This window comes from Prevotella sp. 20925_1_30 (assembly GCF_041433025.1).
GTDB classification, from domain to species: Bacteria; Bacteroidota; Bacteroidia; order Bacteroidales; family Bacteroidaceae; genus Prevotella; species Prevotella vespertina.
This window is the reverse complement of sequence record NZ_JAPWAR010000004.1, coordinates 1-57,671: the sequence shown is the minus strand read 5'-3', so window position 1 is coordinate 57,671 and position 57,671 is coordinate 1. Positions and strand designations below refer to the sequence as shown.

43 protein-coding genes, 3 tRNA genes and 1 pseudogene (1 of these 47 running past the window's edge) are annotated in these 57,671 nt (G+C 41.7%); 26 read left to right on the top strand and 21 right to left on the bottom strand.

The window, feature by feature from the left end:
- The 5 genes from gmd to O3603_RS02900 all read left to right on the top strand — a co-directional run.
- Window positions 1–967 carry the 3' portion of a GDP-mannose 4,6-dehydratase gene (gmd, locus tag O3603_RS02920; protein ID WP_009435766.1) on the top strand. 125 nt of this gene lie to the left of the window's left edge, so the window shows 967 of its 1,092 coding nt (coding positions 126–1,092); its start codon lies off the left edge, out of view; its stop codon occupies window positions 965–967.
- A gap of 17 nt (window positions 968–984) precedes the next feature.
- Entirely contained in the window at window positions 985–2,187 is a 1,203-nt protein-coding gene (locus O3603_RS02915) for a GDP-L-fucose synthase family protein (RefSeq protein ID WP_371520396.1), read from the top strand.
- A 21-nt stretch (window positions 2,188–2,208) separates the two neighbouring features.
- On the top strand, window positions 2,209–4,323 hold the full coding sequence (locus tag O3603_RS02910) for a prolyl oligopeptidase family protein (RefSeq protein ID WP_371520393.1): 2,115 nt from the start codon (window positions 2,209–2,211) through the stop codon (window positions 4,321–4,323).
- Between the two features lie 170 nt (window positions 4,324–4,493).
- Window positions 4,494–5,264: a YaaA family protein gene (locus O3603_RS02905; protein WP_155715092.1), complete on the top strand. Its 771-nt coding sequence runs from the start codon at window positions 4,494–4,496 to the stop codon at window positions 5,262–5,264.
- A 33-nt stretch (window positions 5,265–5,297) separates the two neighbouring features.
- A complete protein-coding gene (locus tag O3603_RS02900; RefSeq protein WP_155715093.1) occupies window positions 5,298–5,495 on the top strand; it encodes a hypothetical protein in 198 nt (65 codons plus the stop codon).
- 22 nt (window positions 5,496–5,517) lie between these two features.
- Here O3603_RS02900 and O3603_RS02895 read toward each other — a convergent pair whose 3' ends face one another.
- Together O3603_RS02895 and O3603_RS02890 are read right to left on the bottom strand one after the other, a co-directional pair.
- The gene (locus O3603_RS02895) at window positions 5,518–5,913 is read right to left on the bottom strand and encodes a hypothetical protein (protein WP_273539323.1); all 396 of its coding nucleotides are present in this window, start codon (window positions 5,911–5,913) and stop codon (window positions 5,518–5,520) included.
- Window positions 5,914–6,136: 223 nt separating this feature from the next.
- The gene (locus tag O3603_RS02890; RefSeq protein ID WP_155715094.1) at window positions 6,137–6,730 is read right to left on the bottom strand and encodes a vancomycin high temperature exclusion protein; all 594 of its coding nucleotides are present in this window, start codon (window positions 6,728–6,730) and stop codon (window positions 6,137–6,139) included.
- A 686-nt stretch (window positions 6,731–7,416) separates the two neighbouring features.
- Here O3603_RS02890 and O3603_RS02885 point away from each other — a divergent pair.
- The 3 genes from O3603_RS02885 (at window position 7,417) to O3603_RS02875 (ending at window position 7,709) form a co-directional block, all read left to right on the top strand.
- Window positions 7,417–7,503: transfer RNA gene (locus O3603_RS02885), tRNA-Ser, on the top strand.
- A gap of 29 nt (window positions 7,504–7,532) precedes the next feature.
- Window positions 7,533–7,607, top strand: a tRNA-Glu gene (locus O3603_RS02880).
- A gap of 30 nt (window positions 7,608–7,637) precedes the next feature.
- Window positions 7,638–7,709: transfer RNA gene (locus O3603_RS02875), tRNA-Glu, on the top strand.
- Window positions 7,710–8,030: 321 nt separating this feature from the next.
- On the opposite strand, the gene O3603_RS02870 is transcribed toward O3603_RS02875, so the two are convergent.
- The 8 genes from O3603_RS02870 to O3603_RS02835 form a co-directional block, all read right to left on the bottom strand.
- Window positions 8,031–9,071 carry an asparaginase gene (locus O3603_RS02870; RefSeq protein WP_009435831.1) on the bottom strand — a complete coding sequence of 347 codons (1,041 nt, stop codon included), beginning with the start codon at window positions 9,069–9,071 and terminating at the stop codon, window positions 8,031–8,033.
- Between the two features lie 254 nt (window positions 9,072–9,325).
- Window positions 9,326–9,889, bottom strand: a complete 564-nt coding sequence (locus tag O3603_RS02865; protein WP_371520388.1) for a hypothetical protein — start codon at window positions 9,887–9,889, stop codon at window positions 9,326–9,328.
- 639 nt (window positions 9,890–10,528) lie between these two features.
- Complete coding sequence (locus tag O3603_RS02860; protein ID WP_371520385.1) at window positions 10,529–11,473, bottom strand: PorV/PorQ family protein; 945 nt, start codon at window positions 11,471–11,473, stop codon at window positions 10,529–10,531.
- 10 nt (window positions 11,474–11,483) lie between these two features.
- Window positions 11,484–14,336 carry a S8 family serine peptidase gene (locus tag O3603_RS02855; RefSeq protein ID WP_371520526.1) on the bottom strand — a complete coding sequence of 951 codons (2,853 nt, stop codon included), beginning with the start codon at window positions 14,334–14,336 and terminating at the stop codon, window positions 11,484–11,486.
- Window positions 14,337–14,348: 12 nt separating this feature from the next.
- Window positions 14,349–16,070, bottom strand: a complete 1,722-nt coding sequence (locus O3603_RS02850) for a BACON domain-containing protein (RefSeq protein ID WP_371520382.1) — start codon at window positions 16,068–16,070, stop codon at window positions 14,349–14,351.
- 27 nt (window positions 16,071–16,097) lie between these two features.
- Window positions 16,098–17,720: a RagB/SusD family nutrient uptake outer membrane protein gene (locus O3603_RS02845; RefSeq protein WP_371520379.1), complete on the bottom strand. Its 1,623-nt coding sequence runs from the start codon at window positions 17,718–17,720 to the stop codon at window positions 16,098–16,100.
- 14 nt (window positions 17,721–17,734) lie between these two features.
- Window positions 17,735–20,734, bottom strand: coding sequence for a SusC/RagA family TonB-linked outer membrane protein (locus tag O3603_RS02840; protein WP_371520376.1), 3,000 nt, complete (start codon window positions 20,732–20,734; stop codon window positions 17,735–17,737).
- 510 nt (window positions 20,735–21,244) lie between these two features.
- On the bottom strand, window positions 21,245–22,834 hold the full coding sequence (locus O3603_RS02835; RefSeq protein WP_371520373.1) for a tetratricopeptide repeat protein: 1,590 nt from the start codon (window positions 22,832–22,834) through the stop codon (window positions 21,245–21,247).
- A 723-nt stretch (window positions 22,835–23,557) separates the two neighbouring features.
- Between O3603_RS02835 and nrdD the strand changes: the two genes are divergently transcribed.
- Together nrdD and nrdG are read left to right on the top strand one after the other, a co-directional pair.
- The gene (gene nrdD, locus O3603_RS02830; RefSeq protein WP_288952222.1) at window positions 23,558–25,699 is read left to right on the top strand and encodes an anaerobic ribonucleoside-triphosphate reductase; all 2,142 of its coding nucleotides are present in this window, start codon (window positions 23,558–23,560) and stop codon (window positions 25,697–25,699) included.
- Window positions 25,645–26,112, top strand: a complete 468-nt coding sequence (gene nrdG / locus O3603_RS02825; protein ID WP_371520370.1) for an anaerobic ribonucleoside-triphosphate reductase activating protein — start codon at window positions 25,645–25,647, stop codon at window positions 26,110–26,112. Before nrdD ends, nrdG begins: the two co-directional genes overlap by 55 nt.
- Window positions 26,113–26,282: 170 nt before the next feature.
- Here nrdG and O3603_RS02820 read toward each other — a convergent pair whose 3' ends face one another.
- Together O3603_RS02820 and O3603_RS02815 are read right to left on the bottom strand one after the other, a co-directional pair.
- A complete protein-coding gene (locus O3603_RS02820) occupies window positions 26,283–26,816 on the bottom strand; it encodes an FHA domain-containing protein (protein WP_287315080.1) in 534 nt (177 codons plus the stop codon).
- A gap of 50 nt (window positions 26,817–26,866) precedes the next feature.
- A complete protein-coding gene (locus tag O3603_RS02815; protein WP_371520367.1) occupies window positions 26,867–27,865 on the bottom strand; it encodes an SPOR domain-containing protein in 999 nt (332 codons plus the stop codon).
- Window positions 27,866–28,028: 163 nt separating this feature from the next.
- Between O3603_RS02815 and rfbC the strand changes: the two genes are divergently transcribed.
- Both rfbC and O3603_RS02805 read left to right on the top strand, forming a co-directional pair.
- Window positions 28,029–28,583, top strand: coding sequence for a dTDP-4-dehydrorhamnose 3,5-epimerase (gene rfbC / locus O3603_RS02810; RefSeq protein WP_288952228.1), 555 nt, complete (start codon window positions 28,029–28,031; stop codon window positions 28,581–28,583).
- A 26-nt stretch (window positions 28,584–28,609) separates the two neighbouring features.
- On the top strand, window positions 28,610–29,404 hold the full coding sequence (locus tag O3603_RS02805; protein ID WP_311453121.1) for a DUF4738 domain-containing protein: 795 nt from the start codon (window positions 28,610–28,612) through the stop codon (window positions 29,402–29,404).
- Window positions 29,405–29,435: 31 nt separating this feature from the next.
- On the opposite strand, the gene pflA is transcribed toward O3603_RS02805, so the two are convergent.
- From pflA to O3603_RS02785, 4 genes are all read right to left on the bottom strand, one after another.
- Entirely contained in the window at window positions 29,436–30,218 is a 783-nt protein-coding gene (gene pflA / locus O3603_RS02800) for a pyruvate formate-lyase-activating protein (protein ID WP_371520363.1), read from the bottom strand.
- Entirely contained in the window at window positions 30,205–32,451 is a 2,247-nt protein-coding gene (gene pflB / locus O3603_RS02795) for a formate C-acetyltransferase (RefSeq protein WP_371520361.1), read from the bottom strand. The genes pflA and pflB overlap by 14 nt, the downstream gene beginning before the upstream one ends.
- A gap of 487 nt (window positions 32,452–32,938) precedes the next feature.
- Window positions 32,939–33,370 carry a Fur family transcriptional regulator gene (locus O3603_RS02790; protein WP_009435926.1) on the bottom strand — a complete coding sequence of 144 codons (432 nt, stop codon included), beginning with the start codon at window positions 33,368–33,370 and terminating at the stop codon, window positions 32,939–32,941.
- A gap of 751 nt (window positions 33,371–34,121) precedes the next feature.
- A complete protein-coding gene (locus tag O3603_RS02785) occupies window positions 34,122–36,425 on the bottom strand; it encodes a transglycosylase domain-containing protein (protein ID WP_009435898.1) in 2,304 nt (767 codons plus the stop codon).
- Between the two features lie 164 nt (window positions 36,426–36,589).
- Between O3603_RS02785 and pyrB the strand changes: the two genes are divergently transcribed.
- From pyrB to O3603_RS02725, 12 genes are all read left to right on the top strand, one after another.
- A complete protein-coding gene (pyrB, locus tag O3603_RS02780; RefSeq protein WP_009435814.1) occupies window positions 36,590–37,537 on the top strand; it encodes an aspartate carbamoyltransferase in 948 nt (315 codons plus the stop codon).
- Window positions 37,538–37,571: 34 nt separating this feature from the next.
- Complete coding sequence (locus tag O3603_RS02775) at window positions 37,572–37,991, top strand: hypothetical protein (protein WP_311453117.1); 420 nt, start codon at window positions 37,572–37,574, stop codon at window positions 37,989–37,991.
- Between the two features lie 13 nt (window positions 37,992–38,004).
- A complete protein-coding gene (gene pyrI, locus O3603_RS02770) occupies window positions 38,005–38,460 on the top strand; it encodes an aspartate carbamoyltransferase regulatory subunit (protein ID WP_009435959.1) in 456 nt (151 codons plus the stop codon).
- A gap of 253 nt (window positions 38,461–38,713) precedes the next feature.
- Window positions 38,714–40,066 carry an MATE family efflux transporter gene (locus O3603_RS02765; protein ID WP_371520357.1) on the top strand — a complete coding sequence of 451 codons (1,353 nt, stop codon included), beginning with the start codon at window positions 38,714–38,716 and terminating at the stop codon, window positions 40,064–40,066.
- A gap of 36 nt (window positions 40,067–40,102) precedes the next feature.
- Window positions 40,103–40,720, top strand: coding sequence for an AAA family ATPase (locus tag O3603_RS02760; RefSeq protein WP_371520354.1), 618 nt, complete (start codon window positions 40,103–40,105; stop codon window positions 40,718–40,720).
- Window positions 40,717–41,232, top strand: a complete 516-nt coding sequence (locus O3603_RS02755) for a metallophosphoesterase (RefSeq protein WP_009435866.1) — start codon at window positions 40,717–40,719, stop codon at window positions 41,230–41,232. The genes O3603_RS02760 and O3603_RS02755 overlap by 4 nt, the downstream gene beginning before the upstream one ends.
- 11 nt (window positions 41,233–41,243) lie before the next feature.
- Window positions 41,244–42,398 carry a dTDP-glucose 4,6-dehydratase gene (rfbB, locus tag O3603_RS02750; RefSeq protein WP_371520351.1) on the top strand — a complete coding sequence of 385 codons (1,155 nt, stop codon included), beginning with the start codon at window positions 41,244–41,246 and terminating at the stop codon, window positions 42,396–42,398.
- Window positions 42,399–42,483: 85 nt separating this feature from the next.
- Window positions 42,484–43,668, top strand: coding sequence for a formate-dependent phosphoribosylglycinamide formyltransferase (gene purT / locus O3603_RS02745; RefSeq protein ID WP_371520348.1), 1,185 nt, complete (start codon window positions 42,484–42,486; stop codon window positions 43,666–43,668).
- 25 nt (window positions 43,669–43,693) lie between these two features.
- Window positions 43,694–44,113: an FdtA/QdtA family cupin domain-containing protein gene (locus O3603_RS02740; RefSeq protein ID WP_314571964.1), complete on the top strand. Its 420-nt coding sequence runs from the start codon at window positions 43,694–43,696 to the stop codon at window positions 44,111–44,113.
- A 46-nt stretch (window positions 44,114–44,159) separates the two neighbouring features.
- Window positions 44,160–45,146 carry a GNAT family N-acetyltransferase gene (locus tag O3603_RS02735; RefSeq protein ID WP_371520345.1) on the top strand — a complete coding sequence of 329 codons (987 nt, stop codon included), beginning with the start codon at window positions 44,160–44,162 and terminating at the stop codon, window positions 45,144–45,146.
- A gap of 24 nt (window positions 45,147–45,170) precedes the next feature.
- On the top strand, window positions 45,171–46,268 hold the full coding sequence (locus O3603_RS02730; protein ID WP_371520342.1) for a DegT/DnrJ/EryC1/StrS family aminotransferase: 1,098 nt from the start codon (window positions 45,171–45,173) through the stop codon (window positions 46,266–46,268).
- 19 nt (window positions 46,269–46,287) lie between these two features.
- Complete coding sequence (locus O3603_RS02725; RefSeq protein WP_371520339.1) at window positions 46,288–47,763, top strand: glycoside hydrolase family 125 protein; 1,476 nt, start codon at window positions 46,288–46,290, stop codon at window positions 47,761–47,763.
- Between the two features lie 632 nt (window positions 47,764–48,395).
- Here O3603_RS02725 and cls read toward each other — a convergent pair.
- Genes cls through dnaG form a run of 3 tightly spaced genes read right to left on the bottom strand, consistent with a single transcriptional unit; the run spans window position 48,396 to window position 53,509 of the window.
- A complete protein-coding gene (gene cls, locus O3603_RS02720) occupies window positions 48,396–49,817 on the bottom strand; it encodes a cardiolipin synthase (protein WP_371520336.1) in 1,422 nt (473 codons plus the stop codon).
- A 60-nt stretch (window positions 49,818–49,877) separates the two neighbouring features.
- Window positions 49,878–51,575 carry a hypothetical protein gene (locus O3603_RS02715; protein WP_371520333.1) on the bottom strand — a complete coding sequence of 566 codons (1,698 nt, stop codon included), beginning with the start codon at window positions 51,573–51,575 and terminating at the stop codon, window positions 49,878–49,880.
- Window positions 51,572–53,509, bottom strand: coding sequence for a DNA primase (dnaG, locus tag O3603_RS02710; protein ID WP_314866483.1), 1,938 nt, complete (start codon window positions 53,507–53,509; stop codon window positions 51,572–51,574). The genes O3603_RS02715 and dnaG overlap by 4 nt, the downstream gene beginning before the upstream one ends.
- A 367-nt stretch (window positions 53,510–53,876) precedes the next feature.
- On the opposite strand from dnaG, the gene O3603_RS02705 reads away from it, so the two are divergent.
- Window positions 53,877–54,788, top strand: a complete 912-nt coding sequence (locus O3603_RS02705) for a DMT family transporter (RefSeq protein ID WP_371520329.1) — start codon at window positions 53,877–53,879, stop codon at window positions 54,786–54,788.
- A 6-nt stretch (window positions 54,789–54,794) separates the two neighbouring features.
- Here O3603_RS02705 and O3603_RS02700 read toward each other — a convergent pair whose 3' ends face one another.
- Together O3603_RS02700 and O3603_RS02695 are read right to left on the bottom strand one after the other, a co-directional pair.
- Complete coding sequence (locus O3603_RS02700) at window positions 54,795–55,448, bottom strand: response regulator transcription factor (RefSeq protein ID WP_371520326.1); 654 nt, start codon at window positions 55,446–55,448, stop codon at window positions 54,795–54,797.
- Window positions 55,449–55,718: 270 nt separating this feature from the next.
- Window positions 55,719–56,506 (bottom strand): annotated as a pseudogene (locus O3603_RS02695) (class I SAM-dependent methyltransferase).
- A 340-nt stretch (window positions 56,507–56,846) separates the two neighbouring features.
- Here O3603_RS02695 and O3603_RS02690 point away from each other — a divergent pair.
- Window positions 56,847–57,506, top strand: a complete 660-nt coding sequence (locus tag O3603_RS02690) for a hypothetical protein (RefSeq protein WP_371520323.1) — start codon at window positions 56,847–56,849, stop codon at window positions 57,504–57,506.
- Window positions 57,507–57,671 lie beyond the last annotated feature (165 nt).

Sequence of the window (57,671 nt, the reverse complement as noted above, 5' to 3'; positions counted from 1 at the left end):
GCGTATCGCCCATTTAGAGGGGCGTCCTCATTTCCACTTACACTATGCTGACCTTGGAGACTCTATGAGTATCCTTGGCGTTATAAGTAAGGTTCGCCCCAACGAGATATATAATCTCGCCGCACAAAGCCATGTTCAAGTGAGCTTCGACTCGCCTGAGTTCACTGCAGATGTTGATGCTGTTGGTGTGTTGCGAATCTTAGAAGCAGTTCGCCAGTTGAATTTGACAGATACATGTCGTATCTATCAAGCTTCAACTTCAGAGTTATATGGTAAGGTTGAGGAGGTCCCACAGAACGAGAATACGCCTTTCCACCCTTATAGTCCATACGCTGTTGCAAAGCAATACGGCTTCTGGATAGTGAAAGAATATCGTGAGGCTTATAACATGTATTGCTGCTCTGGCATCCTTTTCAACCATGAGAGTGAACGCAGAGGAGAGACCTTTGTGACTCGAAAGATTACTCTCGCAGCAGCAAGAATAAAGCAAGGTAAACAAGAGAAACTCTATTTGGGCAACCTAAGTTCATTACGTGACTGGGGTTATGCAAAGGACTATGTTGAGTGTATGTGGCTTATCTTGCAACAGGAACAACCAGAGGACTTTGTTATCGCAACAGGCGTTCAACACAGTGTTCGTGAGTTCTGTTATTATGCTTTTAAACGTGTTGGTATCGAATTGGAGTTTAAGGGTGAAGGTATGAATGAGAAGGGTATTGACAAGGCAACTGGTAATGTCTTGATTGAAGTTAGCCCTGACTTCTATCGTCCAACAGACGTTGTTAATCTTTGGGGTGACCCAACGAAGGCTAAAGCAAAGCTAGGTTGGAATCCTAATAGTACGACCTTTGAAGAGCTAGTTAACATCATGGTTGACAATGATATGGCAAAGGTTGCATCTGAAGGAGCTGCTGAGAAGGTTAGAACGAACCTAGAAGAATATCTTGAGAAGGGTATTGTGAAATAAAGCAAGGATACGGAAGTATGAATAAAGATAGTAAGATCTATGTAGCTGGACACCATGGTTTGGTGGGTTCAGCTATATGGAATAACCTTGAAAAAAGAGGTTACAAGAATCTTGTGGGTAGGTCACATAAAGAGTTGGACTTAACCGATCAGCTTGCTGTAAAGCGATTCTTTGATGAAGAGAAACCCGATGCAGTTGTATTGGCTGCAGCCTTCGTTGGTGGTATCATGGCGAACTCTTTGTATCGTGCAGACTTCATTATGCAGAATATGAAGATGCAATGCAATGTCATAGAACAGAGCTATCTCCATGGCGTGGAGAAGTTACTTTTCTTAGGAAGTACTTGTATCTATCCTAAGAATGCACCACAACCAATGAAGGAGGATGCGCTTCTCACTTCTCCTCTTGAATATACAAATGAGGAATACGCCATCGCTAAGATAGCAGGACTAAAGATGTGCGAGAGTTACAACCTACAATATGGAACGAATTACATAGCCGTTATGCCAACCAATCTCTATGGTCCTAACGACAACTTCCACTTAGAAAACTCACATGTAATGCCAGCCATGATGCGTAAGATCTACTTGTCTAAACTCATCCACGAGGGCAACTGGAATGCTATACGCAATGACATGGACAAACGTCCCATCAACCCAACTGATCAGTTAAGGACGCTCATTGGCGAAGGAAATGTTGATGGAAAGAACGCTAAGGAACGCATTTTAAAGGCATTATCATTCTATGGTATCGAGAGCAATAAAGTGACACTCTGGGGGGATGGTAGTCCACTTCGTGAGTTCCTTTGGAGCGAAGATATGGCTGATGCCAGCGTGCATGTCCTCTTGAATGTAGACTTCAAAGACATCATCGGAATCGATAAGTATTCAAGTGTTTTCTATGGTGCTAAGATTGATGGAGCCGTCGATCGCAACAATTCAGAGGGTCGTGGAGGTGCTATCCCATCGTTAGGTGAGATTCGAAACTGCCATATCAATGTTGGTACAGGCAAAGAATTGACTATTAAAGAACTAGCGGAACTCGTAAAGAAAACCGTTCATTTCGAGGGAGAAATTGTCTGGGATGCTGATAAACCCAATGGTACTCCACGCAAACTCATCGATGTTGAGAAGCTCCATAGACTTGGTTGGACACATAAAGTAGAGATAGATCAAGGTGTAGAGAAGCTCTATGAGTGGTATCAAGAAAGCTTAAGATAATTCATTTTAACCTTTTACCATATGAAGAAGCAAGTATTATTAACAGCGGCAGTAATGTCCGTAACGAGTGTAATGGCACAGAAGATTAACTATCCGCAAGCGCCTAAAGACAACACAGTTGACACCTATTTCGGTGTAAAAGTGGCTGACCCTTATCGCCCATTAGAGAATGATAGCTCTAAAGCAACAGCCGAGTGGGTGAAGAAGGAGAATGAGGTAACACAACAGTACCTTGCTCGCATTCCTTTCCGAAGCAAACTCTTCCAACGTATGAAAGAGTTAGCTAATTACGAGAAGTTATCTGCACCTTCTTATAATAAGGCTATCGGGAAGTGGTTGTTCTATAAGAACAATGGTCTACAGAACCAAAGCGTCCTTTACGTAATGGACCATCTTGGTGATGAGAAGAACGCTCGAATCCTCCTTGACCCTAATAAGTTATCAGAGGACGGAACGGTTGCTTTGAAAAGTATTAGCTTCTCTCATAATGGTAAATATGCGGCTTATGCCATATCACGTAGTGGTAGTGACTGGGAGGAGTTCTATGTCATGAACCCGCAAACAGGCGAACTCCTTGATGATCATATCATGTGGGCTAAGTTCTCAGGTGCCGCTTGGCAGGGGGATGGATTCTACTATAGTGCCTATGACGCACCCGTTAAAGGACATGAATATAGTAATGTGAATGCAGTGCAGAAGATCTATTATCACAAGATTGGAACACCGCAGTCTGAGGATCAGTTGTTCTATCAGAACCCAGCTAATCCAATGCGTTTCTACTCCGTATCTACCAATGAGGACGAGACAATGATGTTCCTTTACGAAAGCGGTGCAGGCTCTGGTAATTGCGTATATGTACGTGATTTACGTAAACCCAATAGTCAGTTCATTCAGATGACATCGAATCTTGACTTGCAATATAGCCTTGTACAGACTATAGGTGATAAGATGTACTTCCTCACAAATGATGGTGCTCCTAAGAACCGATTGATGGTTACGGATATAGAACACCCTGGATTCAATGAGTGGAAAACGCTTGTCCCTGAAAGTAAAGATATGTTGGAAGATGTTACCTTCGTAGATGGTAAGATGATACTAAACTATATGAAGGATGCGTCCAATCATGCTTTTGTCTATGACTTAGACGGTAAGCAACTGGCTGAAATCAAGTTACCTACAGTGGGAAGTGCCGCTTTCTATGGTAAAAAAGACCGCAAGGAAGTATTCTATTCATTCTCTTCCTTCACCATTCCAAGCTCTATTTATCAGTATGATATAGCGTCAAATGAAAGCAAAGTGTACGCTACTCCGAAGGTTAAGTTTCGGTCTTCTGACTACGTAACAGAGCAAGTCTTCTATCCAAGTAAGGATGGTACACGTGTCCCACTATTCATTACTTATAAGACAGGACTCAAACGCAACGGCAAGAATCCAGTGTATCTTTATGGTTACGGAGGCTTTAACATTGCCATGCCACCCTACTTCGCATCTAACAGAATACCATTCCTTGAGAATGGAGGTATCTATGCACAATCATGCTTGAGAGGCGGTAGTGAGTATGGAGAAGAGTGGCATCTCGCTGGTACGAAACTGCATAAACAGAATGTGTTTGACGACTTTATCTCTGCTGGGGAATGGTTGATTACAAACAAATATACCAGTAAGGACTATCTCGCCATAGTGGGTGGTTCAAACGGCGGACTGCTAGTTGGCGCTTGTATGACGCAACGCCCTGACCTCTTTAAGGTATGTATTCCACAGGTGGGAGTAATGGATATGTTACGTTACCACAAGTTTACTATTGGTTGGAACTGGGCTCCTGACTATGGAACAAGTGCCGATTCAAAGGAGATGTTTGAGTATCTTCGTTCGTATTCTCCGCTTCATAACCTTCGTCCTGGCACTCATTACCCAGCCACACTCATAACAACTGCCGACCACGATGACCGTGTTGTACCTGCACACTCATTCAAGTTTGCTGCCACTTTACAAGCTTGTAATGCTGGCGACACACCTACTTTGATTCGTATTGATACTAAGGCGGGACATGGAAGTGGTAAGCCTCTATCTAAACAACTAGAGGAACAAGCCGATATCTATGGTTTCATCCTTTATAATATGGGGTTGAAGTATTAGGAGATAAACTTCAGTAGGAGTGAAAGAAGTAAAGGAGTGAATGGAGTTAAGACATCCCTTCTGTTGCTTGTAGTCGTATGAAAGCAATGCAATCAATGGCAGTATTGTCTTTACTTCATTAACTCCTATAACCTCATTAACTCCTGCAAAGCCCCCAATAAGCACTAAATATGCAAATACTACTTGCTTCGGCAAAGATAATGAATAGCACTACTTCGGTGCAAGTGCCCTTCACGCATGAACCACACTTCGGTAAGGAAGTGGGGAGAATGGCGTTAGAACTGGGCGAGATGTCCGTTGATGTCCTATCCAAGGAACTACATTGCAATGAGAAGATAGCCCTGGAAAACAAGCTACGTTATCAGGACTTCTTCAATCGGGAGGCGCTTCTTCCGGCTCTCCTAGCCTATTATGGACAGGCTTATAAGTGCTTGAAAGCACAGCAATATAGTCTCGATGACTTCCGTTTTGCCGATGATCATCTATGGATAACGAGCTTTCTTTATGGACTCTTGCGCCCCTTGGATCTCATTCATCCTTATCGTCTTGAGGGCAAAACAAAACTCACATCGAACGAAGGAAAAAATATGTTTGCATATTGGAAGCCCTTACTAACCGATATGCTCATCAATGCGGTGCAAGATGATGACGGCGTTCTTGTACACTTGGCAACGGCAGAGTTTCAGCAACTCTTCGACTGGAAGCGACTGCAAAAGGCTGTTCGTATTATCCAACCGCAGTTTATGGTAGATCAAGGTAGCCGTCTAAAGGCTGTGAGTGTATATGCCAAGAGCTGTCGAGGAGCGATGACGAGCTATATTCTTCGCAATCGTCTCGCAAAGTCAAGCGACCTCCTTTCATTTGAATATGAGGGCTTTACTTATCAAGCCAACTATGGAGATGAGGCGCACCCACACTTTATTTTAATGCAAAACGTATAATCTTTTTGCTCCAAACAATAACTTATTAATATTATGTCAATAGAAGAATTCCGCAAAGAAATACTATCAGCTCTCCTCGAAAAGACCAACACAAAGGGAGAACCACGCTTTGATGAGGCATCCGCAAAAGAGCTTCTTAATCAGTTATCAGATAATGAGTTGGAAGAAGGTATCCTATTCAATACACCCGAAGATGTGGCTGATGTACTGTCAGAAATCGGTCGGTTATAAATTAATAGAAGCCTTTTCTTTCTTATTCTAACCCACCACTAAGGACAAAAATTAGCCCTATTATAAGAAAAGGGAGTAAAAGCCAAAAGATAGAAAACAGCAGTTTCATATACCATTTAGCCCATTTTGTCTCATTAAAATGTGCTTTGACAAGTATTGATCTGTAGTTCCTCTTGTACAGCTTACTGACGAGAATGTAGAAAGAAGCCGTTAGTAAGACGAAGATAATTAGTGGAATTGTATCGCCCGAAATGCCTAATACACCATCACAAAAGCTCGGTAAGAGAAGCGCGATGACCATCATAAGAGGATAAATAACCACTGCATTCCCATCCAACCAAGGGAGTATGAAGCTTCGTCCTACATAGTAGGCGTAATCGAAAAGGTTGTATTTTATCGTCTTATCAGGAGTTTCCATTGTTTTAATCAGACATCTATTCTTTTCGACAAAGATAAAGATTTATTAGGATATAAGCCTCTTTGGCAATTTGAAATCATCCTCTTTACAAGTTGAGGAGTTCGTGCGTTGACAAGTTTACGAGTTTTTATCCTCTTGGACATAATATCCTCTATGGTCTTTGCCATTACCACAGTCCAGTCATTGAACATAGATTTAAAGAGAGAATTAACGCTTGTAAGTATTAATGTAGCACATCTTTAAACAACTTCACACGTGCTAATAACTCTCTAATATGCGTCAGTTGAGCAAAGAAGTTATGCACATCTTCGGCATTGTAACCCACTGCATATATACCTAAATGGTCTGCCAAATAGATGGAACGTTGGTTATGCCACTTCTGCGAGATGATGATAATAGAGTCAGCATGATAATCTTTTTGAATGTTACGCATAGATAAGAAGGTTCGATGACCACTACCATCCATGTGAATGATGTTGGCTGGTACGCCTCTTTCTGTGAGACATCTCTTCATTGCGGAAGGCTCATCATAACCCGTACGCTTCTCTCCGCTAATGATTAACTGCTTGTATTTATGGTGCTTATACAGCTCTACTGCAGCATTAATGCGGGCTTGGAAGAACTGATTAGGACCTCCTGTATATCGGCTTTTGGGGCTTGTTCCAAGCAAAACTGCTGTTTTCATTGCTGGAACATCTGCTGGATTATCGAAGACTCGTCCCTTAGCATTGTTATTGACAATGATGTTGCACGTTGCAATAACAGCTATGACGATTACCAGAATACCGATGATGGTATAGCTTACTTTCCGCTTCATACTGTCTGAGATATATGTTACTTGTGCAAAGATACAAATCTTTTTAGACAGACGAAACATAATGATAGAATACCTAACGAGGCTTTTTCATGACAGGGTTACTGCTTTATATCATCTTAGGGATACATCTTTGCTGAATTAAAGAATTGACTCTCTATTTGACGGAGGCGTTTCCTTGATAGGAGAAGAGCCTCTCCTTGGCGTAAGAAGGGCGTTTCTTCAATGTAAAGAGAGGCTTTCTTCAATAGGAGAAGAAGCCTCGTCCCCATCTTCTCTCCGAATGAAGAGGGGCGTGAAGACTACTATTTGCAAATGAAGGGGGCGTCAACTTCTGTGGATTCCCATGTTCCTTTAGGAACTCTGTACCCCTTTCTGGCTCCGTACCGTCCGTGTCTTAAGTGTTGAAAATGCCCCAGCAAAGAACTTCTTAATGCTTTTCAACAATAGAAGTTATCATAACTTTGGATTTATAATTATGCCTTTTGAGAGTAAGGAAAGCCATGAGACTAAACCAGTTAATAGGTTGGAACTATCGGAAGTATGGATAAATTGGATGAGAAGAAAGGTGTATTTTTTTACAAGAAAACGAAAAATTACATGATAATATTTTGAGGAATAAAATAAAAACACTAACTTTGCAACCGCATTTGAGATGGTGCTTAGTAATTCAGCTAACATACTTTTAAGGAAGGATGGGTGAGTGGCTGAAACCAGCAGTTTGCTAAACTGCCGTGCGCGTAAGCGTACCGGGGGTTCGAATCCCCCTCCTTCCGCATTACTCAGTAGCCTCAGATACAACCCTGGTCGATTCATCTAACGGTTAGGATACAAGATTCTCAATCTTGGCATAGGGGTTCGATTCCCCTATCGACTACCATCCCTTTTATTTGAGATAAGCTACTTTTCCGGTCGATTCATCTAACGGTTAGGATACAAGATTCTCAATCTTGGCATAGGGGTTCGATTCCCCTATCGACTACAAGAAGGCTCTGCTAAAAGCAGAGCCTTTGTTTGTTTTAAGGAGAATAAGTGTTCTTTTCCTATTTAAATAAGGGGTTGGTGTTTTTTTATTAGCTATTTAATCCGTCGATATCACGCTAATTTGAGGCGTAAAACTGATATTCTTTCTGCTTGAAAGAATATCTAATAATAGTCTATGTGGCTTCTAATTGCTGTTTAAACAATATCTAACAGCGGGGACAGACGCTTTCGCCTGTCCCCCATAAGATAACTTTATAAGATTCTATCAGCCTACATCAATTTCCTTCGAAAGGACTTAGATGTATAAAAGATGCTCCTTTTATTCTTGGATTGTAATCTCTCCTGCAATGGAGTGATTCATGTAGTAACGCACCTTATCAGCATCTTTATATCGTGCTTGAAGGTACATTAACTTGGTTACTGCAGCCTCAACAGTACTATCATAACCACTGATAACCCCTGCATCTTTGAGTTGGTAACCCGTATCATAGCGACTCATCTCAACCTGACCACTAATACATTGACTGATATTAACAACTATCACTCCTCGTTCCGACGCCTGTTTCAACAGCTTCATCAGCCAAGGTCGCTGTGGCGCATTGCCACTTCCATAAGAACGCATTACTATACTGCGTAATTCTGGAGCATCAAAAAGATGGTGCATAAGCCCCTCCTCCATTCCTGGAAAGAGTGAGAAGATGATCACATTATTATCTAGCTGTGTGTGTGTAACTAGTGGTTTGGAATAATCAGGGACGAGTATTCTATGCTCATCAAAGGTAAAGTTAACCCCAGCCTCGCATAGATGAGGATAGTTAAAGGAGTCGAAAGCATTGAACTCATCGGCATTTTGCTTCGTAGAACGGTTGCCCCTTAATAAGTGACCACTGAAATAGATGCATACTTCAGGCACCATTGGCGTACCATCCTTATGGTGTGCTGATGCTAATTCAATACTCGTCATCAAGTTCTCCTTACCATCAGTTCGCAACTGACCAATAGGTAGTTGAGACCCCGTAAGGATGATTGGTTTAGTCAAGTTCTCGAACATAAACGATAAAGCAGATGCAGTATAAGCCATCGTATCAGTGCCATGTAATATCACAAACCCATCATAGGCATCATAGCAATCAGATACTATCTGCACTAGTTGTGCCCAACGATGTGGAGTCATATCAGACGAGTCGATGGGGGGATCAAACTGGTAGGTATCCACCTTCGTAGGCACTAGTTTGAACTCAGGAACATTCTCTACAAGATGGCTAAAGTCTAATGGTTCTAATGCTCCTGTACGTTTGTTATGCCCCATACCGATGGTACCACCGGTATAAATGAGTAATACTTTATTCGTTCTCTTCATCGTATATTCGTTGATTAATGTATGTCATGTAGTAGAGATGAACATTTTGAAAGCACTACTTCACATTGTTACTTATATTTCAATCAGATGAAGATAATAGAAGAGGTAAAGCTCTTCTTATGCTTTCATATTGTCATTTTGCACTCGATACTGCAAAGATAAGAAAAACTTTTAAGTATTACCTCGCTTACACAACATTATATTTATAATTGAAGATAAAGTTGTGTTGAACTGCTGAATATCGACCTTCTCGGTTACAAATAAGTGTTTCTAAACTCGATATATGCCTTGAATAAGCTAGCATTGGCATCGGCTATCACCTTCACAATCTCCGCATAGATGAATAGACAAAGGAGCACTGATAAGATGAAGAGAAGGCTGAATCCAAAGAATATCCATAGGTCGCCATCCTCGTACTTCTCTTGGAACTTACGCAGACGAGAGGATGATTTCGACATAAACTCGGTGGCATTATCAGTTGCATTACGCAAAGTTTCACCTGCAAGTAATGATGCTTGGAGAGCTTTATGAGACGCTTCTGCCAGTTTCTCACGCATCTCTGCCAACTTTTCCTTCGATGGTGTGTTGAGGATATTGGTCTCAACTATAGGCAACTTTGCCGCTTTCTTCACTTCGACGGGAGTAGCATCAGCCAAGGGTAATACCGAACGGGCACGGGTGCGGAAGGCTGTCGGTGCATCGAAACGACAGGTCAATACATTACCACAATAGGGGCAACGATACTTCATTGTCCCATACTTCTCCGTCTCAGCCACAAACTCGCGGCCACATTCATTACATTTAACTGTGTACCTCATTACGCCGACAAAATTATAAAAAATACTTGAATCAAAGGACAGATTATCGATATTTTAAATCGTAGAAAGCACTTTCTTCACATTCTGTGAGGTGGCTTTCGTTATCGAGGAAAATGGTAGTAGGAATATTGGATGATATTCTTTAAGTTAGAAGGAATAGAAGTTGTGGATTCTAAATGAGAGATTACAAGCATAAAGGTTAGATGGTTTTAACATTGAATATACGGATGACACGAAGCTTGAAAGGCGCTCAGTATTCCTCACGAGGTAAGGTTATGCACTGAAGCAAATGCCCATGAACATTCAAAATGACGATTAGTTCCGTTGGAAATCATGCTTAAACAGCTGACGGCGAATAAGTCCTTTCAAATTAACCAACATAACTTGTGCATTTCAAGGAACGCCCTTTTGCATTGAAAGAGGGCGTTCCTTCAATAGGAAGAGAGCCTCCCTTTGTATCAAAGAAAGGCTCTCGTTCAATCTAACAATTATAATCTACGACTTCAAATTATAATAGGTTCTATTTGAAGTAATATTCTATTTGTTTATTACTAGGTTTTCTTATCATGGATAACACATCTTTAGTATAGATAAAACGAGCCTTCAGATAGTTCTTATTGAAGCTATTTATGTCTATAACTAGAAGCTATACCCCAGCCCAACTATGAGCCCATTAATGCCATAATGCTTAAAGGCTTGACGATAAGCAATGTCTAGTTTGAAGCCTGCCCATTGTCCTCCAACACCAAAGGTAAACGCATCTGAACCTTTGTCAGCATGCTGATAGCCAACACGTGCAGACACTATACGGTTGTAAGTGTACTCCAGACCAGTGCCAACGAGTGTTTCATGTCCGTCTTTCGGTGTGAAATAGCGATAAGAAAGTGCGTAGGTAAGAGCATGCTTAGGTGCTATTCGCACGTTCCAATCGCCTCCCATGACAAGAGAAGTGGGCAGACTTTGAGGAATGCCAGTGTTATCAAACTTCACATCTTTGCCGAAGTCCATCAATCGTGCACCCACTGTCAATGTCGTTGGAACATCCTTTGTGAGATTAAAGTCCGTTTGATATGCTGCTCCAACACTAAAGGCTAATGCGTTAGTACTCGTTTCAGCATGGCTTCGAGCATAAGTAGCAGTGGCATAAACAGCAATCTCCTTTGTTACAGGAAACGAATAACCGAGGTCGAGAGCCACGTCATAAGGCTTTATTTCTTTCGTCTCTCCCACTGCTGCTATCGGTTGTATGGTTAGTCCGCCCATATAACGTACACCCGCCATAAGTGCCGAATGATTCTTAAATTGGTATCCCGTTGCGAGGTTATATTGCATTAATCGCCCCTCATCTGTCTTTGGTTGTCCTGTAATTGACGCATCAATGGAGAACTGCTTATCGCCATAAGTGAAGGCAGCAGGGTTTGTATAAATGTGCATCTGGCTTGTGTTGCCAAGCAATGTACTACCCATTGCTTCCGTGCGAGCGTTTGGATTAGACTCGAGTACAGGTATAATCCTACTCTGTGCGGCTGTCTTCATCGTCGAACCCATAGCCAAGACGAGAAGAGCTATTGTTATCTTCTTCATAAGTTACCGATTATTTCTTTATAAATACGTGTTTACTAGTGAGGCGATCTGTCGTTAGCAAGAGGTAATAAGTACCTGGTGCAAGGCGGTCGATACCTAATGTGACCTCATGTGTTCGACTATCGGGTGTCATCGACTGATCAATGAGTTTCTGTCCATGAAGTGATGTTACGATAGCTCTGACCTTTGTGACATTACTGCGCATAAGGGCTTTGATGTAGCTATGTGCAGGATTTGGATAAATGACATGAACGTCAGGTGCATTCTTATCTGTCACTCGGACGATAGCCGAAGTGGTTGTTCGTCTACTGCCATCAATGGCTGTTATGGTGAGTTTCGTAAGTCCTTTTTGTCCTGGAGTAACGATTAACTTGGTTCCTTCTACAGCCACCTTTGCCACTTGTTCATTATTAGAAGTTACCGTGTAACGCATTGTTTTTCCGCTAGAAGCAGTGAAGACATGAGCAAGATTGACCTCGATTGCTTCCCCATTTGCGAATAGTGAGATGTCACCTATTGGACTCGTTAGTTCTGGAGTGGTATGAGGAATAACCTCATAAGCAATTGTCTGCGTTGTTTTACCACCCAGTTGATCAGTGAGTGTGATATCGAATTGATATGTACCCTGCGCCCCCACCTTAATGAGTAAGTCGAAAGTATCACCGATACGCTTTAGTTCTACGCCTTGAGGGAGTTCTGTTGTTGAGTATGTCCAACTATGCCCATCCTCATCTTTCACTGGTAATATCTTATGATAGTAAGGCTGTGTATCAAGTAAGCGAAGATTCTTCTCGATCATATCTGTGAATATAGGAGCATGGTTGAGACGCGTTTTAAAGTTCGTTGAAACCTCTTGCGAACGATTGTTGAAGCGGTCGCGAGCAACAATCTTAACGACATACTCCATGTCAGTCTCCAGTCCGGTAAACTCTTGTTGCATCTCTGTTCCGACAGACATATTATAAGAGAAACGTGTAAAAGACTGAACAGGAGTGCTCAAGTCTGACTTCTTGAAGAGTTGAATGTCATAGGCAAAGGCTGTGTGCTCATCGTTTAGAGCATCGTTATCAGCCGTCACATTCCATGTGATGTTAGCATCATAATAACCCTTTGTTGCATGTGAGGTGTAGTCGGTGACAGTGATAGTTGGAGCTTCAGGAGCCTCTGTCTCAGGGGCAGAAAGCGCATAGAGGGCATCGATATAACCGAGTCCCATCTTACCAGCTAGGTTCTCATCAGCTTTAACTTCATAGGGATTCTTGTCTTTAAGAGCACCTAGAATGCGACGGCGAAGATCCTCATTTGTGAAGTTAGGATTCGTCTTTCCAAACTTAGACACTACAAGAGCTGCAATGCCTGTAACGTGTGGTGTTGCCATAGAAGTACCTTGTGCAAAGGCATAATGAGAGTCTGATGGCAACGTAAAGTCTGTATTGGGATAGGGTCCAGTCATGCCATATTCATAGTCACTAGGCACTGTACTCAATACGCCTTGATTGACAGATCCCGTCTCAGTAGTACCGCCTGGAGCAAGTACATCTACCCATGGTCCCTTGTTCATATAGGCTGTTGGCACACCGAGACTATTGATAGCTCCAACTGCTACTACACGATTATAAGAGGCTGGAATCATATCTATGTCATATTGAGAGTCATTACCCGAAGCAAAGAAGATGAGTCCACCTTTCATATAAGCATCGGGTTTCTTCTTACCATCTTTGTCGCATCCAGCAACGTCAGTAAAGTAGTCTATGCCATCTTTTAGTAGGTCGAATTGACTCTTGAAAATGCTTTGGAAGTTCTCATTATTAAGGTACTTCTTGCGGTCGAAAGCGTATCCCCACGAGCAGTTCATTACTGATGCACCATTCTCGGCAGCAAATTCAAAGGCCTTAACAATGTACTTTGTCGTTGCAGTCTCCGTCGTTCCATCATGTCCATAGATCTCACAACTCATCAAGCGAACGCCCGAGTTGGCATCACCATTACCACCAGCAATACCGCAAACACCTATTCCGTTGTTGTTGCGGGCAGCGATGGTACCAGCCACGTGGGTACCATGAGCACCTGCAATGATATGATTTGGATCGTCTTGCCCGGTCTCTTCTGCCCAGAAGTTACGCCCATGGATGGTCTCACCAGTCTTAGGATCTTTACCTTCCCATGCCGCTCCTTCAAGGTCTTCATGTGTGAAGTCTATACCCGAATCCATTACAGCTACGACTACATGTGGGTCTCCCGTTTCTTTCTGCCAAGCAGGGAATAAATCAATATCAGCCCCAGGTTGGAACGTCATATATTGTTCTATCGTTGTGGTGTAATGCCATTGATACTTTAAATAGGGGTCACTAAAAGAGAGAGGTCCTTGTCCATCATTAGCGTCTCTAAGTCTTCTTGGATTGATAGGAGCACGTGTGGTTGGTGTATAAGTCACTTCTGAAGGAACAATCTGAACACTTCCGTGCACCTTTTCAATTGCTGGGTCACGCTTAAGTTCATTGATTACCTCGCCTACATCTTTACCCTTGTCGAACTTGACAACAAACCATCTATCTAAGCCACGAGCCCTCTTGAGGTTGGCATACTCATTCGTCATGTCAAACACTTGTTCGACTTTCACGGTTGCATCATCAAGTATTGTGGCACGAGAAACAGTCTGTGTTGCTGCGCGCGTAGTAGGTGATACGCTTGCTTTCAACTTGATATAAGCCATGCCTGGTTCCCATGGGAAGCTGTCATCGGAGGGCTTTGTAGTTGTCTGTTGATTGCTTGACTCGAGCATATCATCATTGCAGGACGTACAGAGTCCAGCGATGAGTGCCACGCTAATAAGCGATAAATATATGTTTCTAAACTTTTTCATCATGCTTAAAATCTAGTAGTTAAGGTTCTTCTTTATTAAGTCAACGTAGTGCTTACTCTTGTAGTAAGTGATGACGGTACGGCTCTCTTGTGGGCGAAGGTCTATCAGATTCTCACTGCCGCGATAGAATGTTGCGAATCCACCACTAGCCTCTCTGAATAGACTATAGCCCTTATCTTCTATTGCACGACGTGTACTAAAGGGTAGAGAATATTCATACCATGAGTAGACACCAGGCGTTCCTTGTTCCTCACGAGTGTAGAAAACGTCACCTCCCTGATAGAACACTTGACATGATCCCACTGTACCACTAAGGTCCTTATCTTGCACTAGTCCAGCATCAATATCTTCTTCCGTGATACCTTGCCAGTTGAAAAAGTAGATAACATACGCTAGTGTTCCTGGTTCATAACTCTCGTTCTCTGGCACAAATATTAAGCGTGAGTAACGACAGAGAGGATCCTCTGTTGTGGCTGTGACATTCTCTGAGTTAAACTGGTTATAATAGTCTGGCTTCATACCACGTTGGCGTTCGAATGCAACTACTTGATCGAGTTTGAAAGCCTTATTATGTAGGTAATCTGAAGGGAACACAGGGAATGTCTCAGCCTTTCCATCACTATTCAGTTTTAAACTATTAGACGTTTCCAAGTACTTCATGCAAGCGCTTCTAAAGATGCCACCAGCCATCTTGAAATTGTCAACAGAGTTGTATATTGTCAGTAAACGAGTTCTGTCTATCTCCTCATTATAATATTGTGACTCCGTATCAAGTCGTTGCTTATTACCTAGTTTGAAGTTGTTTTGTTTCAGCCAAGGCTCATACGACTCTTGTTGGAATAGTTTTCCTTTGGGTGCTTTAAGCCATGCGCAATACATATCTGTACCATAGTTCTTCTGTTGATAGAGGATGTGTGGAGCCTGTTCTCCTGGTGAATGAAATACAGTAAACACCTTCTTTTGATCCTGATGATAAGGTAAGAGCGAGTCAATCTCAAATGCTTTATCACGGAGATTATGCCTTTCTGCCTCCATTGCTATTACCTTATTGATATCGAAGTTATCGAAATCCCACACTGGTAACTGGAACTGAACAAAGCCATTCTGCATAATAGTTAGCTCGTAATGTCTATTGCCATTAGATAGGAAGAGCTTCTCACTTCGACTGGTCTGTGCCCATGGGCTATTGCGTTCGATAGCGGTGAGATTGAGTGTTAACTTGCGTTGTTTGAGATCAACGGCATAACTAAGCCAGTTGTTATTGGCTGTGTCTAATTGTTCAACTGTCCAGTTATCAGAGTTTGAAATAATCTTTAATTCAACGCCAGTATGTGCCTCGTGATTAAGAATAAGCGTACCATTACTTCCATCAACAGCGATTGTTGGCTCTGTTCCGAATTGTGTAATTGTAATCGTCTGTTTGCTCGTTGGAGTTGCAATAGTAACCTCTGTACGACGTTCGTCAGCATCATTATTAGCCGTAGCGGTTAACTCTAGAGTTGTTCCTCTTCGAATTGCTGTGAGCCAGGTATTGTGTGTGTCATTCTCAATTTGCCATTCATCACCTAAAGAAGAGACGTCTACAAGTTTCGTTTCACCCTCTTGCACAAGCGTTACTGCCGTCGATTCACCTAAGACAATGTGGTCAGTTCCTCCTAATACAAGATCTTTTTGGCATGCAACAACTAGTACAGCTATAGCCAAGCCCATCCATATTTTAAATCTCTTATACATAGTGTTTCGTTTTTAATAAAGCATTATCTATTTGTCTCCCCATCCTGGATTAGGTAAGAGATTAGTATTGATTAATGTTTCGTTCATAGGCAATGGCCATACGAACATATAGTTGTCTGGTTGAATATCAACCTTATATCCACCTGCATAGAATGCTGAAGGAACCATGTAATAATTCTCTCTTCCCTGGAAAGTACGCTTCTTTACGCCTTGTTTCCATCGTCTTAAATCCCAAAGGCGGAAGCCTTCATAAGCCAACTCACGTGCTCGTTCATTCTTTATCTCTTGATATAAAGCATCGCCAGTGAGGTCTGTTGGATCTAAACCACGCGATCTACGCAATAGGTTAAGATAGTTTTGTGCATCATTGATGTTGCCTAAGTCGTATGCAGCTTCAGCTACAATCAGATATTGTTCAGCGATACGGAAAGGCTTAGGAGCTTGATTCCCATTAGGGACATAACCACCCCAATGCGTGCTATTGAGTGTTGCGTAGTTAGGATTACCTTTGAACTTTGATATGACATAGAGCTGAGTTGAGACATTCATATCATTGACTGTCGTATGGACATACTCGAATAGAACCTGTGCACGATGGTCGTTCTCACCAGAGAATAAATCGTTGATAACTTCTCTAGTTGGTACATATGCAGGCTTGTTATAATCGCCTATCTTACTTGCATCATGTTGATTATCCCAATAGGTGGCAGTAGATAAGTCAGCCCCGTAGAAACCTGTTGTTGTTGCGATTTCATTCTCCTTGTCTACAAAAGGTTGCCATATTTGTTCTTTCCCATCATCGTAGAACCACATCTGCGCAAAGGCATCTTCACGTGCATCTACCCTATTGTTCGCATCTAATCTACCATAATAAGGCTCAATGAGAGGATATGTCCCATGGTCAATCAGTTGCTTAGCTTCGTTATAAGCCTTTGCCATGTCTCCCATATAAAGGTATACTCTTGCTCTCAGAGCCTTTACTGCATCAGCATTAATCTCAGTATTCCCGGGCTTTACTGGTACATCTTTTAATAGTGAATCAGCTTTCCCTAAATCTGCAAGAATGTGCTTATAGGTATCTGCATTAGTAGCTCTTTTCGGTTTATCAATCGATCCAGGCTCTGTTGCGAGTACAACTCCAAGATCCTTGTCAGCCGTATTCTTATCATAAATCATGCCCCAACGTAAGACTAAATTGAAGTGATAAAAGGCACGAGCAAAGTAGGCATCACCAAGAAAATGATTCCTTTGTACTTGTTCATCACTGCTCACCTCCATTTTTGGTAACAGTTTCAAGACAACGTTTGCATCGATGAGTGCTGCATAATAAGAGTGGTATAACTCCTGCAAAACGGCACTTTCTGGCTTAATAGTCCACCCATGGAACTCACCATAAAGGTTGCCGAAAGCGGCGTGTGCATTAAGCATGTCTGCTTGAGCCTCTTGTGGAATAACATACGCACCACCGAACTTTCCACGTAAAGTTGAGTATATTCCATTATCCCACTTCTTGGCATCCTGCATGTTACGATACGACTTTTCATAGTCTATGTAGTTAGCAGGATCACGATCCAAGTCGCATGCTTGCAGTGTAAACAAGAGTGCGCATGCCCAGAATAATATCTTTGTTGTTTTCATATAGATATCCATTAGTTGTATAATTATTAAAGACCTAGTTCCACGCCAACGCTCATCTGTTTAGTATTAGGGTTCACTCCATAAGAGACGTTACGGTTTACTTCTGGGTCAATACCACGGAACTTCGTAAATGTTAATAGGTTACGACCTGTGAAGAACACCTTTGCTGAACGTATAACCTTTTGCTGTCCAAGCATTCTGCGAGGTAACTCATAGCCCAGAGTGAAGTTCTTTAAGCGCATGAAAGAAGCGTTTTCCAGCATCTTCGAGTCTAAATAAGTGCTCTGGTGAGAAGGGTCACGAACCCATGCAAGAGATGGGAATTCTGTCTTATCTCCAGGTTGTTTCCAATAATCGAAAAGCCTCCTTGAGCCATTGAAGTTATCTTTCTTGTCACGAACAAAGTAATCATTCTCATAGAACTGCTTATCCATTGATATCATATGTTTGCCTATTGCAAAGAAGAAATCAGCGTTTAGATAGAAGCCTTTCCAGTATGCCGAGATACCCCAACCACCAGTGAATGGAGTGTAAGCATCAACTCCCGTGTTCTGACTCAGCGAACTTGACCACTCGTTGACCACATCTTTATCATCACGATGAGGCTTGTTTTTGTCTGCTCCAGGGCGATACCATTCAGGCACACCAGTATCAGGATTCACACCTTTATATAATGGTAAGACGAATTGAACAGGTTTTCCAACAACGTAAGAGAGCTGTCCGCCTGGTTCTTGCCATGATTGCCTACCCTCGAAGAGTTCGAGAACTTTATCCTTATTATAGTTGAGGTTCGCATTAGCAGATACTCCCCAGTCGCGTCCACGTAGGATGTCTACATTCAACTGGAGGTCGATACCCTGGTTTAGATAGCGTCCTGCATTCTCATAACGAGTAGGATAACCAGCACTACCCACCGTTAAGCCAGATGTATAAGGTAGAGGAACTTCAAAGAGCATATCGCTTGTTACACGATTATAATACTCCACATTCAAGTCTAAACGATTGAGAATACGAGTCTTCACACCTACAGTGAACTTGCTTTGATGCTCCCATCCAAGGTCGGGATTACCCAGACTTATGAAGCCTAAACTCATGTCCCCCATCTTTTGACCGACCTTTCCTGCATAAGCTGAAGTGCTATATGGAGGGATAGAAGAGTTACCTTGAGTACCATAGCTAGCCTTTACATCCAAATCATTTAACCATGCTATGTCTTGTAAGAACTTCTCTTTCTTAGCTTTCCATAATAGTCCCAATGACCAGAAAAGTCCATTTCTCTTATTCTTTCCAAAGCGTGAAGAAGCATCGTTACGTAGGACAAGATCAACGAAGTAACGCTCTGAGAAGTCATAAGACAACTGTGTGAAGAATGACAAGAAAGCGTATCCATTCGTGTCCTCACCGATGTTCTTATTCTTAGTTGCATTGTTAAGTAAATAGAGTCGATCGTCTAATATGCCCGAACCTTCAGCCGAGAAACCATCATCTTTATAGTTGGTGTATTCATGTCCGAGCAGTGTTGTCAGATGATGATCACCAAAGGTCATGTTATATGAAGCCGTATTTGTGATGGTAATATTCGATGCCATCGAGAACGAACGTTCGGAACTTCCATTGCCATAAGCACGATAATAGCTAGGAAGAGTGCGTGAACGACTATTGCCATAATCGAGTTCCAGACCTATTAAAGAGCGTAAGGTAAGGTTTTTAAGAGGTGTAATGGTGAGATTACCATTGGTAGATAAGATGAAATTATTTGTCTTCGCAGGGTTCGTTTCAATAACATGTGAAGGCGTGGCAATGTCTAATAAAGGTACACGCACTAGTTCTTTGCCTGTATTAGGGGCGTAAGGTGAGGCGAAAGGAGCATTCATTGCTGCTAGTCCACCACCCACTGCATTGTTGTTACCAAAGGGAGATACACGTGTAGCGTCATATGATACTTGGGTGTTGATATTGGCTCTTACCCAATCATTTAACTTCGCATCGAGGTTGATACGACCGAATACTTTATTATAACTAGAGCCCATTCTCAGACCATCCTGACTAAGTGCTCCACCTGAAAGATAGTATCTTACACCTGTGTTACCACCAGATACAGAGACATCAGCTGTGTACATTGGTGCTGACTGATAGATGTATTTATACCATTGAAAGTCGGTTTCTTTAAAGTATTTCTCTTTAAAGGTAGCAACCTCTTGGGGCGTATATATCCCTGTTTCCTCATAGTATCTTAGTAATTCAGGACCCGACATCAACTGGTCGAAGTAATCAGTATTAGCAAGTGAAGAAACAGCATATTGCGCACGAACATTTATACTAGGACGAGTCTCCGTGCGCCCTCGCTTCGTGGTAACATACATAACACCATTAGCAGCACGAGCACCATAAATAGAGGTTGCAGCTGCATCCTTTAGGAACTGAACACTCTCAATATCATTGGGATTCATCGCTTGTAATACAGCCATACTGACCTGCATTCCATCCATGATAACCAATAAACCCGTACCTGCGCCAAGCGACCCTTGCCCGTGAAGTGCCATCGATAAGCGTGCAGAAGGCTCACCAGAAGAGGAGAAGACTTGTAGTCCGCTCACCTTACCTTGCACGGCATCCAAGGGGTTAGCAACGGGTTTCATCTCAAGGTCTTTAGCACCAACTTTGATGACAGAAGCCGATGTGTTTGCCACCTTCCGTTCCATGTAACCAACGACAACAACGTCATTCATCATCTGTTCAGTGGGTTCCATCTTGACATTCATTTGCGGAGCTGCAATGCGTTCAACGCTGTTGTAGCCAACAAAACTGAATGTTAACTTCTCTCCACTACGCGCGTTTAGGGTGAACGAACCATCTATGTCCGACACAATACCCGACTTAGGTGCTGACTTAGGGATAATACTTACGCCTGGTAAAGCTTCCCCATTCTCATCTACAATGTTACCTTTGACTGTTATAGACTGGGCTAAGGCGGAACCTAGTCCAGCGAACAGAAACAGGATAAACATCCACGTTCTTAGTTTCATAAATGTAATTATTCAGGTTGATTATAATCTTTTCATGGCTTGAAACTGGTGTCCAGAACAAGCTCAAAAATGGTATCTAAATAAATAGTTGGTAGTTATTAGTACTCTTAAAGAGGTTTTTAACTACAGGTTATACATGTTTGCAAATATAAGTATAATATTTATTAAATGACTAACGAATAGTAACTTTTTTTTAATCAAGGTATCATTTCTATTGCTATAATTCGCTTACTCCACTATGATTTCTTATTAGAAGGAGGATTAAAAACGTGTTATTACAAGGAAGAACGCCTTTTATTTATCCTCTAAAGGCAGTGGGTCATAATGAAAATAAATATTACTTAAAAAGCAAAAGAATCTCTTTCCTTTATGAGAAGAGCCTCTCTTTAATTGAAAGAGGGCGTTTCTTTAATAGGAAGAGAGCCTCCCTTTGTATCAAAGAAAGGCTCTCCTTATGATGAGGAAAGCCTTTCTTAAATTTGAAAAAAATGTAGCTTCCCGCTTTGTAAATTAGAAGAAAATAGACATAGAAGCACCTATCATACTCTTACAATCATAAATATTTCCTCTTGAAGTAATGTTCTTTGAGAATGGTGCAGGTGCATAAGTCTTCCAATAAAGAGTCATTTCAAAGTTGGGAGAAAGTACACCGATCTGTGGGTAATAAGCCATGTATGACTTGTTCATAACCCCCTTGTTTTTCTCTTTCTCAATCGTTGTTACACCGAACTCGATACCTCCACCAATAAAGAAACGACTTCGTGTAGACAGACGAGCTACATTGAAACGAACATTCACAGGTACTCCAACAGCATAGCCCAGCACATTCCAACGCTCATCCTCACCATGTCTATTGGTTCCACCGAGGTTTGGATTCACCATAAAAACCCTGAACTTTGCACCAGCAGTCATGCTCACAACTTGTTGATAACTACCGAAACGAATCATCAAACCGCCAGAATAGAACATATCTGAGCCAATGTTATCACTAAGATTGGTCTCGAAATCGCCTTCAATACCCACTTGCAGGTTTGTACGCCACCATTGTTTACGGTCAAGAACCTTTCTTCTATGCACATAAGTAGACCTCTGCACCTTTGCGACATTTATATAGCTTGTGACTACCGTACGTGTTGCTTCATCCTTTACATAGGATAGTGCCAACTGATAGTCATAATCTACTGATGAAGACGAGAGCTGCTTTGCTAAAAGAATGGCATATAGGTTACAAGCCTTGTTATAGTAAGGACTTGAGGTTGAAAGCGCATTGAGATAATATTTCACACGGTCAATATCATTGCTCTCTGCGATTTCTTCATAATCACGTTCAGCTTGCAACTCTTTTAAATAAGTAGCAGCTTCGCCCGTAAGAGGCTCTTGCTCGTTTGCTGCCGACAAATAGGAATAAGCAGAAGAGGTGTCGCCTTGTTTATAACAACGTATACCACGAAGAATATTCAATCGTTTCTTGATCTGGTCGAGATAGTTGGTTTGTGGATACTTCTTCATAAATTCACTTAAAGCCGACTCATCTCCAGCATCTTTGATAAGCCTCCAATCTTGTTCCATCTGCTTGCGTGTTTCCTCCTCCTTTAGCTCTTTAATCTTGGTGTTTGCCGCTTGTGTGTAAGCGAAGACAGAGGTTTTACTAAGGTAACGTTGGTAAGCCTCGATGGTGTTCAATGTAGTTGCTTGCTGCCAAAGAACCAAGTCTGCAAGTTGTTCCCTTGCTTCTTGGGTATATTGGCTATTAGGGTATTTACGAATAAAAGACTCTAATTCCCACTTAGACTCGCTCTCGCACGCCTCGTCAAACTCGAGTTTTATTGCTTCTTGTTGTTGTTCGATGGCTGTCTCACACTCGGCATACATGTCACGTGCTAATTGACTGTTTAAGTTCCCACTCATCATCTTTTTCAATGCTGCCTTTGCTGCGGTATAGTTCCCGCGATTCATCATTGCACGTATTTGAGCCAATCGCTGACGCACACTAGTGCCTTTGTTAATCTGATAAGAACTTGTTGGACTTGCGTTCACAGGGCTTGCCAACAATGGAGCTGTCAGCAGAGTAGCCAATAAAAAACTTACTTTTACGTTCATAATAGTATTAAAAAGATGTATAAAAAACATTCATTTAGTTATTCATAAAGATTCCTTTGTGAGAGAATGATATAGTGTGTAAAACGCTGTTTCATAATCTCCTATAATGCTAAGAATAGTGATCTTGATTTAAAAATGACACTGTTAGGTGGCTATATCACTATTAATAAACATCAACAAAATTAAATAAAAATAACGAAGTAAGTGCTTCTTCATTAGTTAAAAAACCTTATCTGGGTTCTTCCACCTTATTATATATAAAATAGAGCAGCCTCAAGACATTTGTAAGAGAGAACTGAGACTTATTCAAGAGATAGAACAGAAGCTTTTGTTCTGATAGTATATCGCAAAAGAGAGAACTATAAAGCACAACTACAACTAGTTCTTCTTAATCATTTATAGCACTGATATTTGCATAAAAAGGAGCACAAAATTGCACAAAAAATAAGCATTTTTAAACAGCTAAAAGTTTGTTTTTAAGAATACTTTTGGCTATCTTTGCAATCGTAGAGTTGCACAAATTGGAAAACTTCTGACGCTCATTTAGAAAGAAAGTTGTCCAAAACTAACAATAAAAGTAGTAGCATTTAGCGACGAAAGAAATAAGCTATTGCACTGGTTATAAGCGATATATGCAATAAAAACCCTACTTATAAACCAGTTAAAGAGCCTAAGATACAAATTGAAAAAGTTGTCTAAAAACAAAATAACTATATAAAAGAAATGAAGAACTTCACCATCACTAAGCGCAATGGAGATAAAGTGCCTTTCTCCCTTGACAAGATAATGAACGCCATAGTTAAGGCTTTCCAAAGTGTGAACGAACCAACGGATATAGGCATTGTATCGCGTATCCTATCGGACTTAGACATTCACAACGATATAAAAGTGGAGGATATCCAGAACCAAGTAGAGTTTGCTTTGATGAAGGAAGGCTACTATAAGGTTGCAAAGAGCTTCATTGTCTATCGCCAACAGCACACAGAAGACCGTGAAACACTCGAAAAGATGAAGTTTCTCTCTGATTACTGCGAAGCAAAGAACGCTGCTACTGGATCGAAGTTCGACGCTAATGCGAATGTAGAACATAAGAACATTGCAACGTTGATAGGCGAGTTACCAAAGCAAGGATTTATCCGTTTGAATCGTCGTCTACTCGTGGAACGAATCAAAAAGATGTATGGTAAGCCACTTGCTGACGAATACATCGACCTCTTGACACACCACTTTATATATAAGAATGACGAGACGAACCTCGCAAACTATTGTGCTTCCATCACGATGTACCCATGGTTAATTGGTGGAACTACATCTATTGGTGGTAATTCTACAGCTCCAACGAATCTGAAGAGTTTCTGTGGTGGCTTTATAAATATGGTCTTCATGGTCTCTTCTATGCTTGCCGGAGCTTGCGCCACACCAGAGTTTCTGATGTACATGAACTACTTTATTCAGAAAGAATATGGTAAGGACTATTGGAAGAGAGCGGATGAAGTGGTCGACCTCAGCGTTAAACGACGTACAATAGATAAGATAATTACGGACGACTTCGAGCAGATTGTCTACTCACTAAACCAACCCACGGGAGCAAGGAACTACCAGGCTGTGTTCTGGAACATATCTTACTATGATCGTCCCTACTTCGAATCGCTCTTCGGGAACTTCTATTTTCCAGATGGATCACAGCCCGATTGGGAAAGTTTATCATGGTTGCAAAAACGCTTCATGACGTGGTTTAACGAAGAAAGACTTAAGACTGTCCTCACGTTCCCAGTAGAGACTATGGCGTTACTAGCCGAAAATGGCGATTGTAAAGACCATGAGTGGGGAGACTTTGCGGCACAGATGTATGCGCAAGGGCATAGCTTCTTTACCTATATGAGCGATAACGCTGACTCGTTGAGTTCGTGTTGTCGATTGAGAAATGAGATACAAGACAATGGTTTCTCATATACTTTGGGAGCTGGTGGAGTGTCAACTGGATCAAAGAGTGTGCTTACCATCAACTTAAACCGCTGCATCCAGTACGCTGTAAACCATGACTTGGATTATAAGGAATACCTAACTCACATCATAAAGTTGTGCCATAAGGTGCAATTAGCCTACAATGAGAATCTTAAAGAGCTCTTGCACAACCACATGTTGCCGCTTTTTGATGCTGGATATATCAACATTGATCGTCAATATCTCACTATTGGTATCAACGGACTAGTAGAGGCTGCGGAGTTCATGGGGCTTGATATCAATCCTAATGACGATTACAAGAAGTTCGTACAAGGTGTGTTAGGATTGATCGAGACGCAGAATAAGGCATTTAGAACTAAGGAGGCAATGTTTAATTGTGAGATGATTCCTGCAGAGAATGTGGGTGTTAAGCATGCTAAATGGGATAAGGAAGATGGATACTTTGTGCCACGTGACTGTTACAATAGCTATTTCTATCGTGTAGAAGACAATTCTCTCACGATTCTCGATAAGTTCAAACTGCATGGGAAGCCGTATATTGAACATCTAACAGGCGGTTCTGCACTTCACATGAACCTTGAGGAACATCTCTCCGAACCGCAGTATCGACAACTTCTACGTGTTGCGGCACAAGAAGGATGTAACTACTTCACATTTAACATACCGAATACTATCTGTAATGATTGTGGTTACATTGACAAGAGATACTTGCATGAGTGCCCTCATTGCCACTCTAAGAACGTTGACTATCTCACACGTATTATAGGATACATGAAGCGAGTTAGCAACTTCTCTGTACCTCGTCAAGAGGAAGCACACCGCCGTTATTACATTCACACAGACACATGCTCCGATACTGTAACACAGACATCGTATTCCAAGAGTACCCAGATGAAGTAACACTAGCTATCAACATCACGGGCTGCCCATGCCGTTGCCCGGGATGCCATAGTAGCTTCTTATGGGCAAATAAGGGTGAAGAATTAACAATCGACTCACTAACTACTCTTATAGAGGGGGTTGGTGAGCCGATTACATGTATAGGTTTTATGGGGGGAGATGCTGATCCCTCGGCTATAGATAATCTTGCATTGTATGTAAAGCAGCACTACCCTAACCTTAAAATAGGCTGGTATACGGGGCGTACAGCTATATCTCCAGACATACACATGGAGTATTTTGATTATATAAAGGTGGGACCTTATCTGCGTCATCTTGGCGCACTTAATTCACCAAAAACCAATCAACGTATGTTGCGTAGACACCCAGATAACAGCTTCGAAGACATTACCTCCCGTTTTTGGAACAAATAAATAAGGTGTATGGAACGAATGAGTGAGGCATACGTGTCAATTAAGTGAGGCATATGTGTCAATTAAGTGAGGCGTATGTGTCAATTAAGTGAGGCGTACGGGTCAATTAAATGAGGCATACGGAACAAATAATATAGGACTATCAAATGATAGTCCTATATCATGAAAACCTACTCTTCTTCCCCAGCATGTAGGATAATACTTGTTGCACCGATGGTAAATAGCGTTCCATCCTCTATCACTCTACGCTCACGATCACCGAGTATCACGTTGTCAACGAACGTACCCGTATATGACGGACCATCACGAAGAACATATTGTAACTGCCCTTTCTTGTCACGCTTAACAGTAATGACACAATGCGTCATATCGACACTTGGATCAACAGTCTCTATCGGACAATTAATTGGATTGCCCTTCATATAACGCCCAATAACGTTCTCTCCCATCTGTAAAGGGATCACTTGTCGAAAGTGGAAAACGTTTTCAATGACATGTAAAGAGCCATATTCGCTCTGTTGTTCATCATCAGTTGGTTGGTTATTCTCCTCTTTCTGCGTCTTACGTAACTTCGAAACGCCTATTCTAATACCAAACTCTTTACCACATTGAGGGCATTGAAAGACTAGACGTTGCCCTGATTTATACTTTGTCTCATCGAATGTGATAAAGTTATCACACTTAGGACATCTTACACGTTTCATATATAATAAGGATATAAGAGGATTTCACTTGAATAGTTAAAGACGGATTATTACTTATCAATCTCTATAATCCAAGCATTCTTAAAGAAGGTCATTCCGCTCATTGCGTTTAGTTGCTTGCGTGCCTCGTGTTGACTTGCATAATAGCCATAAAGCACCTTGAGGCTCTCAATTCCTTCATAGACACGAGCATCTTCAAGCCCTTTTTTCTGCATACGTTGTACATAAGTACGTGCATTCAGCTCGGTTACGTGACTTGCAACTACAATCGCCCAGTAGTGTGAAGGAGTATCTGTTATATCCTTAGTGGGGGTATTATCAGTTGTAGCAATAGCTCGGAGCGGTTTGAAATGTACGGATGTTTTAGAAGTATCACTAGAGTCGAAAAGATTATAAAGTACCCCACTCTTAATCTGGCGTTCGGACATTCCATTCTTCGTGGAGCTTGGGAAGGCAACTAAGAATACTGCCGTTAGGAATACAGCGGCAGCTGCAACACTACGAACAGCATGCAAACTAATACTCAAACGTTTATTTTCTTTATCCGAATTATCAATGTATATAAGCTTAGACTTACGTTCTTGTGCATCCGAAATAGCTAGGTCTGCATGATTATTATCACCTAACTCCATAATTTGTGATGCTTCAAAACTACTTAAACCATAATACATTGGAGTCAAGATACCGCTTTCATAAGGCTCGAACTCTAGTTTCCCTTCACTATTAGTAGCTAGTTTCCCAAGATCGGAAAGCTCTACAAAGCCTTCATTCTCTAGCGTGTGATAAATCTCATTGACTTCATTCTCTATCTGACGAAGAGCCTCGGGATAACTCATATCATACGCATCTACATACGACTGAGCCAACAAAGAGTCATTCATAGTGAGCTGTGCATTGAAGCCAAGGGTGCGATATGGCGGCAGAAATAAGCCGTCTTGCCCATCGTATCTAGCTGATACATGATGAGCAACAAAGCCACCTAGCCCTGGAACAATAACACAATCATTCTCCAAGAGAAGTATTTCTATATGTCGGTCGAGTTTTGTCACGTTTGCAAAATTAGCTATTTTATTCTAAAGTGGCAAGTCTCTTCAATTAAAATATACCATCATAGCGGAAAAAGTTAGTAATTCTTCTCCTTATCAATAATTATCTTTATCTTTGCGAAAGATAAGTATCTTTAATTGCTTAGAACATATAACAAAGAAAGAAATGGAATATATAAAGACTGACATTGAGGGTGTATGGGTGATTGAACCAAAGGTTTTTAACGATCAAAGAGGATATTTTTTTGAAGCATTCAAACAGGCAGAATTTGATGAACATATCGGTTATCACGTGGATTTCATACAAGATAATGAGTCTAAATCTAGCTTTGGAGTGTTAAGAGGATTGCATTACCAGAAGGGTGAGAACTCACAAGCTAAATTGGTAAGAGTCATCAAGGGGAAGGTAATTGATGTTGCTGTCGATCTCCGCAAGAGCTCTCCTACTTTCGGAAAGTATGTTTTAGTAGAGTTATCTGAGGATAATAAGCGTCAGTTCTTCATCCCTCGTGGCTTCGCACATGGCTTCCTTGTATTATCAGAAGAAGCTATCTTTACATATAAGGTGGATAATGTTTATGCCCCACAAAGCGAAGCTAGTATTCGCTGGAATGATGAGTTCGTTGATATTAAATGGCCTGTTGAAGCAAAGGATGTTCTACTTTCTGAGAAAGATGATGCTAAGTCATTAGCATGGGAAGATGCTGAGAAATTTGAATAAACGCCTCTCAATCTAGAAAACAAGAGATGAAACAAACGATAATCGCATGTGTTGTGTTTGCCTCGTTACTAATCTTCTCTGCTTGTAGAGGCCGAAGTGCTGACTATCAGAAAACGCATGAGGACAAACAAGCAAAGGAGATGTTGCAGGGCTTATGGATAAATGGTGACAGTGGAGATCCTGCTGTGTTGGTCAAAGGTGATAGTATTTTCTATCCAGACTCGGCTAGTATGCCTGTGCGATTTTGGGTTTATCAAGATACGCTCTACCTACAAGGTCAGAACGTAAATGGCTATAAGATAGATAAACAAGCACCTCATGTATTGAAGTTTATCAACCAGAATGGTGAAGAGGTAAAGCTAGTGAAGAGTACAGATAAGGCGTTATACCCTTCTTTCGGGTATCATGTTTATGCGATGAACACCTTCGATGAGCAAACACAAGATACAACGATCCGTACTGATTTAGGCTATTTTGAAAGCAAAATACATGTGCAAACAACATCAGATAAGGTAATAAAATCAACTTATAACGGCGATGGTGTAGAGGTTGATAACATGTATTTGGACAATGTTGCATCCTTGCGTCTCTTCAACCATGGTACTCCTGTCTTTGCACATGACTTCCGTAAGCAGGAGTTCCAGCCCTTAATAACAAAAGACTTCCTCAATAAGAGTATCCTTCGTAAGCTCTACTTCACACGTGCTGATGCAAAGGCTCTTTATTATGATGCCCTTATTGGAATCCCAGATGCCTCTACTACGTATGTTGTCGAACTAAGAATTACGCCAGACGGGAGGATGTCTAAGAAGTTAAGATAAGCCGTAGAACACTTAAAAGTATAGGCTTTTTTCATTCTGTTAATATCTTACGCGCATGGAGTATATTCTCTTCTGTAGGTGGTTTAACCTCTGATAATGTGTAAGGTAAGCCCAGCTGTTCCCATTTATATACGCCCAAATCATGATATGGTAGCACTTCTACACGTTCGATATTACCTAATGAATCAAGGAAATTACGAAGTTTATGTAAGGAATCATCGTCATCATTGATTCCAGGAACTAGCACATGTCTTATCCAAACAGGCTTTTTAATATCAGAAAGATAACGTGCGCAGTCTAGAATATTCTCATTCTTCCAACCTGTAAGTTGCTTATGTGCATTGCTGTCAATGTGCTTTATGTCTAGAAGTATTAAATCAGTATAGTTCATTAATTCCTCAAAAGCAGAGAAATTAGCTGTCTCCCGACTGAATGGTTGTGCTGATGTATCAAGACAAGTACTGATTCCTAACGCCTTAGCTTTGCGGAATAACTCTGTAAGTGAGCGTATTTGTAACAAGGCTTCACCACCACTAACAGTGATACCACCCTTCTCTCCCCAATAACTTCGGTATCTTAGTGCTTGTGCAAGAACCTCATCAACAGAGCGGAGGTTACCCCCCGCCCTATCCCAAGTATCTGGATTGTGACAGTACTGACACCTCATTGCACATCCTTTAAGGAATATTACAAAGCGAATACCAGGTCCGTCAACCGATCCGAACGACTCTACAGAATGTATCCGAAGCATTGTCTCGGGAGCTGATAAATGTGAGATATCTGTCTGCAAACTATCCATTTTACATTGATCCATGTGCCCGACGAGCAATAACATCCATCTGCTGTTCGCGTGTGAGGTCTATAAACTTCACTGCGTAACCACTTACACGAATGGTGAAGTTAGCATACTCTTCCTTTTCTGGATGTTCCATACAGTCAATCAGTTTGTCAACACCAAATACATTAACGTTTAAATGGTGTGCACCACGGTCGAAGTAGCCATCCATAACACCAACGAGTGTGCTGATACGTTCCTCTTCGTTGTGTCCAAGAGCATCTGGGCTGATGGTCTGAGTGTTTGAGATTCCATCGAGCGCATACTCATATGGGAGCTTAGCAGTTGAGTTCAATGATGCTAACAAGCCATTTTGCTCTGCTCCATAAGATGGATTAGCACCAGGAGCAAGTGGCGCACCTGCAGGACGACCATCAGGCATATTCCCAGTAAATTTACCATATACAACGTTCGAAGTGATGGTAAGAATACTTGTTGTAGGCTCTGAATTACGATAGGTGTGGTGCTTTCGTATCATGTTCATGAAGGTCTTTAACAACCATACAGCGATATCATCTGCACGGTCATCATCATTACCATAACGTGGGAAGTCACCCTCTGTTTTGAACTCTATAGGGAATCCTGTTTCATCACGTATGATGTTAACTTTAGCATACTTGATAGCTGAAATAGAATCTACCACATGGCTAAAACCTGCAATACCTGTTGCGAAAGTACGACGCACGTCAGTATCAATAAGTGCAAGTTCTGCCGCCTCATAGAAATATTTGTCATGCATATAATGAATCAAGTTCAGTGTATTTACATAAACACCAGCTAGCCATTCCATCATATCCATGAAGCGAGGCATGAACTCATCATAGGTTACTACGTCCCCTTCTATTGGTCGGTAAGCAGGTCCACACTGCTCTCTTGTCTTACTATCAACACCTCCGCTGATAGCATAAGTCAGACATTTAGCAAGGTTTGCACGTGCTCCAAAGAATTGCATCTCCTTTCCCGTCTGTGTCGCAGAGACGCAACAACAGATTGAATAGTCGTCTCCCCAGATTGGACGCATTACATCATCATTCTCGTATTGGATAGAGCTTGTTGATATGGATATCTTTGCGGCATAGTCTTTAAAGTGCTTTGGAAGACGCGAACTATACAATACTGTAAGGTTTGGTTCGGGCGATGGTCCCATATTCTCAAGCGTATGGAGGAAACGAAAATCATTCTTCGTAACCATGGATCGACCATCCATTCCCATTCCAGCAACCTCTAACGTTGCCCATACTGGATCGCCTGAGAAGAGTTGATTATATGATGGTATACGTGCGAATTTCACCATGCGGAACTTCATAACTAAGTGGTCGATAAGTTCCTGTGCGTCCTTTTCTGTAAGTGTACCTTCGTTGAGATCACGTTGAATATAGATGTCGAGGAAGGTTGAGATACGCCCTACTGACATGGCAGCACCATTCTGTGTCTTTATAGCAGCTAGATATCCAAAGTAAAGCCACTGTACTGCTTCATGTGCATTGGTTGCTGGCTTTGAAATATCATAACCATAGATTGCAGCCATCTCTTTCATCTCCTTCAATGCTTTCATTTGCATAGAGATTTCTTCACGTAGGCGAATAACATTCTCAGTCATCGTTCCGTCGCCACAATTTCGTAGGTCTTTTGCTTTCTCATTGATGAGGAAATCAACGCCATAAAGCGCCACACGGCGATAGTCACCAACGATACGTCCACGTCCATAAGTATCTGGAAGCCCAGTAAGGATATGGTTATGTCTGACGAGTTTCATCTCATCTGTATAAGCATCAAAGACCCCGTCATTGTGCGTCTTACAGTATTTTGTGAAGATTTCATGCAGTTTCTTCGATGGTTCATAACCATAGGTTGTACATGCTTGTTCTGCCATCTTGATACCACCATAAGGCATGAAAGCACGTTTCAGAGGCTTGTCTGTCTGCAAACCTACAATTTTCTCCATTTCCTTTGTCCCTTCACCGATATATCCGGGACCGTAAGCTGTCATACTAGATACGACCTCCGTCTCCATATCTAATACTCCTCCCTTAGCGCGTTCCTGCTTTTGAAGTTCTTTAAGCATGCCCCAGAGTTTATTAGTTGCAGCTGTTGGTTCTTCAAGGAATGAAGCATCACCATCATAACTATCGTAATTGTCTTGGATAAATTGACGCACATTGACTTCATCGAGCCACTTTGTACCAGTAAATCCTCTCCATGCTTTGTCCATAATTGGCAATTCTTTAATTATATAAAACATTTAGTGAATATGTTGGTAAATGGTTATACCAACATGACATTATTAACTTACAATGGACAAAGATAGGCAAAAAAACGTAATATCAAGTGGTTAGATCAATTTTAGTTTATAAATTGCATAAAAATCATTAATGGTAGGTATCAGATGATGAGGGGTTCTCTTAGACTATACATATTTGTTCCCTCGTTGGTAGTAAGGACTAACTAAAATGTTACCACTTGATTAATTCTTGAGCTTCTCTTCGTCTTTTCTAAACTCCTAATCAATGACAAAGAGTGGAGAACACTACTAAGAATAGTGGTTGAGCAAGTCTGTTAAATCTGTAATATGGTTTGTTTTAGAGCGTAAACGCTTTAATTTAAAAGAGAATAAAAATCTATCAAGACTTTAATAAGGTATTCTTACAATAATAGGGAAGCCTTATCAAAGCCTTGATAAGTATTAGTTTTAGCCCCAATTAGCTAAGTTTTTTATCCTCCTCCATTGCCTTTAGGCATGTAGGGCAGATACCTTTATAATATAATTGAGTATCGTCAATTCGGAAGCCTTTGCCAATCTCACCCGTATAACGAGGCATTTCCATTGCTTCAAAGTCGTATACCTTTTCGCAACGTTTGCAGAAGAAGTGAGCATGAGGCTCGGTAACTCCATCATAACAAACACGATGTTCATCGATGGTAATCATCGATGCAGCGTGATGTTCGGAAAGCATACGAAGAGTATTATAAACCGTCGTGCGACTTACTGTTGGGAGCTGCTTCTTCAACGCCAAATACACATCCTCTACTGTAGGATGGGTGTGATGAGCTTGCAAATACTTCATGATTGCAACGCGTTGGATAGATGGGCGAATGCCCAAAGCGATAAGTTTATTATAGGCAGAATCCACTTTCTTCTCTTTTATTAAATATTATTTAAGTATGAGGTAATACATCAGAAACAATCTTTCTCATCGTCTCTTAATATCCTCTTAACACGTGCGCAAAGGTAATAAAATTATCAGAACTAGCGAACAAGGATATTGGAAAAAATCTAAAATATAGTTTTATATAACACATTCTATTGCTAATATCCTTTCTAATTAACGCTTATTTCCTATAGAAACAAACTTTTCATCAAACTCTCGAAGCATAATTCTGAACCTGATTTTATGGTTAATTTGCTTGGAGATTATGCCTTATCACGTTTAAAGAATCACTGCATTACAATCCATATACTATATTTTACATGGTGACAAAAAACTCTTCTCTTCTTATTCTAGCTTACTCCATTTAAATAAGGAAGACATATTGTAGAAATCAAAAGATTGTATTCTAATTGACATCTGTCGGACATTCTTTACCTTTACAGAGACTGACTGGAGGGCTAGAATAATGCTATGTGAGGAAAGGGGAACGTTTGTTAAGTTTTAACGAAGGCGTTTCTTTGATGGCAAGAAAGGCTCTCTTTATATCAAAGAAACGCCCTTCTCAAATAGAGAAAGGCGTTTCCTTCAATTCTAGGTGTCCAACTTTTCCCACTAGAATATGTTTACCTCTGTAGGAGAGCGCACCTGATTGTGAGCAAAACAATTATTTAATTGTAAGAACAATCCCCTCGTTTGTCCTTATAATGCGTGTTACTCCCCGTCATTCAGAGCCTTAGAAGTACTCTTCCTGAATACCATTTACGTTGATGGTATCGGCTACCTTACATGGATCGAACTTAGCAGGAATAGCAAACTTAGCATCCTTTCGATACCCAAGACGCTTATCGGCATATACACTCTGCATGAAGTATGCCCATACAGGAAGCGCCATAGAAGCACCTTGTCCCATGCTGGTATTATCGAAGTGGATGTCTCTATCTTCGCCACCAACCCAACAACCGCTAACGAGGTTAGGCGTTACAGCCATAAACCAGCCATCTGCGTTGTTGTTAGTTGTACCTGTTTTACCTCCCATGTCGATGTTAATATTGTACGCAGAACGCAATCGGCTGGCGGTACCTCCTTGTACAACGGCACGTAGCATATCAATCATTTGATAAGAACTAACCTCTGATATAACTTCAGTCATTAGTGGTTGGAACTTCGCAATAACGTTACCATGGCTGTCTTCTATCTTTGTTACGAAGAGAGGAGCACAACGAATACCGCCATTGGCAAAGGTTGTGTAGGCACTAGTCATCTCACCAACAGATGCCTCACTAGGACCTAGACAGAGTACAGGACTGGCATATTTATCAATGTCAGGGTTATTCAATCCGAAGTCATGAAGTATGTTTACGAATTGAGAAGGACCTAAGAGATTGATGAGATAAGCAGATATCCAGTTGTTAGACTGCTGTAAACCCCATCTCAAAGGAACCTCTTGTCCATAACGTGCATGCGACCCGTTACGAGGTGTCCATCCTCCATACGTGCGTTGAACGTTAGGTGCCAACGAACAAGGAGTCATGCCATTCTGCATTGCAAGGGCGTAGAGGAATGGCTTGATAGTCGAACCGACCTGGCGTCGACCACCCATGACAACATCGTATTTAAAGTGTTGGTAATCAATACCACCCACGTATGTTTTCACCGCACCAGTGTGTGGATCCATACTCATGAAGGCTGAACGCAAGAATGACTTGTAGTATCTTACAGAGTCAATAGGCGTCATCACCGTATCAACATCACCATGATAAGTGAAGATGGTCATCTCATGTGGTGTACGGAAACTACGCTTTATTTCTTCAGGAGTAGCGCCTTGTTCCTTCATTTTGCGGTAACGCATGCTAAGGCGACAAGACCTATTAATAATCTCTTTGATAGTCTTTCGAGAGATATTAGATGAGAATGGCGCATTCTTCTTGTACCTACTTGCAGCATTGAATTGTGCTTGTAAGTAGCCACCCACGTGTTTACGGATAGCTTCTTCGGCATAGGTTTGCATGCGAGTGTCAATCGTTGTATAGATACGTAACCCATCCGTGTTAACGTTATAAGGCTCGCCATTGCGCTTGAGATTCTTGTTACACCATCCATAAAGAGGGTCTTGCTCCCATGCAATAGAGTCGAGAACAAACTGACGATTCTGCCATGTTTGATAGTTCTTACGCTCTGGTTTATTCGCCATCATATACTGTCTGAGGAATGCCTGGAAGTAGTCTGCAGCTCCATCAACAGGTTTTGCCTTAGTAAAATGGATACCTAATGGACGTTGAGAAAGCTCTTCGTATTCATCTTTTGTTACATAACCAGACTTCACCATCTGCATGAGTACGACGTTACGACGCTGTCGGCAACGTTCAGGATAACGAAGAGGATTAAACATGGAAGGGTTCTTGCACAAACCAACTAACAAAGCCGCCTCAGTGACATTGAGGTTACGAGGTTCCTTATTAAAGTACACGTTGGCTGCACGTTTTATACCAACAGCATTGTGCAAGAAGTCGAAGTAATTGAAATACATTGCTAGAATCTCCTCCTTCGTGAAGTGACGTTCTAGCTTAACAGCGATGATCCACTCGATAGGCTTTTGTAGCAAGCGTTCCATCGTACTATGTGCTTTCTCTGAAAAAAGCTGTTTGGCTAACTGTTGAGTGATAGTAGATCCACCTCCAGCACTAGCCTGTCTCATCACGCCGCGCTTAATGATTGCACGTCCTAAAGCGATGAAGTCAATACCAGAATGCTCATAGAAGCGTTCGTCTTCAGTGGCAACAAGCGCATGAACAAGGTGTGGAGATAGTCCATTATAATCAATCGCAATGCGATTATTATTATCTTGGTTCCATGTTCCTATTAGCTTTTGATCGGAAGAGTAAACCTGTGAAGCAAACTTATCAATAGGGTTTGATAACTCGTCCATATCGGGCATATAGCCTATCCAACCATTCCATACAGAGATGAAGAATAGGCTTGTAAAACCTAAAATAGCTAACAATGTCCCCCAGAGGAAATGTACAAAGTGTCTTCTCATATACCGTGAAAATATTGTGCAAAGGTAATGTAAATCAATGGATAAGCAAAATAATTAAAACTTTTTTTATCGTCTGTGTGTATTTCTATTCAAGCCCTTTGAAAGAAAAGAAAATAATCATTACCTTTACAAACAGAAATCAATCAAATCATCACAAGATAGAGATGGGAAGACAGAACTTTGTGAATATCGAAGGATTGGATCGCCAACAACTGCTGTATCTTATTGATATGGCGAAAGAATTTGAGGCTCATCCTAATCGTGAATTACTTAAAGGTAAGGTTGTTGCAACACTTTTTTATGAACCTTCAACACGTACCCGACTTAGTTTTGAAACAGCTGCCAATCGCCTTGGAGCGCGTGTTATCGGCTTTACCGATGCGAAGGTTTCGAGTGTCAGTAAGGGTGAAACGCTGAAAGATACCATCCTCATGGTTTCTAATTATGCGGATGCTATCGTTATGCGACATTATATTGAAGGAGCTGCACAATATGCCTCTGAAGTGGCACCTGTGCCTATTATTAATGCAGGAGATGGTGCGCACCAACATCCCTCACAATGTTTATTGGACTTATACACCATCTATCAGACACAGGGAACGCTTGAGAACCTCAATATCTACCTTGTTGGAGACTTGAAATATGGGCGTACTGTACATTCACTTATTATGGCAATGCGCCATTTCAACCCTACTTTCCACTTCATTGCACCAAAGGAATTAGCTATGCCTGAGGAGTATAAACTCTATTGCAAAGAGCATGGTATCCGCTTTGAAGAGCATGAAGAGTTTACTCCTGATGTAATAGCTCATGCTGACATATTATATATGACGCGTGTACAAAAGGAGCGTTTTTCTGACTTGATGGAGTATGAACGGGTGAAGAATGTTTATATTCTCCGTCGGGATATGCTCTCTCAAGCACGTCCAAATATGAAGATTTTGCACCCTCTCCCACGTGTGAATGAGATTGCATACGATGTTGATGATAGTGAACATGCGTATTATATTCAGCAAGCACGCAATGGTCTTTTTGCTCGAGAAGCTATCTTTTGCCATTGTCTAGGTATATCGTTAGAAGAGGTGAAAGCCGATAAGACGATATTAGAATAAACTTTTATAGAGATAAAAACCAATCTGTAAGTCTATGAATAAAGTTGGTAGAATAATGGTAATGGCACTGATAGTTGGGTTTTTCACAACTCTTGTCAGTTGCAGTAAAAATGAGCTTGATGGCAATTGGGAACCTATGAAGTGGGAGGCTGACTATCCTGGTAATCCAAAGAGTATTGTTGTTCCAGCTGAAGGAGGTACCTATACATTGAGATGTAAGAACTATCAAAAGCCATGGTTAAGTAATGTTTCAACAGAGCATACAGTTATTTATGCAGGATTAGAGTCTCAGAACTTCCATCATATAGAGCATGACTGGTACAATATTATGGTAGAAGGGAATGTATATCGTATCATTATTAAACCCAATACAAGTGGGAAAGTTCGTAAACTTCTCATACATGTAACTGCAGGAGACATTTTTGATGGTATTGAAGTTACGCAAGCAAAATAAGAAGGAACCTATTATGTCAAAGAAAGAACGTTTGGTTGCCGCTATTGAGAACGGCACAGTTATTGATCATATACCATCTGAGAAGACTTTTCAGGTGGTCAATTTGTTACAGCTCCAGAAGCTCTCTACACCTGTTACCATCGGTTATAACTTCTCATCGAAGATGGTAGGCACTAAGGGAATCATCAAAGTTAGTGATAAATTCTTCACTGATGACGAGATCTCCCGTTTGTCGGTTGTAGCACCGAACGTGGTGTTGAACATCATTAAGGACTATGAAGTGGTAGAGAAGAAGAAGGTGGAAACACCAGATGAGCTTCGGAGCATTGTAAGATGCAACAACCCTAAATGTATCACAAATAACGAACCAATGGACACCATCTTCCATGTTGTTGATAAAGCAAGAGGTATTCTTAAATGCCATTATTGTGATAAAGAACAAGATATGGATAAGGTAGAACTGGTTTAAGAACATATCCCTTATCAGGTAAAACATTATCTATAAGGATGTATAAAACTGATATTTACTTGAGATAAAAGGTGAATATCAGTTTTTTTTCGTACTTTTGCAACATAGTGAAGTTGATATATTAATAAGGTAGGTAATTCTTGTTTAATGACTTGTAAATACCTTTTTTATGTATGTATGTCGACTATTTCACGAGTAAGAATCACTCATTTCTTTTAAAGGGAATGGTTTAAAGAGATGCAATAAAGTCCTAATGGATAATAAGAAAGCAACGTTAGAGTTAGGTACGAAACCTGTTGGCAAGTTATTGATACAATACGCCTTGCCAGCAATGGTTGCTATGACAGCAGCTTCTCTCTATAATATCATTGATCGAGTTTTTATAGGTCAAGTGGTAGGTCCGATGGCTATCTCGGGGCTTGCCATTACATTCCCTTTTATGAACCTTGCGACAGCTTTCGGTGCAGGTGTTGGAATAGGTGCATCCACAGCTATTAGTGTGAAGCTTGGTCAAAGAGACTATGCTGCAGCCGAGAATATCTTAGGGAACACAGTGACGTTGAACCTAATTATTGGTGTTACCTTTAGTGTTCTTTGTCTTATCTTCCTAGATCCTATCCTTCGATTCTTTGGTGCTAGCAATGCAACAATTCCTTATGCACGTAGTTTCATGCAGGTTATTTTGGCAGGAAATGTTATCTCACACATGTACTTCGGGATGAATGCTGTATTGCGTGCAGCCTCTAAGCCACGTCATGCAATGGCCGCAACCATCTTCACAGTACTAATGAATGTCCTGTTAGATATCATCTTTATATGGTGGTGGCATTGGGGTATTAGGGGTGCAGCATTAGCCACTATCATCTCTCAAGCATTAGCACTCTGTTGGCAAATGAAACTATTCTCCAATCAAAAGGAACTGTTACATCTGAAGAAGGGAATCTATAGATTGAAGCGAAACTTAGTGAATAATATCATTTCAATAGGTATCTCTCCTTTCTTAATGAATGTATGTGCTTGTGTTGTGGTCATATTCATCAACAACCAATTGGTTCGATATGGAGGTGACATTGCTGTGGGTGCTTATGGTATTGCTAATAGTATTGCCATGATTTTCGTGATGTTTGTTATAGGTTTAAACCAGGGTATGCAACCTATTGCGGGGTATAACTATGGTTCGCAACAAACCGACCGACTCATGCGTGTTGTGAAGTATGCTGCCTTTGCAGCGACAGCTATTATGGTAATAGGATGGCTTATTGCACACTTGGCTCCCTACTATTGTGCACGTATGTTTACTAACGATGCAGAATTAATAAAACAGGCAATTAAAGCCATACAAATCAATATGATGATGTATCCATTCATAGGATATCAGATGGTAGTGACCAACTTCTTCCAGTGTATAGGTAAGGTGAAGATTAGTATCTTCTTGTCTCTTTCACGCCAGTTGTTGTTCCTTCTCCCTCTACTTGTAGCCCTTCCTCACTTCTTCGGATTGAATGGTGTGTGGGCAGCATTGCCTTCGAGTGACTTTACAGCATCCTTCATTGCTGCCATTATCATGCTTATTTTTGTACGTAGAATTAAACGACAAGCTAGTTAAGTGTGATGTATTGGTTCGTAAATAACTATCTATAATATGGGAAAAAAGCTAATCATAAACGTCGGTAGACAGATAGGAAGTGGTGGTCGAATTATAGCTAAACTACTGTCAGAGGAGTTCGATTGTAAGTTTTATGATCGTGAGATACTTAACCTTGCAGCCAAAGAAAGTGGCTTTTCAGAGAAGTTCTTTGAACAGAATGATGAGCAGAAAGGTTTCTTGAAGACGCATTTCAATATTCGTTTCCCACTATTAGCTGATAGTGACTTCTATAAGAGTAACTTCTCGCAAGAGAGCCTTTACCAGTTTCAGAGTGATGCTATCCGTGAGGTTGCTAAGCAGAATGATCGTTGCGTTTTTGTAGGTAGAACGGCAGATTACATACTTCGTGATAATCCAAACTGCGTGAATGTATTCATCACATCATCTATGCAGACTCGCATAGCTAATGTCCGTGAGCGTCGTGGATGTACGGAGGATGAAGCCCGCAAACTCATTGAGAATGGTGAAAGTGAGCGTGCTAAGTATTACAACTATTACACTGCTAAGACATGGGGACATGCCGAAAGCTATGATCTTTGTATAGATGCAAGCATCTTAGGATTGGAAGAAACGAAAGACGTAATAGCCGATTTTATAAGGAAAAGGGCGTGAAACGGATAGGTATAATCTCAGATACTCATGGCTACTGGGACGATAAGTACGAGTATTATCTAGGCGAGTGTGATGAGATATGGCATGCTGGTGACATTGGATCTATGGAGGTTGCAGACAAGTTCGAAGCAATGAAACCTATCTTCCGAGCCGTCTGTGGCAATATTGATGACTATGAGATGCGAGCACGTTATCGCGACATTCTCCGCTTTAAATGTGAGGATATTGATGTCTTACTAAAGCATATTGGCGGTTATCCTGGTCGATATGATCGTTCGGTGCAGAGCATGCTTTATGCATCACCACCCAATCTCTTTGTTGATGGACACTCACATATTTTAAAGATACAATTCGATAAGACGCTTAACATGTTACATATCAATCCAGGTGCAGCTGGTATGCGTGGATGGCATAAAGAGCGTACATTAGTTCGACTAACAATCGATGGGGATAGATTTACCGATTGTGAAGTTATAACATTAAGTGATAATAAATTAAAGTATAACAAATAATAGTTTTGAATATGAAGACCTATCTTGTAACTGGTGCAGCAGGCTTTATTGGTGCAAATTACATCAAGTATCTGCTTCATAAGAAGTATGTTAATGAGGATATCAAGGTGATAATTCTCGATGCACTAACTTATGCAGGAAACCTTGGAACAATCAAAGATGACATTGATGACAAGCGTTGTATTTTTGTGAAAGGAGATATTCGTGACCGCGAATTAGTTGATCATCTCTTTGCAGAGAATGATATTGATTACCTTGTGAACTTTGCTGCAGAGAGTCATGTAGACCGCTCTATTGAAGATCCACAGTTATTCCTTTCTGTTAATATTCTTGGTACACAGAACCTCATGGACGCAGCTCGTCGAGCATGGGTGACTGGTAAGGACGAGCAGGGTTACCCTACTTGGAAGACAGGAAAACGTTATCACCAAGTATCAACCGATGAGGTTTATGGATCGCTCGGAGCCGAAGGATATTTCACAGAGGAAACTCCTCTTTGCCCTCATAGTCCCTATTCTGCTAGTAAGACAAGTGCTGATCACTTTGTAATGGCGTATCGTGACACTTACCACATGCCTGTAAGTATCACGCGTTGTTCTAACAATTATGGTCCTTATCACTTCCCTGAAAAGCTTATCCCATTAATTATCAACAATATACTTGAGGGCAAGAAACTCCCTGTTTATGGTGAGGGACTGAATGTAAGAGACTGGCTTTATGTTGAAGATCATTGTAAAGCAATAGATATGGTGGTACGTGAAGGACGTGAGGGAGAAGTCTATAACGTTGGTGGACACAATGAGATGAAGAATATCGACATTGTGAAACTTACTATCAAGACCATTCATGACATGATGGCTGAGGATAAGAACCTACGTACTATACTAAAGAAACAAGTAAAGGATGCCAATGGTGACATTGATATCAGTTGGATTAATAATGATTTGATAACACATGTTCCAGATCGTCTCGGGCATGATGCACGTTATGCCATAGATCCAACAAAGATAAAGGAAGAGCTTGGCTGGTATCCAGAAACTATGTTCGCTGATGGTATTGTGAAGACTATTCGTTGGAACTTAGAACACCAGAACTGGATACAAGAGGTTACTTCTGGTGATTACCAGAAGTATTATGACATGATGTACACTAAGAAAGGAAGGTAATGGAGTGCGATTTTGCACTCCCCTTTACACCTTTATTATATATAAGGACATCCTATTTTATAATTAACAATCCCCTAAACTACACATGAAAAAGATTTTGTTATTAGGCTCAGGAGAGCTGGGTAAGGAGTTTGCTATTGCTGCCAAACGTGCAGGACAGTATGTTGTGGCATGTGATAGTTACGATAACGCCCCAGCTATGCAGGTTGCTGATGAGTCGGAAGTAATCAATATGCTTGATGGTACGTCACTTGATGCTGTTGTCGACTTCCATAATCCCGACATCATCGTTCCAGAGATAGAAGCAATCCGAACAGAGCGTTTGTTTGACTATGAACAGCGTGGTATTCAGATTGCCCCATCTGCTCGTGCAGTCAACTTCACGATGAATAGGCGTGCTATTCGTGACCTTGCTGCTCGTGAACTCGGTCTGCGAACTGCAAAATACTTCTATGCTAAGACTTATGAAGAGTTCAAGTCTGCTGCTGACGAGATTGGTTTTCCATGTGTAGTAAAGCCTTTGATGAGTTCAAGTGGGCATGGACAAAGTTATGTCCATAATGATGCAGAGCTTGAAGAAGCATTCAAGAATGCAATGGAAGGAGCTCGTGGGGATGTAAAAGAGGTAATTATAGAAGAATTTATAGACTTTGATAGCGAGTTTACACTGCTCACTGTAACTCAAAAAGATGGTCCTACTCTCTTCTGTCCGCCTATCGGTCATATACAGAAGGGAGGCGATTATCGTGAAAGTTGGCAACCTTATGCTATCTCTGAAGATGCTCTACGTCAGGCAGAACACATTGCTAAGGAGGTAACAAATGCTCTTACAGGTTATGGAATATGGGGAGTTGAGTTCTTTCTAACCAAACAAGGAGAGGTAATCTTCTCCGAGTTATCCCCAAGACCACATGATACTGGTATGGTAACATTGGCTCATACCACTAATTTCAGCGAGTTCGAGCTTCATTTCCGGGCTGTGATGGGACTGCCGATACCCGCTATTCACCTTGAACATGCAGGTTGTTCTGCTGTCATCTTATCTCCAATTGAGTCTGGTAAACCACTAGCATACAATCTTTTAGATGCTTGTAAGGAAGACAGAACTCGCTTGCGTATCTTCGGAAAGCCTATTGCTCATGTTGGAAGACGTATGGGAGTAGCTCTCTGTTATGGTGAGGTTGGAACCGATATGGACGAATTGCGTGATAAAACGAAGCGTGTGGCAGCAACCGTTTTAGGCACTGATCCTTATATGAAAAAGCATTAATAAGGAGATAATGACATATTGAGTAATGAATGACAACGAGTTTTCATTAGGAAAGATAATATCATTGCAGAAGGTTGTTGACCCTCGTGGAAACCTCACCGTAGCCCAAGGTATGAAGGACATACCCTTCCATGTTGCCCGTGCTTATTGGACTTATGATGTTCCATCAGGTACTTCTCGAGGTGGACATGCACATAAACACTGTCGTGAATTCATTATTGCTGTAAGTGGATCGTTCACTGTTACACTTGATAATGGGCACAGAAAGGAGTCCTTCCTACTGAATCATCCTTATCAAGGGCTGCTTGTTGATACTGATATATGGCGCACGCTCGATGATTTCTCATCGGGTGCTGTGTGCCTTGTGTTGGCTGAAGACCCTTTTGATGAGGCTGATTACATTCGTAACTATGACGAATTTATAAACTATTTAAGCCATAAGTAGTTTAGAAATAATGCTTTTATTCTAATATTGACGCACCTAATACTGTATGTTTGAAGTAAGGCAATATACTATAGGACAGGTACTTGAATGGGATAACTTCGTGCAGAGATCGAAGCAAGGAACGTTCCTTTTCAATCGTTCTTACATGGATTACCATGCCGATAGATTCCTTGATAGTTCCTTAATGGTCTATCGGAAGGGACGACTCTACGCCCTTTTGCCTGCCAATAAGATTGATACAACGTTTTACTCACACCAAGGACTGACCTACGGGGGACTTCTTACAAACACAAAAGTATGTGCAGAGGATATCTGTGAGGTATTCCTTGCCATCAACGAATATCTTAACAAACAAGGATTTAAGCATGTAGTGTACAAGTCTATACCATGGATTTACCACAAATATCCTGCTGAAGAAGACTTATACGCACTTCTTAATGTGTGCAAAGCACGTCTAACCATTCGTGATATATCCACAACTATTCCTCTTCTCCAGCATCTAAAGTTCACGGAAAGTCGTAAGAGTGGAATCCGAAAAGCCATTCATTCAGAACTTACCATTGCTGAAAGCAAGGACATGGAAGCCTTTTGGAGAATATTAAACGATAATCTTTCAAATAAATATAATACTCATCCTGTTCATTCTCTAGCTGAACTTAAATTGCTAAAGAGCCGTTTTCCTAAGTCTATTCGCCTCTTCATGGCATTTAATAAGGTTGGTAATCCAACTGGAGGAACTCTCATCTTTGAGACACCGCAAGTCATTCACACACAATATATATCTGCTTCTCCAGAGGGAAAGAGCCTAGGATCACTTGATCTTCTGTTCGATTATCTTATTAATAAGGTGTATGCTGACCGGCAAGGATACTTTGACTTTGGTAAAAGCACCGAAGAGAATGGGCGGAAACTCAATGCTCCTCTCATTTTTCAAAAGGAAGGCTTTGGTGGACGGGGTGTTTGTTACGATAGCTATGAGTGGGATGTTATGCCCATGGACAAGCTGAATAATCCAGTAAGCAAGGGTAAGTAAGGATATAATTAACTGGTTAGAAAAATGATTAACTACCTTTCTCTCAAGGATATAACAGCCCTTCACAGTGATGAAATTACTAACGCTGTGGAACGTGTTGTGCGTTCTGGTTGGTATTTACAAGGGCAGGAAACAAAGCAATTTGAGGCTGATTACGCTAAATTCATTGGTTCGGAACACTGCGTAACATGCGGGAATGGACTTGATGCGCTATCTCTCATCCTTCGAGCCTACATGGAGTTAGGTCGGTTGAAGGCTGGAGATGAAATCATCGTACCCGCTAATACCTACATTGCAACTATCCTTGCCATTACAGAAAACAATTTGACTCCCGTCTTAGTAGAGCCTAATATTAATACACTGGAGCTTGACGACCAACTCATCGAAGCTGCCGTAACATCGAAGACAAGGGCTATCATGCTCGTGCACCTCTATGGGCGATGTGCTTATACACCGCTGATTGGCGAGTTATGTGCGCTCCATAACCTCCTTCTCATCGAAGACAACGCACAGGCTCATGGCTGTTTTTATGGCAAGAAACGCACTGGCTCGTTGGGAAACGCAGCTGCTCATAGTTTCTACCCAGGTAAGAATCTCGGTGCATTAGGTGATGCTGGTGCCGTGACAACAGATGATGCTACACTGGCAGAGACCATCCGTAGTATTGCCAACTATGGCTCGGCACGTAAATATGAGTTCTCTTTTAAGGGTGTAAATAGCCGTATGGACGAGATTCAAGCAGCTGTCTTAGATGTGAAACTCCGTTACCTTGATCAAGAAAATGCACGACGGAAGGAGATAGCCAAAACTTATCAACAAGGTATTAAGAACCCACTAATCACAATGACTACCGATGGCGACCGTGATAATGTGTATCATATATTCCCTGTCTTATGCCCCTCCCGTGATAGATTAAAGTGTTACTTGAACGATAAAGGGGTGTCAACAATGATTCACTACCCTATCCCACCACATCAACAAAAGGCTTATGCCGAATGGAATAGGCTCTCTTATCCCATCACAGAAAGCATACATCAGCAAGAACTCTCCCTCCCTTGTAACCCAACAATGAGCGATGATCAATGTCAGGAGATTATCGATTACATAAATGAATATCAATAGAAACCTAATTTAAACATGTATGAATAAGAAAATCTTTATCGCCTCAGTATGCCTCACACTCATTGCATTTCATACGCAGTCTGCCAACGCCTTAAATACAGAAAAGGCTTCGGTCAGTCATCTTACATGCCCGACTGATGCTGTAACACTTGTTTCTAAGCGTCCTAAAGAGGCTGACCGACTTTTTAAATCGGATGCTGTTGAGAGAGAGATAAGGCTTATTGTGAGTAAACTAACTAATAAACGATTGGCATGGATGTTTGAGAATTGCTTCCCAAACACGCTCGATACGACTGTACACTACACTGAAGAAGCTGACGGAACACCTGATACTTTCGTCTACACAGGCGACATTGCCGCCATGTGGTTGCGTGACTCGGGGGCTCAAGTATGGCCTTATGTGCAACTGGCAGGCAAAGATAAGAAGCTACGAAGGATGTTGGCAGGTGTTATCAACCGCCAGATGAAGTGCATAAACATCGATCCTTACGCCAATGCCTTCAATCAGGTTCCTGATTCGAAAGGCCCTTGGATGAGTGACGAAACGGCTATGAAGCCAGAACTACACGAGAGAAAGTATGAAATAGATTCTCTTTGCTACCCTATCCGACTTGCTTTTGAATACTGGAAAACCACTGGTGACACCAGTGTCTTTGGTTCCGAATGGGTAAAGGCAGTAGAGAATATCCTCAAGACATTCCGTGAACAACAGAAGAAAGAAGGCCGCGGCAGCTATAAGTTCTTGCGTGTTACCGATAGAGCATTGGACACTATGAACAATGCGGGATGGGGTGCTCCAGTGAAGCCAGTGGGTTTGATCGCCTCAGCCTTCCGTCCGTCGGACGATGCAACAACCTTTCTCTTCCTCATTCCATCGAACTTTATGGCGGTGTCATCGCTTCGTAAGGCTGCAGAAATCCTATTGAAGGTGAATAAAGAGGCTGGTCTTGCAAAGGAGTGTACGGCTTTGGCTGATGAAGTTAGCGAAGCTTTGAAGAAGTATGCGGTGTATGATCACCCCAAGTATGGCAAGATTTACGCTTATGAAGTGGATGGTTTCGGTAATCATCTACTGATGGATGACGCTAACGTACCTAGTTTGCTTGCCATGGCTTACCTAGGAGATGTAAGCCAGGACGACCCTATCTATCAGAATACTCGCCGTTTCGTTTGGAGTGAGGACAACCCTTATTTCTTCCGTGGAAAGGCTGGAGAGGGTATTGGAGGACCTCACATCGGTTATGAAATGGTGTGGCCAATGTCCATCATGATGCGTGCTTTCACTTCAAAAGACGATAAAGAGATAAAAGAAAGCATAGAGATGTTGATGAATACGGACGCTGGTACAGGCTTCATGCACGAAAGTTTTAACAAAGATGATGCTAATAACTACACCAGAGAGTGGTTTGCTTGGCAGAACACACTATTTGGTGAGCTCATTATCAAGCTAGTAAATGAAGGAAAGTTAGGCTTGTTGAATAGTATTAAAGAATAATACTCTAAACATCAATAAGTTTGCTTTATTTAACTAAAAAAGTTTGGAATGATTGTGAATTAAGCATATCTTTGCAACGTGTTTTTCATGGTATTAGATTATTAAGGTTAGAAGATTAGTTGTCGTGAGACAGCTAATCTTTAGTCCCAGACCATTCGTCTGGGACTTTTTTATTCTATGAACTCTTATGCTGCTTGGCGTATTTTCACACCTTACAAACATTGTTCTCTTTTGCTGATAACTGCTATTAGCATTAGTCCTCATCTATTTTTTAAGTTGTTGAAAACCATGGCTTTACCGAGTAACAGGCTCTCCGTATTGCGCAGGGGATTATTTTTGGGGCTGAAAGAGAGGCTCTTTTCAAAAGAAGAAGAGCCTTTTCTTGCTGCAAAGAGAGCCTCTCTTTGTATTAAGAAGAGCCTCTCCTTCTATTCAACAATCATTGTGTCTCAATCTGAGTTTATGATAGATTCTGTTTGAAGTAATCTTCTTATTGGTTTCAATGGGAGCTTAGTTCGTATTTCATCAACCTCATCTAGTTCTATAAGAAAGCTATTCTGAGAAGCGATACTACCTCGAGGAATAGTTGAGTAAGGTCTTATCAAGGAAGATAAAAACGATGGATAAGAACTTTACAACAATGGACTAAGTAAGCGAACAAACGACTCCCACAATCGTTGTAAGAATGGTTTTTTGATAAAACGGCGCACATCATCTAGATCAATGCTATCCTTTTGATCCGCTAAGAAAACCTCTTTCACTTGCAGGGCAATCTTCTTATCATAGAAGAAAGCGTTTGCCTCAAAGTCATTCTCAAAGCTCCTGAAGTCGACATTGGTAGACCCTATGGTCGCCATAGCGTCATCTGAGACTAGAAGTTTCGAATGATTGAAGCCCTTCCGATAGAGAAGTATCTTCACACCAGCCCTTGATGCCTCTATAACATACGACCTTGAAGCCCATTCCACAACCTTAGTATCAGTCTCATAAGGTATCATCAAGCGTACATCAACGCCCGACAACGCTGCCACACGCATAGCAAAAAGAATGGGATCTGTTGGTAGGAAGTAAGGCGTCTCCATGTAGACATAATGCTTCGCATTGGTTAGGATACGTACATATCCTTGTTCTATCTCTGGCCAAAGACTTGTTGGACTACTCGTAACCACCTGTACCAAACTATTATTCTGCCCTATAATAATCTCTGGATAATAGCTCCTTTCAGTGATGAGCACCTTTGATACGAAGTACCAATCTACTAGAAAGGCACGTTGCAAACCATAGACAGCAGCCCCCGTGAGCTTCACATGTGTATCACGCCATGACTGTTTCGGTGTTCCTTGGGCGTATCGTCGTGCAATATTCATACCTCCAATAAAGCCAACCTCCCCATCAATGACGCATATCTTACGATGGTTTCGATAATTTACTCTACTTGTGAAAGCTGGAAAACGCACTGGCATAAAGGCGTAAACCTCAATTCCTTCGTTTCGCATACGCGTGAAGAAACTATTAGGTGTGCGCCATGAGCCTACATCATCATAGATGAGTCGCACCTCAATTCCTTGTCTCGCTTTGTCGATAAGGGCATCAGCAATGAGCCTTCCGAGCGGGTCGTCGGAGATGATAAAGGTATCAATATGAATGTGATGTTCGGCTTTTCCAATCTCCATCAGTAGTGACGGAAAGAAGTCATAACCGCTTGTGTAAATCTCAACCTCATTGTTCTTAAAAGGCAAAGCGAGGTTTTGATTCATGAAGAGATTGCTTATTGTGCGGTATTCTTCAGGTATATTGAAGTCCTTTTGTTCGACAAACTCCAGCATAGAACGCTTCGTTAACTGGTCAAGACTCTGCTGCCATATCTTGCGTTCCTTGCGTGTATTCTGTCCAAAGAAGATATACAGGATGATTCCTAAAAAGGGTATGAACATCAGCACCAACATCCATGCCATAGTCTTGGCAGGCTGTCGGTTATCCATTAGCACTCGCACCATTGTGATGATGATGATAATGCTATATACTACAAGGAAGAGCCAATGTACGTAAATCATCGCTGTATTATCTTTTTGTATTCAGCATTGTTTCGCCTCTTAACGTTATTTTTCACCTTATTATATAGGTGCTCCCTGCGATGTGTCAGATGCCTTTTTTTCATTCTGGTTAGCAGTTCGCAAGTATTGAATATATGCCAGTTCCTGCTTCGCGTATTCCATATCTTCTTGATTCTTCAGCATCTCTCGCAGTAGTTTTTCAGCCTCATTGAGTCGTTGCAGACCAATGAGAACATATGACTTACGGCGTAATAAGAAGCGACGAAAGTCCTGCAAGGGCTCTTCCACTTGGTCATCTTCGATGTCACGGAGGCTGTTATACACATCATTCAGCATATCCTCAATAGTCGCAAGAGCACGAAAATCATTCATATTCACTAAGCAGTTGATATACGTCTCGGCGTATCTTATGCTATTCCGACCCACTGTGAACGATAGAAAGAAGAACGCCCTGTCATATTGCAGCATCTCCATGTGACAGGAACCGAGCATGAAACAGATTTCAAGGAACGTCTCTTTGGCACTGTTATTCAGCGTTTTAAAGTCGTAAAAGAGCCGATAGAACGCATTAAACAAGTGTGGTATCGCCTCCACGTAACGCTTTTGAAGATAGAGCCGACGCCCTCGATAGAGATAAGAAGCCACTGGTTGCAACAGAACAGTAGCCAGTAAGCATTCTTCATCAGTAAGTTCTCCCTCCTGACTATTGGCAAGTTTGCTTTGAGCCTCTTTCCATGTGTAGATGAACTCATCGTTGAGTTGCTTGTCAGTACGCAAGTCGTAAGCTATAAGAGCACTCCCCATGCGAACGTTGGTTTCGACAGATGACAATGAACGAGAGGGCGTTGCTGGCAGTGGGAGCAGCGTTCCTGTAATCCTGTAATATAATATGTCCTTCGCTTTCCCTACTTGTTGCAAGCTGATAGTCATGCGTTGTCGGGTGTCAGGAGCCGATGGAAGGAAGAAAATCAGGTCTAACATCGCATGTTGTCGCACGAACTTTCCACCTTCAATCAGCGGTGTGGAGAGGTCGAACACTTCGATCGCCTGTCGGTCAGCTAGTCGATTAATTTCATTCGTGACAATGGTTAATTCAGACGGAACAAAGTTTGCCATGCCAAAGGCGACATCCATCCACTGCGTTAGAGAAGCAGGTTTATTATCATTCTGTCGCCATCCCGGTGCAATCTTCTGATGCGTTAGCTCTTGTTCACGAATCATGTAACAGCTTCTCTCCACATCGCTTTTTGCAGCTTCCAAGTCGTCTGTTTCATTCTCTTTAGCCTCCTTTTCCACCGTATCAAGGCGTTGGCAGAAAGCGTTCTGACTCCCAAATAGATTCGACATAGCCGTTGATAGAATATCTTTCGCACGATCGCTGTCTAAGAGAAGGTCGAAGAATAGATGAATATCAACCTTGTTCTTCGCTTCATTCAGCGTGTAACAGAAGCGCGGACCATCAGAGTTTATGTTCATCTCATTACACAGTTGGCGAACAAGATGTACGTTAGCTAAATCTGTATCAGCGATATAGAGATAGGTTAACTCTATCATCTTCGTACCCGGGAAGAGGTGGATTCCGAAGTGCCCCCGCTGGAAGTCGTACTGAACGAACCGCACTCCAGACTTTTCTTGAGTCCATTCTACCTCACAATTAAGCTCCTTGAGCGCCTTAGTCACCATCTGTTTGTTGGTATCGGAGGTAATATCTCCCAGTGAGAGAGGCTGTGTAAAGAGTCGTTTTATCTTCTCAATCATATCAAAATGTCACTTCCTAATCGTTTAGCGAGGATGTTCCTCTTGTTCTGCATAGCGTTAATTTCCTTCAACATACTCATCATCTCGTCCGTATCTTTGGTTTGCTTCATCCTTGCAACAAGTTCTTTGAGATGTGAGTCGTAGTAGTCTAGTAGGTAATCAGTCATGATGTGTAATACACGATCACGTAGACTGTGTTCCGTCTCCTTAACTTTTAGACTCTCAGAGAGCTGGAATCGGTCGACACTTAGGCGTACGGCTTCATTGGCAATGTCGATATCGGCATGTTGAGTAAAGTATTCTTCGGATTTGAATTGAGGGTCTGCACTATGGTCAACAGCCTCTTGCAGCATCTTTATATACAATGGATTGGTCAGCGAAAGACCATTTTCCATGAGTGTATAAGCTATGTATTGAGCCACTGTAATATTGAGTAATTGCCCTGTAGACTCATCCTTTATATCACGCAGAATGACCTTATCACCATCTTTAACGAGGGTTTGCATGATGATTCTCTCCACTTTCGATACCTGTAGAATTGTACTTGCTGCTGGCTGTTCAACGCCTCGTCCTTCTCTTAAAGCAGCCTCCTTTTGGAATTGCTGTTCGCGTGTCTGCTGTTCACGATACTGATGAATATTGCGGTTCATCTGCTCCATTAAGGTGCGTTCAGCTACTCCCGTACGATTGGAACACTCACGAATATAAGTGTCACGGAGTATTGGGTCTTTGATAACCGATATACTCTGAACGATGGAGCTGATGGCTTCCGAACGTTTAATAGGGTCGGTAACGCCATTGAGCAAGAGGTTGATTTTAAAGACAATGAAGTCTGTTTGATTCTCTTCAACATATTGTCTGAATGCCTCCGCACTATGAGTTCGGGCGAACTCATCGGGGTCTTTACCATCAGGAAGCAGTAGAACCTTCACATTCATACGCTCAGCAAGCAACATATCAGTACCTCGCAGGGCTGCATGTTGCCCTGCGGCATCACCATCATAGAGCAGAACTATGTTCGAAGTGAAGCGGTGTAACATACGAATCTGGTACACCGACAATGCTGTACCACTGTTAGCTACAACGTTCTCAATGCCTGATTGGTGCATAGAAAGCACATCCGTGTATCCTTCCACCATGTAGACAAGGTCGTGTTTGGCTATTGCTTTCTTCGATTGGAATATCCCGTAAAGCTCACGCTCCTTGTGATATATAATGCTATCGGGCGAGTTTACATACTTCTGAGCCACTCCCTTGGTGCGTTCATCCAATAGTCTACCACCAAAAGCGGTTATTTTTCCACTCACACTAACCCACGGGAACATCACACGTCCATTGAATCTATCAATCAAATCGCCATTCTCTCGTTCAAAGCATAGTCCTGTCTTTACAAGAAACTCACGTTTATAACCAGCTTTCAAGGCTGCTTCTGCGAAGGCTGTGCGCCCTGAGAGACAGAAACCAAGGTGGAATTTGCGGATGATGTCATCCCTGAAACCACGGCTACGAAAGTACTGTAAGCCTATAGCAGTACCATCCACGTCATGGTGAAGGATGTTTTCAAAATACTTTGCAGCCCACTCGTTCACCAGAAACATCGATTCGCGCTCGCTCTCCTGTTGCTTTTCTTCTTGCGACAATTCGCGTTCGTGTACTTCAATATGGTATTTATTCGCAAGCCACTTGAGTGCTTCTACATAAGTCATCTGCTCATGCTCCATGATAAACTTCACCGCATTGCCTGCCGCCCCACACGCGAAACACTTGTAAACACCCTTTACGGGACTTACAGAAAACGATGGGGTGCGGTCGTCATGGAATGGACATAACCCTTTAAAGCTGGTTCCTGCCTTGCGAAGAGATACGAAATCGCTGACTACCTCAACGATATTCGTAGCATCCATTATTCGATCTACTGTTGGTCTATCTATCATTATTTTACAAAGATAGTACAAACCTTTGACATGGCAAAGAAGCTGATTAAAAAAGGTGATAATCTATTTGCTATGATGGAGAAAAAGCCTTGTTTTCAGCTTGCCATGCAATGGTTGGGAACTAAAGGATTGTTGCGTGGTAAGGTGTAGTTATGTGTTTCTGTCAAATAATATGGTCTGTTGAAAAAGACGAGAGCCTCTCTTGGCATGAAAGAGAGGCTCTCTTGAAGGTGAAGAAAGGCTCTCTTTACAACAAAGAAACGCCCTCTTTAAATGGCGAAAAGCCTAATCTTTGAAAAAAACGATGTACCTTTGTAGGCGAAAAGAGTTTCACATAGCATTGAATAGATAAAGTTTAAGGTAAGAGATGACAAATACAACGAGTATATTTCAGCGTCCCGTTTGGGTAACGATATTTGCATTAACAGCTGCAATAGCGTGGGGTTGGGCCTATCCCTTAATAAAGTTAGGCATGCAAGAGTTCGCTATTTCCCCCGAAATGACAGGTTCGAAGATGCTCTTTGCAGGCATTCGTTTTTGTTTGTCAGGGCTTATCATCTTGGCAATAGCAGGTGGAAAGAAGCGCAACTTTGCGGTTAGAAAGCCCGCAGACTGGTGGTATCTCCTGGTCTTCTGCTTATTGAATACAACCTTACATTACGCTTTCTTTTACTTTGGATTATCCCATAGTGAAGGCTCAAGGGCTGCTATTTTAAACTCATTGAGCGTTTTCTCTGTTGTAATCTTCGCTTGTCTCTTCTTTAAAAGTGACCACATGACCCTAAAGAAGATAATGGGTTGTGTCCTAGGTTTCGCTGGTATCTTATCGTTAAACTTAGGAGGTGCTGACAGCGGGAGCTTCACTTGGTTGGGAGATGGTATGATTATCCTCAACGCCCTGTGTGGTGCTTCAGCCTCATTGATGATACGTGGATTAGGAAAAAGGGTGGATGTGTTTGTTGGGACAGGCTATAGTTTGGCAATCGGTGGCACTTTGCTGATTATTCCAGGCTTGTTCATGGGAGCGACTTTGCCGAATGTCTCCACATTAGGAGGGCTCTATCTCTTACTTCTTATAGCTATTAGTACACTGGGATTCACGCTTTATAACAAACTTCTAACATGCAATCCAGTGGGGAAAGTAGCTATTTATAACTCGTTAATACCCGTTGTTGGGGCTGTCACCTCATGCCTATGTCTTAATGAAACTTTCTATTTGAAATATATTATGGCAGGCTTTTTAGCAGCAGCAGGAATCTACATTATCAATAAGAGTTAGTAGGTTTTAAATATAATACTCTGCCGCATCCACTAGCCCTGTACGCATAGCATAACGGGTGGCTTCGTGCACATTGTTGACGCCAATCTTGCGAAAGATATTCTTCCGATGAGTGTTGATTGTATGGAAGGAAGAGATACGCTTTTCAGCAATCTCCCGTGTTGTCATTCCTAGAGCAATATCTTTCAATACTTCAATCTCCGTCTTTGTAAGTTTGATACTCTCCTTTTCTGGTGTTGAAATAGGTGCCAGCAGTATGTTAGCTGCGTGTTGGCAGAGGTATCGATTACCCTGTAGATTATATTCAATACATTGTTTTATCTCCGAGAGTTTAGCGTCCTTCAACAATATACTTATTCGATTGTCATTGTTTATTAAAGTGCGTATGAAATTCACACTTAAGTCCTCGCTCCATAAGATAAAATATGCTTTTGGATAGCGTTGAACGATGTTTTGCAAGTCAGACTCACTATCGAAATCAAACAACGTATAGTCCAGTATAACAATAGAATATGGTTTTTGCTTCAACTGAAGCATAAGTTCTGTCTTTGTTCTAACTGATATTGTCGATGCGAAACCCATGTCAGAAAGAATGTAAAGTATTCCTGCATGCGTTATAGCTTGATTATCCGCAACAATGATATTGTTTGTTTTCTCCATGTGAATTCATTCTCAAAACACCCTTGCAAAAGTATATAAAAAAGTTGATTAATCGAGAAATTTTCTGTAACTTTGGATAGAATAGCGACAATCCTTTATACAAGGGCACCTTGTGCGATTGGCTGATTTTGGGGTAACGATTTGGCAACCGTTCCATTTGCTGTGTACTGCTTTGTTTTGCTTGCAAAGAACTCTTTATCTCCGACAAAGATAATGATTATTCCCGAACAATTCTACTCTTTGCTTTATTTTTTCAAGGCAAGGAAAAAATTATTCCCCTGCCGATTTCAAGAAGTAGAAACACGATGTTGTGAAGAAATTGCGGATATATGGAATTGCCCCTATCACGGCGTACAGCCTTCGGGGACGCAGGTGGAATTTCACCTCGTAATGCGGATTGATGAAATAGAAAGTCCTGTCAATGGCTTCAAAGCCTTCCTTTCTCATCGTCCTCTCAAACAACTCTATCGGGCATTTGGTCTTCTTGATGTTCAACAGTTCTCTGACGCATCCCTCGTCTTCCTTCCGAGCCCTCAATATCCGCTCATACAATCTCGTCGGAAGCAGGTGAAAGAAAGGCAGGTGCGAGAGGAAGCGGCTTCGGCATATCTGCTGATGCCCACCGAAAGGCATCTGCCAAGCAGGAAAGGACATGAAAATTACCCCCCCCGGGTTTTTAACAACTGTTTACACTTGTGCATAAATTCCTCCTTGTCGTCGATATGCTCTATCACATCATGGCAGACAATCAGGTCGAACTGATGCCTGAGTTCCTTCAACAGGAACACATCGGAGGCGATGAAACGCCCTTTTGCTCCGTTCTCTTGGAAAAACTTCCTTGCGTCCCTTATCCGTCCCTCTGCCATATCCACGCCCACTACATCGCAGCCCATGCGTGAGAAAGGCAGGAGGTTTCCACCGTCCCCGCAGCCTATCTCCAACACTTTCGTGCCTTTCCCTACCTGCCTGTACCGCTTGATGTAAGGAATGAAATACTTCTCGCTTGTGGTTGCGAGTTCGTTGAAATACTGTCTTCGGTTAAGTTGTCTTGACTGCATCTTATTTTAGGGGTGTTATGGTTTCAACGACAAAGGTAGCAATAATCATGGAATAAGACCGCATGTTTCATTCGTTACCATGAAAAATACCTATAAATGATTATATGGCAATGCGATATGGACGAGTGCAACCCAAAGTTTCCGCTCTTTCGTTTGCGGAATGGCGGGAAAATTCGTATATTTGCGAGGTACGACTAAAAAAGATGTAAATATGGCACACCGTAAAACTTGTTTTGTTTTATTGTTCTTGGCATTCCTGCTGGCATGCGCGTCCTGTTCCAATCCCCAAGACGAGGACAGGAAATCTTCTTTTCAATTGGATAAACCTTATAGGGAAATCATGCAAGGCTCTACGCTCCGTGTGTTCATCACGAGTGGCAGTGGAGACTTGCAGATAAGCAATTCCAATGCGTTTAAGGACTATGCTAGAATTGCCTATGCGAGAACTCCCGAACAGGCAGGGCATGTAGGTGTTCTTTCAATCCAAGCCCTGCAAGTGGGAGAATTTCAGGTCTCACTGACCGACAACCTCACAAAGGAAAGACAGCAACTGACCGTTAAAGTCCTCCCGCCTTATCTGTTACTGGAAATTCACGAAGGCTCAGACCCTGTATGGTCAATAGGAAGCGGAGTTTCGGGACTTTTCCTTGTCCAGAACGCAGCGCATTCTTTTTATCTGTGCCGTTACAAGCCCACTCTCTATCGGTATGTCAGTCCTGCCGTTCTCTCGGGCGTATATGAGATTGTCATGAAAGACGGCGTTCCGACGAACTTGCGCCTGCAAAGCAAGAAACAGGGAATTGTCCGTGATTTCACCTTGACAGGGAAAAACAAGAAAGAGGCTTTGGAAAAACTCGGGAGATTAGGCAGGCTCGGACTTCTTCCGAATGAAGAGAAATTCATCTGTCCCGTCTTTCTTGACGAACACGACATGGAAGAGCATATCATGGCGGAAATGACTTATAAGGAAGCAACCTTGCCTGAGAAAGTCATGGAGTGAGATGCAGGAAAGGAAGTGGAGCATGCGGAGGCACGGTTACAGCCTCACTCCCTTGCTCCTGTTCTCTTGGGAGGAATGGACGGACAAATGTCTGAATTTCTCCCACTGCTCCTTAAACCAACGGGCAATCGGCACTCTGTCCACGAGCAGGTCGAGTACGGTCTT

Bases quoted from the DNA above. Each gene is read 5' to 3' on its own strand.
- O3603_RS02855 (WP_371520526.1), bottom strand. From the start codon at position 14,336: ATGAAAAAGTTTAGAAACATATATTTATCGCTTATTAGCGTGGCACTC.
- pflB (WP_371520361.1), bottom strand. From the start codon at position 32,451: ATGGACAAAGCATGGAGAGGATTTACTGGTACAAAGTGGCTCGATGAA.
- O3603_RS02725 (WP_371520339.1), top strand. From the start codon at position 46,288: ATGAATAAGAAAATCTTTATCGCCTCAGTATGCCTCACACTCATTGCA.
- O3603_RS02895 (WP_273539323.1), bottom strand. From the start codon at position 5,913: ATGGAAACTCCTGATAAGACGATAAAATACAACCTTTTCGATTACGCC.
- O3603_RS02860 (WP_371520385.1), bottom strand. From the start codon at position 11,473: ATGAAGAAGATAACAATAGCTCTTCTCGTCTTGGCTATGGGTTCGACG.
- O3603_RS02915 (WP_371520396.1), top strand. From the start codon at position 985: ATGAATAAAGATAGTAAGATCTATGTAGCTGGACACCATGGTTTGGTG.
- O3603_RS02765 (WP_371520357.1), top strand. From the start codon at position 38,714: ATGGATAATAAGAAAGCAACGTTAGAGTTAGGTACGAAACCTGTTGGC.
- O3603_RS02905 (WP_155715092.1), top strand. From the start codon at position 4,494: ATGCAAATACTACTTGCTTCGGCAAAGATAATGAATAGCACTACTTCG.
- O3603_RS02910 (WP_371520393.1), top strand. From the start codon at position 2,209: ATGAAGAAGCAAGTATTATTAACAGCGGCAGTAATGTCCGTAACGAGT.
- purT (WP_371520348.1), top strand. From the start codon at position 42,484: ATGAAAAAGATTTTGTTATTAGGCTCAGGAGAGCTGGGTAAGGAGTTT.
- dnaG (WP_314866483.1), bottom strand. From the start codon at position 53,509: ATGATAGATAGACCAACAGTAGATCGAATAATGGATGCTACGAATATC.
- pflA (WP_371520363.1), bottom strand. From the start codon at position 30,218: ATGGATCAATGTAAAATGGATAGTTTGCAGACAGATATCTCACATTTA.
- O3603_RS02705 (WP_371520329.1), top strand. From the start codon at position 53,877: ATGACAAATACAACGAGTATATTTCAGCGTCCCGTTTGGGTAACGATA.
- O3603_RS02865 (WP_371520388.1), bottom strand. From the start codon at position 9,889: ATGAGGTACACAGTTAAATGTAATGAATGTGGCCGCGAGTTTGTGGCT.
- O3603_RS02870 (WP_009435831.1), bottom strand. From the start codon at position 9,071: ATGAAGAGAACGAATAAAGTATTACTCATTTATACCGGTGGTACCATC.
- O3603_RS02785 (WP_009435898.1), bottom strand. From the start codon at position 36,425: ATGAGAAGACACTTTGTACATTTCCTCTGGGGGACATTGTTAGCTATT.
- O3603_RS02840 (WP_371520376.1), bottom strand. From the start codon at position 20,734: ATGAAACTAAGAACGTGGATGTTTATCCTGTTTCTGTTCGCTGGACTA.
- O3603_RS02740 (WP_314571964.1), top strand. From the start codon at position 43,694: ATGAATGACAACGAGTTTTCATTAGGAAAGATAATATCATTGCAGAAG.
- pyrI (WP_009435959.1), top strand. From the start codon at position 38,005: ATGTCAAAGAAAGAACGTTTGGTTGCCGCTATTGAGAACGGCACAGTT.
- O3603_RS02700 (WP_371520326.1), bottom strand. From the start codon at position 55,448: ATGGAGAAAACAAACAATATCATTGTTGCGGATAATCAAGCTATAACG.
- O3603_RS02890 (WP_155715094.1), bottom strand. From the start codon at position 6,730: ATGAAGCGGAAAGTAAGCTATACCATCATCGGTATTCTGGTAATCGTC.
- O3603_RS02715 (WP_371520333.1), bottom strand. From the start codon at position 51,575: ATGATTGAGAAGATAAAACGACTCTTTACACAGCCTCTCTCACTGGGA.
- O3603_RS02730 (WP_371520342.1), top strand. From the start codon at position 45,171: ATGATTAACTACCTTTCTCTCAAGGATATAACAGCCCTTCACAGTGAT.
- nrdG (WP_371520370.1), top strand. From the start codon at position 25,645: ATGCTCCGATACTGTAACACAGACATCGTATTCCAAGAGTACCCAGAT.
- O3603_RS02735 (WP_371520345.1), top strand. From the start codon at position 44,160: ATGTTTGAAGTAAGGCAATATACTATAGGACAGGTACTTGAATGGGAT.
- pyrB (WP_009435814.1), top strand. From the start codon at position 36,590: ATGGGAAGACAGAACTTTGTGAATATCGAAGGATTGGATCGCCAACAA.
- O3603_RS02760 (WP_371520354.1), top strand. From the start codon at position 40,103: ATGGGAAAAAAGCTAATCATAAACGTCGGTAGACAGATAGGAAGTGGT.
- O3603_RS02850 (WP_371520382.1), bottom strand. From the start codon at position 16,070: ATGTATAAGAGATTTAAAATATGGATGGGCTTGGCTATAGCTGTACTA.
- O3603_RS02900 (WP_155715093.1), top strand. From the start codon at position 5,298: ATGTCAATAGAAGAATTCCGCAAAGAAATACTATCAGCTCTCCTCGAA.
- O3603_RS02690 (WP_371520323.1), top strand. From the start codon at position 56,847: ATGCAAGGCTCTACGCTCCGTGTGTTCATCACGAGTGGCAGTGGAGAC.
- O3603_RS02820 (WP_287315080.1), bottom strand. From the start codon at position 26,816: ATGAAACGTGTAAGATGTCCTAAGTGTGATAACTTTATCACATTCGAT.
- rfbB (WP_371520351.1), top strand. From the start codon at position 41,244: ATGAAGACCTATCTTGTAACTGGTGCAGCAGGCTTTATTGGTGCAAAT.
- O3603_RS02845 (WP_371520379.1), bottom strand. From the start codon at position 17,720: ATGGATATCTATATGAAAACAACAAAGATATTATTCTGGGCATGCGCA.
- cls (WP_371520336.1), bottom strand. From the start codon at position 49,817: ATGATTTACGTACATTGGCTCTTCCTTGTAGTATATAGCATTATCATC.
- rfbC (WP_288952228.1), top strand. From the start codon at position 28,029: ATGGAATATATAAAGACTGACATTGAGGGTGTATGGGTGATTGAACCA.
- O3603_RS02835 (WP_371520373.1), bottom strand. From the start codon at position 22,834: ATGAACGTAAAAGTAAGTTTTTTATTGGCTACTCTGCTGACAGCTCCA.
- O3603_RS02775 (WP_311453117.1), top strand. From the start codon at position 37,572: ATGAATAAAGTTGGTAGAATAATGGTAATGGCACTGATAGTTGGGTTT.
- O3603_RS02805 (WP_311453121.1), top strand. From the start codon at position 28,610: ATGAAACAAACGATAATCGCATGTGTTGTGTTTGCCTCGTTACTAATC.
- nrdD (WP_288952222.1), top strand. From the start codon at position 23,558: ATGAAGAACTTCACCATCACTAAGCGCAATGGAGATAAAGTGCCTTTC.